Below are 44,436 nucleotides of genomic sequence, written 5' to 3'. Positions count from 1 at the left end.
CCCTAACCCTCCCCTTATAAAGGGGAGGGAACTAGATTTCTTTTTCCCCCCAATCTATCGGGGGGATTAAGGGGGGTAATTCGACTTGTGTGTACACGCATCTCTGTACAAAACTAAAATCGTTGTAGAACCTCCTAAATCCTCATTAAATAATGAAAATTATTGAGAATAGTGTCAATAAATATGAAGTTGACACTTCGTTAACATTTGTAATCGAAATTTCGTAACCGCCCTTTGGTAGACTTAAAGACTGAAATAGCCAGATAAAACGGCGGAAATTCAAGCAGCTGAGAGGGCAAACTCTGTGGAAAATTCACTTGGGTTAGAAATTATTGAAGTAGTAGAGCAAGCCGCGATCGCTTCCTCGAAATGGATGGGCAAAGGCGAAAAAGACATTGCTGACCAAGTAGCAGTGGAAGCTATGCGGGAGCGGATGAATAAAATCTATATGCGGGGTCGCATTGTGATTGGGGAAGGCGAACGCGACAACGCACCTATGTTATACATCGGGGAAGAAGTTGGTATCTGTACCCAACCAAATGCCACTAGTTTGTGTAACCCTGATGAATTAATCGAAATTGATATCGCCGTTGACCCTTGTGAAGGTACGAACTTGGTAGCTTATGGACAACCTGGTTCGATGGCTGTCTTGGCAATTTCTGAGAAGGGTGGATTATTTGCTGCTCCTGACTTTTACATGAAGAAGTTAGCAGCACCTCCCGCAGCTAAGGGCAAGGTAGACATCAACAAGTCAGCAACAGAAAACCTCAAGATTCTCGCTGAGTGTCTAGATCGCTCGATTGAAGAACTTGTGGTCGTGGTGATGAAGCGCGAACGCCACAACGATTTAATTAAAGAAATCCGTGAGGCTGGAGCGAGAGTCGCCCTAATTTCAGATGGTGATGTGGGTGCAGCCATCAGCTGTGGTTTTGCTGGAACTAATATCCACGCGCTGATGGGTATCGGTGCGGCTCCTGAAGGTGTAATCTCGGCAGCTGCAATGCGTGCTTTGGGCGGACACTTCCAAGGTCAACTGATTTACGATCCAGCAGTCGTAAAAACAGGTCTGATTGGAGAAAGCAGAGAAGCCAATATCGATCGCTTAAAGTCTATGAATATCAATGACCCTGATAAGGTCTATGATGCTCATGAACTGGCATCCGGTAAAACTGTTCTGTTTGCTGCTAGCGGCATTACCAGTGGTAATCTCATGGAAGGTGTACGTTTCTTCAACGGTGGAGCCAGAACTCAAAGCTTGGTAATTTCTAACCAATCGAAAACGGCTCGATTTGTTGATACGATTCACATGTTTGGTGAACCCAAGACTCTCCAACTGAACTAATTTTTAGGGAATGGGGAATGGTAAAAGTAAGGGTAAAGCATTTGGAAAGAAATATTTATATAAAACGGAAAAATATTCACCCAAATGTTTCATCCTTACACTAGTTAGTAGTTAGTATTTAGTGATTAGTTATTGTTTGTTGGTTAGAAAAACTATTAACCAATAAACAATAATTCCCCATTTCCTATTCTCACTCAATGCCCGATTGCCAACTACCAATTAGTAACTACGATTTAGCAAATGAATATAGCAGTGGTGGGGTTAAGCCATAAAACAGCCCCAGTAGAAGTCCGGGAAAAACTGAGCATTCCAGAACCACAAATTGAAAATGCGATCGCTCAACTGGCCAGCTATTCCCATATTGACGAAGTTGCAATTCTTAGTACTTGTAACCGCCTGGAAATTTACATTGTTACCAGTGAAGCAGACCAAGGTATCCGGGAAATAACGCAGTTTCTTGCAGAATACAGTAAATTACCCGTGCTTTCTCTGCGACGGCATTTGTTTATGCTGCTACATGATGATGCAGTAATGCACGTTATGCGGGTAGCAGGTGGTTTAGATAGTCTGGTACTCGGAGAAGGTCAAATTCTGGCTCAGGTGAAAACTACTCACAAACTGGGACAGCAATATAACGGTATAAAAACCATTTTGAATCGATTATTTAAACAAGCGCTGACAGCTGGTAAGCGGGTTCGCACTGAAACTAGTATTGGTACTGGTGCTGTCTCTATCAGTTCGGCAGCTGTAGAGTTAGCGCAGCTAAAAGTGGCAAATTTAGCAGCTTGCCGAGTGGTAATTCTGGGTGCTGGTAAAATGTCGCGGCTGCTGGTGCAACACCTACTTTCTAAAGGTGCTGTGGAAATTAGTATTGTAAATCGCTCTCGCGATCGCGCCCAAGAATTAGCAAAGCTGTTCCCTCAACAACCGATCAAAATTCATCCAATATCGGAAATGATGAGCGTAATTGCCGATAGTGATTTAGTGTTTACAAGTACTTCAGCAATAGAGCCAATACTTGACCGTGCCAAATTGGAAATGGTTTTAGAAGTTCAGCGCTCTTTAATGTTATTTGATATTTCTGTGCCGCGTAATGTTCATGCGGATGTAAATGAATTGGAAAATGTGCAGGCGTTTAATGTGGATGATTTGAAGGCTGTTGTAGCGCAAAACTACGAAAGCCGTCGCAAGATTGCACAGGAAGCCGAGCGACTTTTAGAAGAAGAAGTAGAAGCCTTTGATATTTGGTGGCGCTCTCTTGAAACTGTTACTACTATTAGCTGTCTGCGAAATAAAGTCGAAACCATCCGCGAGCAAGAATTAGAAAAAGCTTTGTCGAGATTGGGTTCGGAATTTGCGGAAAAACATCAAGAAGTAATTGAAGCATTAACACGGGGAATTGTCAATAAAATTTTACATGACCCGATGGTGCAATTGCGATCGCAGCAAGATGTTGAAGCTAGACGGCGCTGTATGCAAACTCTGCAAATGCTGTTCAACCTCGATGCAGAGGAACAGTTTAGTTAAATTAAACAACAAGAACCCTGACTTTTGGTGAAAAGTTGGGGTTTTGAGCCAATCGGTTTTAAATTAGATATACTTCTAATTAGATATATGTCTAATTAGAAGTTAGTTATGCAACCAGAGCAATTTAATATCTTACTGCGCTTTTTTAAGGCATTAGCGGATGATAGCCGTTTGAAGATTGTAGGTATTTTGGCGAATCAGGAGTGCAGCGTCGAAGAATTAGCGGTGCTACTGCAACTCAAGGAACCGACGGTATCCCATCATTTAGCGAAACTTAAGGAGCTAAATTTGGTAACAATGCGCTCTGAAGGTAATAGCCATCTATATCAATTGGATAGCGAGGCTTTGCAAAGCATTAGCAAGGAAATTTTCACACCTGAGAAAATAGCATCCTTGATTGAGGATGTGGATACTGAGGCTTGGGAAAGCAAAGTGTTGAAAAACTATTTCGAGGGCGATGTCTCCGACAAGGACTCCGTCCAACGCCTCAAAGAAATTCCTGCTAGTCGGAAAAAGCGTCTAGTTATTCTTAAGTGGTTAGCAAACCAGTTTGATGTAGGAGTCAACTACCCTGAACGCTTGGTAAATGATATTCTCAAACGCTACCATATTGACTGTGCAACCCTGCGACGAGAGTTAATTGCTTGCCAGTTAATGCAGCGAGAAAATGGGGTTTATTGGCGTACAACATAGATATGAAAGATAAATAAGCTATAAGCATTTAAGTTGCATAAAAGTAGGTCTGAAACCGCTTATTACAAAAGAATATTTCTGGAAAGAGGAATGAGAATTAGCTTATCATTTATAACAATTCTATCTGAGTTTTGAAAATTGGTTTTTAATCGAACGATAGAGACGCAGAGAATACAGAGATAAGAATCAACATAAATTTTCACAAAGCACAATCATAGGTCGTATATTTATGCAGTTAGAAACACAAAAATTATCTTACACAACTGAAGAGTATTTAAAAATTGAAAAAAAGGCGGAATATAAAAGCGAATACCGTGATGGAGAAATTGTACCAATGACGGGTGGCACTACAAATCATAATAAAATTGCAGGCAACTTTTATGCTTATTTGAAGTTTGGTTTGAGAGGCAAGAATTATGATGTTTATATTGGTGATGTGCGTTTGTGGATACCCCGTTATCGGCAGCATACGTATCCCGATGTGATGGTAATTGAGGGACAACCTATTTATACAGGAACCAGTACAACAACGGTTATGAACCCGATGTTAATTGCTGAAGTTTTATCTAAATTGACTAAAAATTATGACCAAGGCGATAAGTTTCTTTATTATCGCTCTATTCTAGAATTCAAGGAATATATTTTAATTGACCAATATCAGTATCATGTGATGCAGTATGTAAAAACTGCGAAAAGTCAATGGTCATTTATTGAACTTGAACATGAATCTGCAACTTTATCACTACAAACGGTTGATTTTCAAATTGAATTGCGCGACCTTTTCGAGCAAGTCAATTTTGCAGAAAATAACGAAGATTAAAATAATTTGTAATGACGCTTGTGGATTCGCCAATGTAATTCGTAATAGTAATAATGGGGTTCAGTCGCTACCAAAGTACTTCACTAAATTTGTGTTTCTTCTTCCGTAAAAATAGGAGGCCACAATTCAGTAATCGACAATTCCCAATCGGGAAAAAGTTCTGGTATCGTTAAAATGTCGCCATTTTCTAAAACTATAGGTTCGCCTGTAGAGCGATAAATTGTAACTGTCTCTTCATCAGGATCGATCAGAATGCCGACGATCGCTCCTAGTTCTATAAATTTCAGAATTTTGGCTACTATAAGTTTAATTTTATCACTCTGAGATTTAATTTCTACCACCAAGTCAGGAACAAGTTCTCCAAAGTAACGAGGACTTTGGAGAAGTCGGGAAGCCCGAACAAAGGAAACATCAGGTGCTTTGAGGTTTGTATCTGGCATGATGAAACCGCCAGCGGAATCAAATACTCTTCCCCAGCGACGAGGATTTATCCAGGCAAAGAGAAAGGCGATGAGACGACTACTGATTTCGCTGGATACAATATCTGACGGGCCCATTATTGAAATTTTCCCATTTTCGAGTTCCAGCTGGTAATCTAAACCTGCTTCGGTAAAAGCGGTTTGAACTTGCTCTAAATCTCTGACTGTCATCATTGACATAAAAAGCTTTTTCCACTGAGATATACAACTCGATTTTAACAAGAGCCAAATTTCCAAAGATTCGACACCGTGTGCGACTTTCATCTCAAACCTAAATCTAAACCCTTCCTTACCAGAGAATAAAAGCAAGAATGAAAGCCTCTCTCCCACACAGGGAGAGTTTGGCACAGAAAGCTAATCGCACTCTATTTTCCCAAATAGGCTTCTAGAACTTTGGGATTAGTTTGAATTTCTGCGGGTGTACCGTCAGCCAAATTTTGCCCTTCAGCAAGCACCCAAACACGATCGCACAAGGACATAACCACATCCATATTGTGTTCAATAATCAGAAAGGTCATCCCATCTTGACGGTTCCAAGTGATAATGCGATCGCAAATATCATCAATCAGTTTCGGATTCACCCCAGCTGCCGGTTCATCCAACAAAATTAACTTAGGGTTAGTCATTAGCGCCCGCCCCATTTCCAGCAGCTTGCGTTGTCCACCAGACAAACCACCAGCATAATCGTGTGCTTTTTTTGCTAAACCCACTGATTCTAATAAAAACATTGCTCGTTCTTCGAGTTGCTTTTCTTCCTTAGCGACAACGTGCGGTTGCAACTGTACTTGCCAAAAATTTTCACCCGTTTGTTTTTGCGCCGCCAGTAGCATATTTTCTAATACCGACAACCGCGAGAGAGTCCGTGCAACCTGAAAGGTGCGGATTACCCCCTGCTGTGCGATTTGATATGGTTGCAAATTGTGAATCGGTTCGCCGTCAAAAATTACTCGTCCCTTATCGGGGCGGATGAAGTTCGAGAGTAAGTTAAATAAAGTAGTTTTACCAGCACCATTAGGGCCAATCAAGCCCGTAATGCTGCCTTTAGGAACTTCGATTTTCGCCTCATTAACTGCTTTGACACCACCAAAGCTTTTAGAAAGTCCAGTGGCTACCAAAAGGGGAAGCGGTGATGAATAGTTATTTACCAAGGGTGAGTTCCTCCTTTTTCCCTAAGATACCTTGAGGACGCCAAATCATCAGTACCATCAAAATTAGTCCGATCACCATGATGCGAAATGCGCCCAAACGTGCTTCATCAAGGGAAACGATTCTGGGTAAAACTTCTCGCGTCAGCGCATCGTAAGCAAAGAAAATTATCGCGCCTACGATTGTGCCGACATTTTTCCCAGAACCACCTAAAATCACCATAATCCAAGTGTCAAAGGTGATCTGCGGTTGGAAATTATCAGGGTAAATGGCGCTGAGTTGCCAAGCGAAGAAAGCACCAGCGATACCCGCGATCGCACCTCCTAACATGAGAGATTGTAATTTATACCAAAAGACATTTTTTCCTAATGCTTTGGGAATTTCTTCATCTTCGCGGATGGCTTTGAGAATTCTACCCCAAGGCGATCGCACCAAAATTTCTAACCGCCAGTATACAAATGCTAAAACCAGCAACAACACCAGCATTAAACCCGCTTTTGGGTTGTAATTATACAGTCCGATTACCCCAGAAATATAAATCGCTGCCGCCAAAATTGCTAACACAATTCCCACACCCAAGCGCGATGCAAATTCTTGGTTGCTAGTCGTCCTTTTGCCCAAATCAGTAGTCCGAGATATTTGAGTGGTACGAATCCATTGCCACAACGTAAAGAAAGTTACGGCAGCCAGCAGCGTTAAAAGCCCAATCATTACTAATCTGATAAACAAACTTGGCTCTGTGGATAGGGGTATGGGATAACTTTGTACACCAAACGCCCCAGAAATCCAGGTGTCACCCACAGGCAATTCCTGATTATTCACCACCAAACGAATTAATTCGCCCGTACCAATGGTGACAATTCCTAGATAATCTTCCCGTAAGCGGAGAGTTACAAAACCAATTATCAAACCCAATAAGGCAGCGGCAATTGCCCCAGCCAGTGCTGATACCAGTAGGGGTACGCCTTTTAAGCTTAACAATACCGTTGTATATGCTCCCAGGGTCATGAAAGCAATATGACCAAAGTTAATTAATCCCGTAAAGCCCCACTGTAAATTGAGTCCTAGTGCGAATAGAGCAAAAAGTGCTGTAGAAATTGCTAAGAAAATTAGATAGTCAACCATATTAAATTATTTAGGAATTGGGCAAAACAGTTCTGAGTGCTGAGTCCTGAGTGCTGAGTTAGAAGTTACAAGTGAAGAATTCTTTTCATTGTCCCCCCTGCTCCTCTGCCCTCCTGCCCCTCTGCCCTCCTCTCCGGGCGAATAAATTTTAGCGTAGCTTGAGCGTAGCTAATTTTATGGGAATACTATTTATTGTTAGTGTTTGCTGGTAGGGAATAATTAACGTATGAATTTGCTGCGCCTTAGAATGCATCACTTAATCGAGCAGTTAGGCGATGACGATTTGCAAGACATTTGGAACGTTCTCGAAGCTTTACATTATGACTTTTATATGCTTAAAGCCATACAAAAAGTCAAGCGATCGCAGCAACCGTGGGATATCTTAACCCATGAAGAAGCGGTAAGACTGTTGATGTTTTTCTGATTCAGCAGCGCTTTTGAGCTAGTACAACGGGCGCGTAAATAAACCACGCATTCCAAATTAATAAAACGCTTATGCTGTATTAATTTTGACTTTTGACTTTTGACTTTTGACTTCCGCCTTGCGGCACTAGTGCCAGTGGCCCCTCAAGTTTTGGTGAAGGTAACGCCCAGTGAGTCTGGAAATGCGCTATGCCAGGTCTTTTTTGCTCGACCTGAAGAATTTAGAACCTGCCGCCTACGAGCGGGTGCATGATTTTGTTTTTATTGAGTTAGCCCAAAAGTGGCAACTGACTGATTTAAAAGAACTGCGACAGCTTGATAGTGAAGGCATTTTTCACCGCTTCAGTCTAGACAATTATCTGATTGGTATAGAAATTCGGGGTGAAATTGTGAAATTTCTGCGTGTCATCCCTATGCCAGATGTTTAAAGTGAAGAGTCAAGGGAACACTTAAAACTGTAAACTGTATAAGGCTAGGCAGGGATCGCTATAACCTTACATTAAACTGGTTTTTGAAAAACACTTTATTTGAGATTTCCCTATGGATGCTAGGGCACTTTGGCAACGATACCAAAACTGGTTATATTTACACGAGGGATTGGGGCTGTACTTAGACGTGAGTCGGATACGGTTCGATGATGCCTTCGTGGAATCGTTGCAGCCGAAGTTTGACAAGGCGTTTGCGGATATGGCTCAACTAGAGAAGGGTGCGATCGCAAATCCTGACGAGAACCGCATGGTTGGACACTACTGGCTGCGAAATCCTGATTTAGCGCCAGCTCCAGAACTTACACAAGAAATAGTCCAAACCTTAGAACAAATCGAAGCCTTTGCGGAAAAAGTTCAAACAGGTGCTATTCATCCTCCCAGAGCAAACCGTTTTACGGATATTATCTCCATTGGCATTGGTGGTTCCGCCCTCGGCCCCCAATTCGTCGCGGAAGCTCTCGCTCCTGATTTCCCGCCCCTGAAAATTCACTTTATCGATAACAACGATCCGGCAGGTATCGATCGCGTTCTCAATCATCTCCGAAATAGCCTCGCCAGTACTTTGGTATTGGTGATCTCCAAATCTGGGGGAACGCCGGAACCTCGCAACGGCATGATTGAAGTTAAAAAAGCCTACGCCGGACACAATTTGGAATTTGCCCAGTATGCGGTAGCTATTACTAGCGTTGATAGTAACCTCGATAAACTAGCTAAAGATGAAGGTTGGCTGGCCAGATTTCCGATGTATGACTGGGTAGGAGGACGCACCTCAGAAATGTCTGCTGTGGGGCTAGTACCAGCCGCATTGCAGGGCATTGATGTTCGTGCCATGCTAGATGGTGCAAAAGAAATGGATGACGCTACCCGCGTCCCAGATGTCAAAAATAACCCAGCAGCATTGCTTGCTTTGTCTTGGTACTTTGCAGGCAATGGAAAAGGTGAAAAAGATATGGTTGTCCTACCTTACAAGGACAGTTTATTTTTATTCAGTCGCTATTTGCAACAGCTAGTGATGGAATCCTTGGGCAAGGAAAAAGACTTAGATGGCAACGTTGTTCATCAAGGTATCGCCGTTTATGGCAACAAAGGCTCAACAGATCAACACGCTTACGTCCAGCAGTTACGCGAGGGTGTAGCGAACTTCTTTGCTACCTTTATCGAAGTGTTAGAAGATCGTCAAGGCCCATCCACTGAAATAGATCCCGGAGTTACAACAGGCGATTATCTTTCCGGTTTTCTCCAAGGAACCCGACAAGCGCTTTATGAAAATCACCGCGATTCGATTACAGTCACGATTTCCCAAGTTAATCCCCGAACTGTAGGGGCATTAATTGCTTTGTATGAACGTGCTGTTGGTTTATACGCTAGCTTGGTCAACATCAATGCTTACCATCAACCAGGCGTAGAAGCTGGCAAAAAAGCTGCCGCCTCCATTCTGGATTTGCAAACACGAGTGGTAGCAGTACTACAAAAAGAAAAAACTCCCCTTTCTCTGGACGAACTCGCCGAAAAAGCAGGCGCATCAGACCAAGTTGAGGCAATTTACAAGATTTTACGTCATATCCAAGCCAATCAGCGGGGTGTAGTTTTGCAAGGCGATCTTCAGAAACCCGGTAGTTTGAGCGTTTCTGCTAGCTGATAGCTTTAGTCTAAATCTCACATTTTGTCCAGAATTGTTGTCTCAACAACAATTTTTTATTGTGAAGCATCCTAAATAGAAGATATATCTTCTATTTAGGATGCTTCACTGTATAATTCATAATTAAGTTTCATAACTCAATACCTTTTGGTTAAGTATTGCTTTCTTCTCTTCCTTTGCCTAATTACGAATTATTTTAATTATGAATTGCCATAAGGCGTTGATTAAAGTAACTCTTAGGTAAAAAACAGCGATCTGGTAAAAAAGGATTGTTGAGATTTTGACATAAGAAAGTGCTGGGTTTATCCCGATGACAAAATGGTGGCACAATTCCCCAGTGTTCTGCTAGCCAAATCCAGTATCCTGTTTCAATTCTGCCGTAGCTTGATACCGTGAAAATCTCTCCAACGCTGTTGTTAATAGATACTAAATCTGATGATGATTTGATGTCAATTAGCAGCCAAGCTAATTCATCTACAGAAAAGTAATAGCCATTTTCGGCAGCGATGTCGATGAACTGCTGTGGCTCTTTAGCTATTAGTAATTCTTCTTTGAGAGATGGTGTTTTTTGTGCAATATCAAAAAGATCCCAAATCTGTCTTCTCGTAACTAGAAACCAGGCGAGTTCTTCTGCGGTCAAATTGTAACCGTTTTCTCTTGCTAACTTAAGAAACGGCTCAAGGCTATCGGTTTCTGCTAGTTGACTTTTTAACTGGAAACTTTGCTCTACTAATGACAAGAAATCAATAATCTTTTGCCATGTAACTTTGTCAAAGTTATTGTTAACTTTTATTTTTTCTTTCCAATAAATGTATTTATCTTCTTTAAGAAAGAAATTCCAAATTTGATAGTACATGGGTCATCTCGCCTAAGTTGTAAACTTGGTAGAGGTTTATGATTAATGAACACCAGTGTAGTAAGTATAATGTGTTTCTTCGACAGTACTAAACTCCTATATTATGTAAATGAAGTTACACGGTGGCTAAGTATAAAATTTTTGTAAAGTTTGTAACTATAAATAGCATTTACTGAGGAAAAGATGAAAGATTGCGATGCTTTGGGGTGGTCTGTAACTAAGATTTTTATTACATATCATAAAATAAAATTAAGTCAACAAACAGTATTAATTATTCATGAAGTAAGAATGTAAAGCAATCTGCACTTTAGTTATTTTGAAACCAACCGCATACTCTTACGGAGAATAAAGCTACGTATAGCGTCTTTTAGAGAAGGCGAAAGGCAAATAGAGGTATTTTTTAGAGATTATTAATTTAGTAAAATTACATAGAAAATTAAAGCGATCGCCTTTATCTTCCTGTAAATAAAGTTAAGGCAGCATTAAAAAATGGGGTTAGTGAATTATCAGGCTGGTATATTAACTTTGAGATAAATGGAATCGCGATCGCACTTCAGTTATTTTTAAACGAACCGCCAAGACGCAGAGAACGCAGAGGGAAGAAAAGAGATATATTGTACTATCTTTATTTAATAAGTAAATCGCAAAGAAAGTCAAAGCAATGCCTTTATCTTTTGGTAAAATAAAGTTAAGACGGCATTAATAAATAGGGTTAATTACTATGACCGAATCAACGGCAAAACAACCTGCACGTCGAGGCAGAATTTTTCCAGAACGTACTTTACCACCAGAAGAACTTGCTAGACGCAAAGCTGAACGAGACGCATTTCATAAGCTTTGTCGAGCAATATTTGAGCGTGTACGTCCACAATATATCGAAAAAAATTATGGCTGGTATATTGCAGTAGAGCCAAATAGTGGAGATTATTTCATTGATGAAGATATAGAAATAGCTCATAGAAAAGCCCTTGAGAAGTACCCAAATGCTGTACACTGCGTTTTTTGCCTAAATGAAACTGGAGCAACTGGCAGAATATGATTCAGGGTACGTTTGCTAGTAAAGGACAGCTATTTTTTCAAATTGATTTGATTACATCTGATGGATTAAATCTGCCTGTGGATGCCATGTTTGATACTGGCTTCACAGGCTTTATGGCAATTAATAAACAAGATTTAGATAGTCTTGACTGGGCTTATATGGGGAATGAACCTCTGAGAACTGCACAGGGATAAATTATATTTGACAGATATTCAGGTAAAGTTTTATTGGATGAACAGGAATATGAGATTCCTATTTATGCAGGTGACGAAATTATAGAAGTTTTGTTAGGTTCAGAGTGGCTAAAACTTCTGCCGTTGGTGGTAAATTATCAGGCTGGTATATTAACTTTGGGATAACTGCGATGCCTACTGATGGCTACGCTTATGTATTTCACCTACTTTTAAACGAACCGCATTCGCGTAGCGTCTTGTAGAGAATAATGCAAAGAGCGCGAAGGTAAGAAAAGAGATATATTGTACTATCTTTAATTAATAAGTAAATCGCGGAGAAAGTAAAAGCGATCGCTATTCCAATCACTACCTTGAATTCTCCCTAAATAGCCTGTTAAGGGTGAAGAAAGTTCAATCAGTAAACCGTGAACTACTTCATCATTTAGTCGGGGATTATGAGTAACATTGTAATGAACACGAATTACTGTAACTGTGAAACTCAGATGTGTAGCTTTTAAAGTTTCGTTGTCTTGTTCAGAAAGTTCTTTGACTGCTGTGATAATCTGCGATCGCAATTTAATCTCTTTTTCAGCTTTATCAATATATTCACCAATTTTATAGTCAATTTGCCCAGGTTCTAGATATTGTTTTAATTCTACTAAGTTAATAGCACCTGGATATTTTGCTTTTAATTCAACGAGTTTTTGTACAGTCATTACATTTATAATACTGATTTGAGATATCTGAGCAGATTCTTTTAGATTTTTAGTTGGTTGACCTGGGCCAATAATCAACCGCATAGCTTGAAGATAATTTTCTTTAAGATGCGTTTTAGCAATCCTATCTAATTCTTCTACTGCACGATCAGGAATGCTTTTACCTGCTTTACATTCGCATACAAGAGGATAAGGTTGTGAGCAAAATAAGTCTAAGCCACCTGCACCACCTTTGTAGTTTTCCTCAACCTTGAATCCTAAAAAATCAAGGCTACGGCGTGTGATATTTTCAAAGTCTGTACCAGCCTGGTAGTTGCTTTTATCCTCATCTTTTTCGCGATCGCCCAATTTTGCAATATCATTTATCCAAGCTAAATTTGGATCGGGTTGCTTAATTAGCTTGTCACTACTCCAACCTAAGAAGACTTTGATATCATCGTCTAATTGTTTCGCTGCTGGTTGGCTAATGGTTAAGGATGCGATCGCACTCTGCAATTCTTCCAATTCAGGATGCAGTGGGGGTTCTAGCTTTTCTAACTGGTGTTTGTGTTGGGCGAAGGTGCGATCGTTTATTACTGGGTTGGCTTCAGAAACCGTTAGAGAATGAGGTAAACTAACAAATTTTCCTAGCTTATCCTGAATATTGGGATTGACTGATATTTCTTGAAATTGAGGTAACTGATAGACGCGCAAGTAAGCTAGGAAAAGATACTGTTGTTTTTGTAGTATCTCCTTTAATATTTTTGGTGTCCATATTGTTAATTTAGACAAAATTTCTAATGGTTTAGTCTCGTCTAAAATTTGGCAAAGCTCACATTTAGCCCAAGCTTAAATTGAAACTGAAGAATCAACAGGATAAAGTGCAAATCTTTGCCCAGGACGAATAAACATCCTGGGTAAAGCTGCGATTGTTCGCCCCTGTATTAAGGCTTCAATATCAGGGACGGGTAGACACAGCGCTGTTGAAATTGAAAACTGCTGATTCATTTCTAGTTAGCTATAGATTTAGGTCGATATTATCAGCATTAGCAACACTTTGAGGAATACTAATAGGTAATTGATCATCAGTTAAATTATCAGGTACTTGCCCAGAAGGATCACTTAAAATTTATCTAATTAGAGGATTGTTAATTGCTAGCTGCTTCTGTTTAATAAAGTCAAAAATTTGTTCTTCTGTTAATTCGTAATTTCTACAGTTATAGTAAAGAGATGAGATAGCTAAAAGAGGTTTAATATCTTCCTTCTGTAACAGTACCCATTCTCCACCTCGCTTTTTCAAAAGAATTCTCAAACATTCTTGAGGTACTGAGGGCTTTTTCCTAACCCTTTCTCTGCTGTAATTGTGATACCTACAGTTTCACGTTTTCCTTTACCGACTTGATCAACAGCATGAAAAACTGCATTAGAAGCATGAGCATTAATTGAGGGAACATCAGGAAAACTTTTACCCCATATTTGCGGTGGCCTGACAACAATATGGCCTGCAAATGGATTTTGATTTTTAATCAGATCATCAATGGTAGATGTTGTAACAGTCATATTATTGTGAAATTAATGTGTGAGGAGTCAAATAAGGTTTAAGGTTTTAGGCGTGTGGCATAGCAGCGTAATCCATCTAATTCTGTAGCTACCGAATCTTCAATTTTGTCGGGTGCGCTGTCTTCTACACTCCCGCCTTGTAGTTGCAAAATATCGTCGGCTTGTGTTTCCAGCAGCCAATCATTAAACTCTGTACGACTCACCCGATCGCCAATTCCTCTTCTAATGCGATAAATTGGCACTAGATTATTAAAGTTGTACTCATAGTTCAGCTTGTCGTATACTTCCAACGCCACGGATTTAAACTCGTCGTAAGATGCGATCGCACCCTTCCCATTAACCAGTACATCTGCACCAACTACCACAACATCTATCTGACTAATCCACTTCACCAACGCATTCGCCGCCCAAGTACCGACAATCGTCCCTTCAAACTTAAAATCGCCACTTCTCAAACCCTCACCCAATACCTCTAAACCCTTGCCAGATGTCAGAGAGTATCCCTTTTTGGAAATTGCGATCGCACCCTGCTTCTGTAATTCCTCGAATATGCCCTGATAATCTGCCACCTTCTGGCTTTTGGCTACAATTCGCTTAGTGAGTTGACCCTTCTTAACTTCCTGCTGCATTCCTCCCAAATCCCACAAAGCCAAAAGAAGACGAGTGCTAGTATTTTTTGATGTCATATTGAGTGTACTTTTTGACAAAAAGCATCATAGTAACTGTATCTTTCTAAGTTATTTATGCAGAAAAAATAACCGAGAAATTGCTGAAGATTTCGGCGTTTCAGCTAAATAGACTCATAAAAAATCAACAATATATTTCCTTGGGATGAATGCAGTTTCTCTCAAAGGCGGGATGGAATGTTTGAGAAAATCGACGATCATGACAGAGAAACGCTGTAGCTGTGCAGTTGTAAATTAAGTGGTATATGTTTTTTCAATTCCCAGCGAAATAACAGGAATTCCCACTTTGTTTTTGCAACAGCAAGGCTTTTAGCAAATACAGGTGAGAACGAAATCCAATGAACACAATATATAAAGAACGTAAAATAGTTTCGCGTCTATTTGCAGTGCTGCTTTCGGCATTGCTAATGGTGCCCTTACTGAGTAGCTGCGGAGGCGGTTCTAAGAACGCTTCAGTTCCACCACCTGTTGATGATACCGTCGGTAGAACAGTGAGCGATCGCAAGACTGCAAGCCAAACCGAAGTTAAGAAAGGATTGGGTACGGGGCAAAAAGTGGCCCTTTTGGCGGGAGCTGCGGCACTTTACTACATGTACAACCAACATAAGAATGCTCCCCAAGAAGGAGCGCAAGGTAAATACTATCTTTCCAAGAACGGGCGTGTATATTACCGTGATGCTGAACATCGCGCTCACTGGGTAACGCCACCATCAGAAGGAATTCGAGTACCGGAATCTGAAGCACAAAAGTATCGGGAATTCCAAGGCTATAATCGGAGTGCCACAGGTCGCGATCTAACTGGTATAACTTCATCCGCAGCTCCAACACTCTAGATCAGCGAAGCGTGTGTAAATAAGAAAGCGGGTTTCCCGGAGGATAACGCCGATCGCGCACGTCGGAAACACGAACTTAAATCAGGAGACAGATTATGGTAGATGAATTTTTCCGAAAGGCGAAAGAGTTGCTTTTGGGGTCGAACAGCGATCAAGCTGAAGAAGATGCTAAATTACGCGATCGCAATGTACGTCCAGCCAGCGAAGATCCCTACGGCGATCCCGCAGATATCGCATCTTACGGCAATGTTCGCCCAGCCAGTGAAGATCCTTACGGCGACCCCGCAGATATCTCGTCTTACGGCAATGTTCGCCCAGCTAGCGAAGACCCTTACGGCGACCCCGCAGACACAGGGGAGTTTGGTGACGTTCGCCCAGCCAGCGAAGATCCCTACGGCGACCCCGCAGATCAGGATTCCCGCCGTTAACGCAAAACCTAACCTCCCAGCCTCCTTCCCTACCAGAAAATGGAGACAATTGAAAGCCTCTTTTCTTCTAGAGGAGAGGTTTGGAAAGGAATTTACAGGTTTGATTTATAGGGTGATAAATTTCGGAATAAAAAATAAGGCAGTGGGATTAGAACCTACTGCCTTTTATTTTTGCTGCGATTCCTACAAATTACGAATTACGAATTATTTTGTTATCCAAAATTTCCTGCGATCGCTCAATATTTTGACGTACAGATCGAGCAGCGCCACCGTTGCCAGTTCTTTCTACCAAATGTTCAATCGTGGTTGCATCCAGCAATTCAGTGATGGGAATGCCGTTAACAGTAGCATAACCAGACAAGGGAACCATTAAATCGCCGTGGCTACCCAAATACCATTGCTTTGACATCGGCGGGTAAAACGTCCAATTCTAGGGCAATGAAGGTTTCAAAACGGGCGGAATCTAACATACCAATAATGCGATGTCTAATGACAAGCCCCTTCTCTACGAGACGCTCGGCGAACGGGTCTATGTGTAGTAAACCTGTTGCTTGCCAAGCTAAACAAGTCATCACATCCAACGGATTGGTGACGACAATAAAAATAGCATTGGGAGAATGAGCGATGTCTACGACGGGCTACGCCTATGCATTTTTTGCCGCTTCCACTACAATGTTGGCATTGATTTTCAGCAAATCATCCCGACTCATCCTTGGTTTGCGGGGAAGTCCGGCGGTAATCTCAGGAGTCCGAATAAATCCTGAATTCTGAATTCTGACTCCTGAATTCTTTTTTATTTATTTAAACTCTTCGAGTTGATCCACACGTAACCAAATATTAGGTGTTGGCACTTTCCCAAACTTTATCAAGGCGTAATCACCTTTGATATCGACAATTTCGCCCTTGGTTTCAAACAAATAAGAAGGAAAGCGAGCATCACTGGCTTTAGCCTCCAGACTGTTTTCTAGTTTTTCGCGCACAGCGCGAACCATATCTCCTTTTTTGACTGCCATGATTTCCTCTCTCAAATTTCTAACGTCTTTCACCTGCATTTTAAAAGAGTTCCGAGTAGAAGTAAAAACTCTTAACTTCTGTAGAGACGCGATTAATCGCGTTTCTACTCTTAATTCCTAACTCCCCTTAACGTTTGACACTCGGAGCAAAAATGACTAGATCGCCCAGCTAACCTAATCCGTTGAATTGCTGTACCACAAACTCGACAGGGTTCTCCAGCGCGGTTATAAACCCAGGCTACACCACCATAATTGCCGTTAGTACCTTTGACATTTAAGAAATTACTAAATGTTGTACCACCAGCCTCAATGCTGGTTTCTAAAACTTGAATGATGGCTGTTCGCAAACGTTCAATTTGCTTTAGCTGCATATCTATACACAAAGTTTCAGGTAAAATTCCACTCTTAAACAAGGCTTCATCGGCATAAATGTTACCTAATCCCGCCACCACCGATTGATCTAGTAGCGCAGTCTTAATTGGACGGCGGCGGTTTTGGAGTTTGCTTGCTAGATATTCAACAGTGAATTCGGGTGAAAATGGATCTGCTGCCAGTTTTGCCAAACCAGTCATAATACTTTCTACAGCAACACCAGGCGGAACCCACCATATTTTACCGAAGGTACGCTGATCGACAAAGCGTAATTCCTGCTGTTCTCCAAAGAATAATCTAACCCGCGTGTGCTTGTGTAATGGTTCATCTCGATGCAGCCATAGTAGTTGACCGGTCATTCGCAGATGAACCCCTAGCCAGCTGGTTGATGAAGAGGAAGGGCAAGAAAGTTCGGCGAGGAGATATTTACCGCGACGATGCCAAGTAGCGATCGCATTTTTTTCAATTCCATCAACAAACTCACCAACAGAAAACGGGTAGGCGATGGTGCGATCAAGCAACACATCTCCTCCCGTGATTTCTTGGTTGAGGGTCAATTGATTTAGACCCCTTCGGACTGTTTCAACTTCAGGCAGTTCAGGCATTCAAGCTGAGTTAGGCAGGCAATTGTGATTTATTTAAGGAATCGAGGAAGAAGAGATGGAGGTAGTAACTTACATTATTCCCGTAAGTGGGTCGTATTACTACCCAAAAGAAACCGTAAATACCCGCAAGGCGGCTCTCGCAGATTAGGGTAGGCTAGGACAAAGAATGAATGCACTGAAATTTTCAGACTTCATACTTCAGACTTTAAGACTACCCTTCATCATCGCATCAAACAACCCCCTTCTAGCTTTGCAGCTATTTTTTCGGTGCTTTAGCCTTTGGTGCTTCAACCTCGACTAATTCATCTTGGGCAAAGTTGTTGGTATTAATACCAGAGTAATTTACCTTGTCAAAGCGGACAATTACTGGGTATTTGATGCCGCTTTGGTCGATGGAAGCCACAGTTCCTAGATCCTGAAACCAGTAGGATTCAGGGCGGAGAATACGTACTTTAGAACCACGTTGAACCATGATTATTTTCCCTTTTAGTTATCAATCGCCAATCTAGAGGGCTAATTGATTTCACTCTACAACCTCAAGGTCGCAGCAAGAGTCTTTGTTAAGTTATTTGTCTGAATTGAAGACTGGGGATCGGGGACTGGAGACTGGGGAATGGGAAAAAGAGGAAATGGGGTGAGCATTGAATATTAGTTATTCTTTTTTCCTTATCTCCCCAACCCAAATTTAAAATTGTATTAGATACTACTTGACAAGGCACACGTTATAGCGTACCTTCGTTCGCAAACAGTTATTTTGTAGAAGCTTATGTTTTAGTTAAGACAAACACACTTCCCTCATTACCTCTGCCGATCCGCAGGTCGTTATCTATATAAGTGATATCTAACCAGCCTTGCTGTTTGTCACTGTTTATAGCAACATCAATTCCGGGAAATTTTCTACCTGCTTCAATTTGTTGGATAAAAGTTACCGGAGAATTGTATTCTATTAAACGTTGTAAGCCGATAATAGAACGCTTAAATTTCACTTGGACACGCCGACCTGAAACTGGCTCAAATTTAGCAGCAACGCTGACTAATCCTTCTAAATAAGGTAAGCCATAAATCTCAGCTATGTTGTAAACACTGGTAGTCTCTACCCGGATATACTGATAGATTTGACCCAGTTTGCATAAAGGTAGACGATCTAAGTTTAAAAGAGCCTTGCTAGTGGTGTATAGTAATCGCCAATTGCCATCTAGCAAATTACTAGCTTCCACCGGCCGGGGTGTAGGATTAAAGTCTTCTAAATTGGCGATCGCGATTAAGATAGCCTGTTTCTGTTCTTCGGTCGCCACTATACCGCGATTAGTAAGTGCGATCGCATCCATAAGAGCCGCTTTTTCCATCATCGCCTGTCACCTCAAAAATCACTTACTTTCCATCAGCATAAACAAGATATTCATGACATATATGTAGAGCCATAAAAATTACTAAGAATCGCTTGACTTAAGCCTTATGCTTATCAAATAAAAAATTTCTATCTGAATGCGGATTTATCAACTAAAGGGTTGAAAAGATAACTAAATTAATCCGTGTCAAGTGATAGACTCTAAATGTCAACTTACGTAAACCTTTTCTTGTCCTCACTCGATATGTTGAACTCTCCATTACGTGAAGAACCCCGTAACCAGCGAGCCGATGTCATCCCCCTAAAGCCAGAGTCCTCTTTGTTGGATTGGTTACAAAACAACGGTCGCATCATCGCGCGTGACCTTCACGAACCGGATTTTCAAGCTGACGAAGAAGGAATAGACTCCTTAATCGGTGTAGAAGATGGAATTGGCTACGACCTCGATGATGATGATGATATAGGAATCGCTGAGAATTAGCCTTTTCAGGCTAGGGACTTGGTAGTATCCCTAGTTAATGGTATTCAATTTTATAAGTGTGGAGTGAAGGGAAACTTCTGTGGACGCTAAATTATCTCCTGAGCAAGGATTAAATATTTCTGGAATCGTTCTAGCCTCTTTATTAGCCGTAGGGCTAGGCACAACAGCATTTTTCTTGGATTTGATCGCCAATCGGCTACCTTGGCAAAGTATGTCGTTAACCCTGCCACTGCTGTTGTGTGCGTTGGGTTCAGGTGTGGTGGGCTATTGGGTAATACCTTTACTTCAAGCACTTAAAACTGGACAAATAATTCGCGAAGATGGGCCTCAAGCTCATTTAAAAAAGGCAGGCACTCCCACAATGGGCGGTATATTTTTTATACCTGTATCTGTGCTACTTGCCTGTATATTGTCTAACTTTTCTAAAGAGGTGCTTGCAGTTTCGACTTTGACAATCAGCTACGGATTGATTGGCTGGCTCGACGATTGGCAAATTCTGCGCCGTAAATCAAATAAAGGTATATCTCCACAAACAAAACTGGCTTTGCAGGTGAGTTTTGCGGCTATGTTTTGTCTATGGCTGATGTTTAATCAACCTTCTAATATTACAAATATTGCTTTGCCTTGGGTGAGCTTCACACTACCCTTAGGATTTCTATTTTGGCCTCTAGCAGGTTTTGTACTAGTTGCAGAAAGTAATGCGACTAATTTAACAGATGGTATTGATGGTTTGGCAGCAGGAACAGTTGCGATCGCACTTTTGGCATTAGGTGCTTTAGTCGCGCCTACAGCACCAGGATTGATGGTTTTCTGTGCTGCTTTAAGTGGTGGGTGCTTAGGTTTTTTAGCTCATAATCGTAACCCAGCCCGCGTTTTCATGGGAGATACTGGTTCTCTTGCACTGGGAGGTGCTTTAGCTGCTGTAGCGTTATTGACAAACACTTTAGTAGCACTGTTTATTCTCAGTGGTATCTTCTTCGTAGAAACCCTTTCGGTGATGGCACAGGTAAGTTATTACAAAGCCACAAAAGGCCCCGATGGCAAAGGCAAACGTCTCTTCAAAATGGCACCCTTACACCATCATTTAGAACTTACTGGCTGGTCAGAATTGCAAGTAGTTGGAGTATTTTATATAATCGCTGCAATTTTGGCTACTATTTGTTTAGCGATCGCTCCATTCTGAATGTTTTAAAAACTGCTTGAATATAAAAAAACTCCCACATCTTCAGGGAGTTGTTTTTTTATCCGGTAAATTTATGAGTTTCTGATTTCTATGCTGGAAATGACGCTTGATGCCGAGTGAAGGGTTGCCCATTCTATGTTTGTGGTGTTATGAATTATTAATTACAGGTATTTACATACTCCATAACCCGATTCTTTCCTGTTCGCTTTGCCTCAAGCATCGCTTGATTTGCCCGATTCAGAAAATCCTTAACCGTAATCCCTGGTTCTGATACAGCTATTCCAAAAGAAGCAGTAATACTTTTGAGGATATGATCGCCGTCTTTCAATTGCATTTGTTCAACATCTAACCTTAATTCTTCTGCTCGCTTTCTGAGTGTTTCCAGGGTCATATTAGGCATCACAATCACAAATTCTTCACCACCCCATCTGCAAGCAATGTCAAAGGAGCGAATAGATTTTGACAGCAGTTTTGCTAATTCCTGGAGAACAATATTGGCAGTCACATGTCCATAGCGCGAGTTGTAAGATTTGAAGTCATCGATATCAAGGAAAATAACACTAAGAGGTTGTCCCGAACGTTCAGCCTCCGCTAGCCTTTGTCCTGTTATGGTTTGCATATAGTTTTGATTGAATAGTTGGGTCATCCCATCCCGCAAGTTCTCATAGGTTAGACGTTGTTTTATCGATAGATTATTTAGTGCAAAGGCTAAATATCTAGCAATAATCTCAGCAATTTGCTGATCTTCTGGGCTGATTTCTTCAAGGGCATAGATGTGTAAAATGCCAATTACTTCGCCTTTTGCAAACAATGGAACACATAAATGTACACCGCTAACAGGCGATATTAAGTGGTTACATATCAATCCAGGATGACAAGACGATGAAAGGTTTAATTTGCCTCTCCGCAATGCCCAACAATCAGATAGTGAAAATACTTCTTTACTGCTTATTTTGCGTCCCCAATTACTCTTCATCTGAACATAATTTTTGGAATCAGCAATTATATTGATACAACCACTCATATTAGGAAACAGCTTGGAACAGGTTAAAGCAACCACTTGATATATCTCATCTTCAGACTCGCAGGAATAAAGCATATCCGCCATATCTGTGAGATATATAAGTTCCCGTTTTTTTACCTCTAATTTCAATATTTTTTCTTCTAGCTGCCGATTTAGGTCAGTGAGCGATCGCTGTGTTTCGATGGATTCTGTAATATCGATACTGATCCCACCGATGCGCCAAGCGCCCGTTGCATAATCGCTAAATGGAAACTTAAACGATAGCCAGTAGCACGGCTGATCGTTACCAGGCATCTTTACCTCTTCAATCAGCTTCAAGGGGCGTAGAGTCTTCAAAATGATTTGATCGTTTTCCATTATCTGCCGCCCCTCTTCTGGATCTGGGAAGAATTCACTATTTCTTTTCCCCATCCATTCTTGTGGATCTAGCGAAAATCTAGACTGTAGCTCCTGGTTGTAGTAAAGCACTCTAGATTGCTCATCTATGATATAGGCTCCAAACGGGCCCTGATCTAGGAATAGCCGTTGTATCTGCTGCCTGCATTGAAGTTCGCAGGTATCTTCTTGATATCTGGCGATCGCCTCTACAATTTGATAAGCGGTTGGTATCAGGTAGAGTAAGGCAGACAAGGAAATAAATGCCATTAGATCGAGTACGCCTAAGTGCAGCAGGGACACTGATTTATGTGGCTCAAAGACCGCCAAAAGGTGATGAAATCCGCAAAATAGTACGAATCCACCTGATAAGAAAAATGCTAACCAAAACTTAGAAGGGATAGTTGCCTTAGTTTTGGCAAAGAAAATCCCTATTACTGTAGGGATACTAAAGTATGAAAATGCAGTAATGCCGTGAGCAATTATGCAATTCCAATAACTAAACTCTATCATTAACTTGATATCAACATCTTATTTGCTTAACTATAATTATCTCTTGGTAGCTTCAATATTCATGTGTACAAGGGATGAGATTAATGCGTCGTCCGTCTGAATTACTGCTTATTTCACCCGCTTACAAACCTGACTTACCAAGTGAGTGAGTTCGGGTAAAATCAATTTTTCCATCGCCAGGCGCACAGCATTACTGGAACCAGGAAGCGAGAAAATTAATTTATTTTGATAAACACCAGCAACAGCGCGAGAAGCGATCGCCCGCGAACCAATTTCTTGATAACTTAAAAAACGAAATATCTCACCAAATCCCGGTAAAGTTTTCTCTAGTAACTTCTCAATTGCATCGTAGGTGGTATCTCTTGGTGCAATACCTGTACCACCATTGAAAATTACAGCATCCAAATTTGCGCTTTTACCTAGATTTTCTATCTGCCCTTGAATTTGTGTTGGTTCATCTTTAATAATCGTGTAGGCTCCTACAGCATGGTTAGCGCCAAGAAGTAACTGCTGAATTAGTTGGCCACTTTTGTCTGTTTCAAAAGTGCGTGTATCGCTGACAGTAACTACAGCACAAGTTACTAAAACTTCAGGCGAGTCTGGATGGGGTTGTGGCATTATATGTCACTCGTGAACTTTTAATAATGGATAATTGGGCATGGTAAATGGCGCATTCATTGAACATGACAATTACCGATGCCCTATGCCCTATGCCCTATGCCCTATGCCTCATTTTTGCTCAGTCCCAGATCGTTTTCTTCAGCATACCGCTCCATGAAACGCATAAAGCGATCCCATTCTTGGGCAGATTTCATTACGTAAAGTGCTTCTAATGCTTCCGGTTTCCCGTTAATAAATTTAGCCTTAACTTCACGGGTTATTATCTCGCCTTCTTCGTCAATCAAGTACATCCCGGTAATATCTTCGGTAGTACCTTGATCTAAAATTTTCGGATTCGTAAAAATAAACGTCGCTGTACCACTCTCGCCAGTGCGCGATCGCGTCAAGCGCACATCTGGAATTACTTCTTCGTCAAGACCTCTAGAAAACTGGATTTTCGTCATGATCAATGAATTTAAACTTTTGTGATGGTTAATTTAATATTCTCTCATCAATTAGAACACCACGGTCTAGAGGCTACTGTTATTCATTTTTTTAGTGTATATACTTAAATTGCTTCTTTTTCAAGTAACAAAGTTACGGGGCCATCGTTTTCAATTGTAACTTGCATCATTGCACCAAATTGACCTGTTTCCACGTGTAACCCGCTAGCTCTTAATTTGGTAACAAAATGATTATACAAATCTGCTGCTGATTGGGGAGCGGCTGAACGGTCAAAAGAAGGACGACGACCTTTACGACAGTCACCGTAAAGCGTAAACTGACTGACTACTAACAAATCGCCGCCAATTTCTTGTACAGATTTTTGCCAACGGTCGTCTTCTTCTTGCTCAGGAAAGAGCCGTAATTCCAAGCACTTACGCACCATCCAGTCGATTTCAGCATCACTATCGGTATTAGCAATACCCACAAGCAAATTTAGCCCCCGCCCAATTTTGCTGATAATTTCACCATTCACTGTAACTTGAGATGATTTGACTCGCTGGATAACAACGCGCATTTTAACTAATTCGTAATTCGTAATTCTTGGCCAAACACTCGCACGTAATTTACAGTAGTTAGCAAGTTAAGAAGCTGATAATGCAGGGGAGTGAGAAATGCGATGTCTACGACGGGCTACGCCTACGCTATTCTCTCATTTTCATTGCTCAAAATCGATGGCGGAGCTATTAGGAATGCATTCCCAGGTTCCACCTGGGAACGAGTAGTAAGTTCCTAACTTCTAACTTTTATTTGCCAAAGCCTTTACCGCGAGAGGTTGAAGGTAGACAAATGCATTTTTCGAGTTGACTAATTAAAGCCTCACGATCCAAATTTTGACCAATCAGCACTATTTGGTTTTTCAATTGACCTTTCCATTCATCATCATCCAAAGTGAAGCGTTTACCACAAAGATGGAAAATATGACGCTTCGGACTTTCATCAAACCACATAATCCCCTTGGCTCGGAAGATATTTGAGGGTAGCTGGTTATCTAAGAAATACTGAAATTTCCTAATAGAAAAAGGCTTGTCACTCTGGAAAGATATGGAAGTAAAACCATCATTTTCTAAATGGTCAGAATGATGGTGATGAGCGTGATGGTCATGGTTATGGTCGTGATGATCGTGACCGCATGTTGAGTGGTCATGGTCATGGTCGTGATGATCGTGATGGTCGTGTTCATCCACCACTGTGTCAAAATATTTATCAGACTCAAACAGACCAACACTTAGAATTAAAGGAAGTGGCACTTGCGATCGCGTAGCGCGAATAATTCTTGCTCCTTCCTTGACTTCGTTAATTTTTCTTTCTAACTCGTTTAAAGTGGCTTCATCAACCAAATCAGTCTTGTTTAGCACAATGACATCACCATAGGCAATTTGGCTGTATGCTGCTTCAGAGTTAAATAAATCTAGGCTGTAATTGGCCGCGTCTACCACCGTAATAATCGAATCCAAACGGGTTAAATCCCGTAATTCTGTGCCCAGAAATGTTAAAGCTACTGGTAGCGGATCTGCCAATCCAGTTGTTTCCACTACTAGATAATCTAGATTTTCTTGGCGTTCTAAAACTTTGTAAACTGCATCTACCAAATCATTATTAATAGTGCAGCAAATACAACCATTATTTAGCTCCACCATGTTCTCACCAGTGGAAACAATTAGCTCGTTGTCGATGCCAATTTCGCCAAATTCATTTACGAGAACAGCGGTTTTTAAACCCTGTTGGTTGTTGAGGATATGATTGAGTAAAGTCGTCTTGCCACTACCGAGGAAACCCGTAATAATTGTTACTGGCATTCCTTGTTTGGGCGTATCCATTGCTGAAGATTCGGGTGTAACTGCTGATTGCATAGCGCTGTTATCAAATAGTCAAAAAATAGTAATGTAGCGCAGATAGTCCAGAAAACACTAGCGCCGCTACGCGGAAGTCAAAAGTCAAAAGTCAAAAGTCAAAAACCCTTGATTTCTAGGCTTTCGAGATTTTGTCCAATAGTATGTTGATTTCCGCCGTGACGTACTAGCATAGGGATGCTGGACTGTCATCCCAGCTGCTTTACCCTATTATCACGTATCTCTCTATTTCAGCATTACTCTATTATGACCCTAACCCTTTACAATACCCTCACCCGTCGTCAAGAACCGTTTGAAACTCTCGTTGCAGGCAAGGTTAAGATGTATTACTGCGGCGTGACGGTATATGACTACTGCCATTTGGGTCATGCTAGAGCTTGCATCGTTTGGGACGTAGTACGCCGATACCTCCAGTTTATCGGCTATGAAGTACGATATATCCAAAATTTTACTGATATTGATGACAAGATTCTTAATCGAGCCTGTCTTGAACATTCATCAATGGAGGCTGTAGCCGATCGCTTTATCAAAGCATATTTTGAGGATATGGCGCGGCTCTTGATTAAAGAAGCCGATGAGTATCCCCGCGCTACTCACACGATGAATGGCATTCAACGGTTAATTCATGAGTTGGAAAATAAGGGTTTTGCCTACCCTGCTGATGGTGATGTGTATTATCCAGTACGAAAGTTTTCTGAATATGGCAAACTTTCGGGACGCAAGTTAGAAGATATGCAAGCCGGAGCAAGCGATCGCGTCAATGTAGAAGATCCAGAGTACCAGAAAAAGAAAGACCCCTTTGATTTTGCTTTATGGAAAGCAGCAAGACCAGGAGAACCTGCTTGGGAATCACCTTGGGGCGCAGGCCGTCCGGGGTGGCATATAGAATGCTCGGCAATGGTGCGCGATCGCTTGGGTGATACCATAGATATTCATGCTGGTGGTGCTGACTTAATTTTTCCTCACCACGAAAACGAAATTGCCCAATCAGAGGCTGTAACAGGAAAACCCCTAGCGCGTTACTGGTTACATAACGGCATGGTGAAGGTAGATGGTGAAAAAATGTCTAAATCTTTGGGCAACTTCATCACTATTCGAGAATTGCTGGATCGAGGCGTTGACCCGATGGCAGTACGGTTGTTCGTGCTAACGGCTCAATATCGCACACCCATAGATTTTACCGACGAAGCGATCGCCGCAGCAACCAACGGTTGGCACACCATTAAAGAAGGTTTACTCTTTGGGCATCAATATACTGAAAAACTAGGTTGGGATTTAGGGACTGGGGACTGGGGACTAGGGACTGGGAATATCCCAATACCCGGTACCCAATACCCAGTACCCAATCCCTATATTGAACGCTTCCAAGAAGTTGTAAATAACGACTTTAATTTTCCTGGTGGGTTAACAGTGCTGTTTGAATTAGCCAAAGAACTGCGCCGTCAGGGAAATATTCTTGTGCATGAAGGGAAAACCGAAACATCAGCAGAGGAGTTACAGCTTCAATGGCAAACTCTCGTTACATTAGCTGGAGTTTTAGGTTTAAAAGCCGAGATAGAAACAGAAACTCACATAAGTAGTGGTTTAAGCGATGCAGAAATTGAAGCGAAAATTCAGCAAAGGCAAGAAGCACGTATTGCCAAAAATTTTGCCGAAAGCGATCGCATTCGTGACGAATTCCAAGCAGAAGGTATTACGCTAATTGATAGCCGTGATGGCACGCGCTGGCACCGAAATTAGAGGACAGAGGAGCAAAGGAGAATTGATAACCAATACCCAATGCCCCATGCCCAATGCCCAATCCCCAATTCCCCATTCCTTAAATTATGTGGTCTGAACTTAAAAAAGCGAGCGCTAGTTTCGATATTCCTGCTGATTGGATTGGTATTAGAGCCGTGAAGGAGACTTCTACAACCCGTTCAGTCCGTGACGCTTTACCCCAACTAAACGGCAAATCCTTCACTGTCGGAGCCATGCTGGAAGTTTTGGTCAATGGCTGTCTGGGTTATGCAGCTACTAACTCTCTAGAACTGTCTTCTCTACAAGCTGCTGCCCAAACAGCTTATAAACAGGCACTAGCAGCCAGTGAATGGTGGATACATCCCTTCCGTGAAACTGAGCGCCCTAAAGTTGTTGGTGAATATAAATCTCCATTTCTTGAGCCATTGGATGCTTTGAGTCCAGGGGAAATCAACGATTTACTGGTTCGTATTTGCCAAACGCTGAAAGTTGACAACAAAATTGTGCAAACCATAGCCAGTGCCAGCACCACTGAGAGAGAATCTTGGTTTGTTAGCAGCAATGGCTCAGAAGTCTATCAAAAAATACTATCTATAAGCACTAATTACAAAGCCACTGCCCAAGGTGGAGCGGTTGTACAGCAGCGCAGCAGCAACGGTTTGCAAGCAAACTGTTACCAAGGCGGACTCGAACTCTTAAAACAAGAAAACTTATGGCATCGGGTGCGGCAAATAGGCGAACAAGCAATAGAACTCTTGACAGCAGAAGAGTGCCCAACCACCCGTACCAATTTAGTTTTAGCGCCAGATCAAATGATGCTGCAAATCCATGAAAGTGTCGGGCATCCCCTAGAAATTGACCGAATTTTGGGAGATGAGCGTAACTATGCTGGGGGCAGCTTTGTTAATAAAAGTGATTTTGGCAACCTAGTATATGGTTCGCCGTTAATGAATATTACCTTTGATCCTACCGTGCCTGGTGAATTTGCTAGTTATGGCTTTGATGATACAGGTGCTGTAGCAACACGGGAGTATTTAGTTAAAGAAGGTGTACTCGAACGGGGTTTAGGCAGTCTGGAGAGTCAAGTAAGAGCAGGTGTACCAGGAGTTGCCTGTGCCCGTGCTTCCTCATGGAATCGACCCGCGATTGATCGCATGGGTAACTTGAATTTAGAGCCTTTAAACGGCACTTTTGAAGACATTATTGGCGAGATAGAACACGGCGTTTACATGGAATCTAACCGTTCTTGGTCAATTGACGATCGCCGCTACAAATTCCAATTTGGTTGTGAGTACGCTAAATTAATTGAAAACGGTAAACTTACCAAAACCCTCCGTAATCCCAACTACCGCGCCACAACACCAGAGTTTTGGCATAGTTTAATTCAAGTCGGAGATGCCACAAACTGGCAAATGTATGGTACTCCTTATTGTGGCAAAGGAGAACCAAATCAGGCCATTTGGGTAGGACACGGTTCACCTGTTTGTGTATTTGCTAATGTCGAAGTTTTTGGTGGAGGAACTTAAATAATTCGTAATTCGTAATTTGTTATTGCGTTTTGCATAGGGATTTATACCCAAAACAAAATGCGTCTACTTGTAGTGGAGGATTTGAACCTGTCGAATAATTATGAATTAGTAATTACTAACTATGTTGAAAAAATACCAATTTAGTAGCTAGTGGTTAAGAGTTTTAAATTAAAATAATTAACTTTTAATTAAATTAATAACTTTTAACTTCTAACTTTCTTCCCCTCTTTATTCCCTATTAATATTTAATATCTATGAAAATTGAGGAATTATCTGCGTTAGAAGTCAGCTTTAATCGACTGATTGAAAGTCTGCTGATCAAAAAAGTAGAAGATGAACAATTCACTGTAAGACTTAACAGTGAAATAAGTCAATTTACTCGTTTCAATCATGCGAAAGTGCGACAAACTGGTTGTGTTGCTGATGGTTGGATAGAACTGACTTTGATGCAAGATCGGCGCAGCAGTGTTCGGCAGTTTCCCTTTACTGGAAATTGGGAGTTAGACTGGCACTTAGCATATAGTGCTTTGCAAGAACTACGTGACGAACTTATTCTACTACCCATCGATCCATATCTAGTTTTACCATCAGGAAATAATACCAGTAGAGAAATACATTCTGGGAATTTATTGGCGGCTGAGACAGTAGTACCAACTGTGCTAGAACTAGTTGCTGAATTGGATTTTACAGGAATATACGCAGGAGGAGTGGTAATTAAAGCTTATGGTGATTCTAGCGGTCAAAAACACTGGTTTGCTACTGATTCTTTTACCTTAGATTATTCTCTATTTTCCCCATCTGGACAAGCAGTTAAGGGCACGTTTGCCGGGAATGATTGGAATCAATCTAAATATATAGCCAAAATTAGCGAAACTAAAAAACAACTAGAATTGCTTGCTCGCCCAACTAAAGAACTGCCACGGGGACAGTACAAAACTTATTTTGCACCTGCTGCTGTTGCAGATTTATTATTGATGCTTTCTTGGGGAGCGGTAAGCGAAGCTGATATCCAACAAGGAAACAGTGCTTTAGCTGCTTTATCGCGTCAAGAAAAACAACTTTCTCCAAGATTTAGTTTAAAAGAAAATTTTCAGCGGGGATTAGTGCCGCGATTTAATGAATTGGGAGAAATGGCAGCACCGGAGTTAGCTGTAATAGAAAAGGGATATTTGGTAAATACTCTGGTAAATTCTCGAACTGCTAAGGAATATCAAAAAATTGCCAACGGCGCTAATGGTTCAGAGACTTTACGAGCGCCAGAAGTGAGTCCGGGAAATTTAGTATTTGAGCAGATTCTTCCGAGTTTAGATACAGGATTATATGTATCTAATTTGCATTACTTGAATTGGAGCGATCGCCACACTGGTAGAATCACAGGTATGACTCGTTATGCTTGTTTTTGGGTAGAAAATGGAGAAATTATTGCCCCAATTGAAAACTTACGTTTTGATGAAAGTCTCTATCGTTTCTGGGGAGAAAACTTAGTAGATTTGACCGATTTTCAAGAATTCATTCCCGAAGTAGGTACTTATGAAAGTCGCCAACTAGGAGATAGTTTAGTTCCCGGTATGCTCGTGAAAGATTTTACATATACTTTGTAATCATCTGCTCACAGGAAATTAAAAACTAGCCGTTGGAACTTTGAAAATTAAATAAGGAGGTGAAATTGGAGCCGACATCAGAGCAGTTGGGAGCGTATTACCGGATGTCAGTAAGAGCAAGCAATCTGCTTCAATCGATAAACGTAGTCCGCCTAGACGAAAGGACAAAGCGCATATACATGCTAGTTGGAGACACAATACAAATAGAAATCTACTCTAACGGTGAGGTAACGTTTCCATGACAGATTCTAACTACCAAGCGATGACTGATGAAGAGTTGCGGGACTGGGTTCGCTACCATCCCAAAGATATAGAAGCCTTCCACATTCTCATGGATAGATTAGAGCAACGTCCAAAAGTCTTTTGCAGCACAGATGAAGAAATTGAAGCCGAATTGCAAAAGCGAATTAACCAATCGCGATCGCACTGAAGGATACTGGGGACTGGAGATTAAGTAATTTTTCCAGTATCCAGTACCCATTTTTCTGAGTTTTAAAAATTTTATTAATGAGATTCTCCCAATACTAAAATCATCTATTTCTGTAAACTGCATTAATTACAATATCTTTAATACTCAGGTAAATAATTAATAAGCTCAATAAAAATTGCCCAAATTGAAGAATTGGATCTAATCGCCAGCCTTGGAAAGTTAAAATAAATCCACACAATAACATTATAATTGGCGTAAATATCGCTTGGATAATATAAAGTGCTAAAGCCCAACTTGTAAGTCTTGCTCCATATTTTACTAGCCAGAATACCATAAAAATTAAGTAAACTACTCCTAAAAGCAAATAAATAAGTCCCAGTATACTAGCTGAATTTGCTCCAAAGTTAACTTGAGCGAAAGTAAGCATATTTTAAAAATCTGTTTAATTATAAGCCAAAATTTTAAACTTATTACCAGTTAGGTATAGAAAACCAAAAGTCTTTATTTATTATAAAAATTGTTGGGTTAAGCAATAGCGAAACCCAACCGATAATTTCTCCTCATCTCTCGTTAGAACCTTTATCTTTTTTTACCAGGAGGTGAATTGCGCTGAGTGAGGTTATCAATTTGCAATTGTTGCCGTCCGTTGGTGACAACTCGCAACATCTCTTTGAGATCCTGCTCGATATTTCCCAAAATGCCATCGGCATAAGCATCAGCACCATCTTCAATTTCTTGAGCATGAGCGATCGCAGTTTGTCGCATTTGCTCTAACTCTTGCTGACAAGCATACCGCTTGCGGTCAATCTCGGCGAGGGTTTCTTGCATTATTCCCTCACACTCTTGTTGCACTTGTCGCCGCAGTTGTTCAGCTTCTTGTTCCGCCTGGTGAATAATATCGCTTTCAGCTAAAATTTGCGCTCTTTTTGCTTGTGCAGCCTCAACAACCTGCTGTCCATACTCTTCCGCCTCTAGCAGAATTTCGTCCTTTTGGTTGAGAACTGCTGCTGCTTCTTGAAAAAGGGATGGTAAAGCAAGGCGGATGTAATCAAGCTGATCTAGCAGCTTTTCTTCATCTATGAGTGTGCGTCCCGTCAGCGGAATCCTGAGACTAGAGAGAACCATTTCCTCTAGACGGTTGAGTTCCTGCTGAATATCTATGCTTCCCTCTCCACCGAGATGTTCTTGAGAGGAGGGATTGCTTCCGTTGAGATTGGGTTCAACATTGGAGATTTCTGATTGTAGCATTGGTATATATCTAGGGCAATGTGTGGGGGAACGAGATGATCGATAGAGCCACCAAACCTTGCAATCTCTTTTACCACACTACTACTTAAAAAACTATACTCATTTGAGGTTGCGAGAAAAACTGTTTCTATTTGGGTAGAAAGAGTTTTATTGGTGTGAGCCATTTGCAGTTCCACTTCAAAATCTGACACAGCTCGTAAACCCCGGATCAAAACTTGTGCTTGTTGCATTTGAGCATAATTGACAGTAAGACCATCAAAGCTGTCTACTTCTACATTAGATAGATGTTCTGTAGAAAGACGGATCTGATCTAGCCGTTGCTCCACACTAAAAAGTGGCATCTTGTTAGGGTTCCGTAGTACAGCGACAATCACCCGCTCAAACAGCCTACTACCGCGCCCAATGAGATCGAGGTGTCCCAAGGTAATGGGGTCGAAGCTACCAGGATAAATAGCAATCACAATTTTAAATATATCAAAGTTGTTTAGGTGATTATATTGAAAGCATTTTGTGTAACTTACTCAAATCTACCATCTTGCGCTCTCGGTAAGGATGGTAAACTCAATTGTTTTAGTGGTACAAGTTATGCTCAACTAAGCGTTAGGAACTAGACTCCTAAATATGAATACTGGATTTTTACCTATGTCCCCACAATGTTGTGGAAGATTCAAGTGTAGTTACAGTATTCGAGACACAAGAAACTCCGTACTTAGCAAAGTGCGCGGGTAGTTAACGAACTTTTCTAGGTAATTTTTCATGGCACTGGATTTTCCCACTTTGCCCTTGGCGTTTCAATTTACTTCTCCAGGACCGATTCTGGTGAAAATAGGGCCACTAAGTATTCGTTGGTACGGCTTGTTAATTGCCACAGCAGTGTTAATTGGCGTGATCCTTTCCCAAAATTTGGCAAAGCGCCGTAACGTTAATCCTGAGTTGCTAGGCGATTTGTTCTTTTGGTTGTTGATTGGGGCAATTCCTGGCGCACGACTATATTACGTTTTTTTTGAATGGTCAAAATATGCCCCAACTCCAGGAAAAATTTTTGCGATCTGGGAAGGAGGTATTGCCATTCATGGAGCGATTCTTGGTGGCGTTGTGGCTGCGTTAATCTTTGCCAGAATCAAGCAGGTTTCTTTTTGGCAACTGGCAGATTTAGTAGCACCTTCGCTGATTTTAGGGCAGGCGATCGGACGTTGGGGCAATTTCTTTAATTCTGAAGCTTTTGGCGCTCCGACTAATTTACCCTGGAAGCTCTATATTCCACCAGACCATCGCCCTTTAGAATATGTTAGTTTCGATTACTTTCATCCCACCTTTCTCTACGAATCTTTGTGGGATTTAATGGTGTTTGCGCTACTAATAACGTTGTTTTTCCGGTCTTTATCCGGTAAACCACGTCTGAAGGTAGGCACACTGTTTCTAATTTACTGGCCAGCCTACAGCTTAGGACGCTTGTGGATTGAAGGCTTTCGCACTGATAGCTTGATGCTGGGGCCATTACGGATGGCACAAGTAGTCAGTAGTTTAGGAATTCTATTGGGATTAGTTGGATTAGCTTGGCTTTACTTACTCAAACGCCCTTTACCCGATGTAGTTCCTACTCTTAAGGGAAATGGGGAGAGTGGGAGATGAGGGACTAGGGATGAAGGGGATGTGGAAAAGAGAGCATAATTAAATATTCAATGCCCAATGCCCCATGCCCAATGCCCAAAAATAAAAAATGCCCCAGAGTATTCTCTAGGGCTTAACCAGGGTGCATCTACCATTACTCTCTACTAGGGAAAGAGGGTGAATCCGGAAAGATACTGAGAAAATATTAAAAAATTTTTTTGAGGGATTGCCGTGGGTTCTTTTAAAAGTGAATATACAGAAAGCCTAAGTTATAAAAAAACACTATATCCTGTAGAACCATCTGTGTATATTGTCGGAGCAGGCCCTGGAGATCCTGACTTATTAACGGTGAAGGCGCAAAAATTACTGGCTGTTGCTGATGTAATTTTATTTGCTGATTCTTTAGTACCCGAACAAATTTTAGAACTTTGCCGAAAAGATGCGGAGATAATTAGAACTGCGAATCAGACTTTAGAAGAAATTTTGGCGATTACGATCGATAGAGTGCGATCGCAGCACAAATCTGTAGTCCGTCTCCATTCTGGCGATCCTAGTCTCTACAGCGCCATCCACGAGCAAATGCATCTCCTAAGAGAGGCAAATATTCCTTTTGAAGTCATACCAGGTATCAGCGCCTTTCAAGCTGCTGCTGCCAAACTCAAAGTAGAACTGACTGTACCTGGTTTAGTTCAAACCATCATTTTGACACGCATCAGCGGACGTACAGAAGTCCCCGTCGCCGAAGAATTAGCCACTCTTGCAGCACATCAGGCTAGCCTTTGCCTGTATTTGAGTGCGCGTCACGTCGAAAATGCCCAAGTAAAACTACTCGAACACTATCCAGCCGAAACCCTGATTGCTATTTGCTTTCGCATCGGATGGCCTGATGAAAAAATCAGGGTTGTCCCTCTGAATCAAATGGCAGAATGTACTCATCAAGAAAAACTAATTCGCACTACACTTTATATAATCAGTCCAGCACTTTCGACAACAACAGGGCGATCGCGTTTATATCATCCCGAACATAGTCATCTATTTCGCCCAGAGTAGTCCAAGAAATATAACAACAGAGATGTCAATACCGAAAAAAGGTACAAGAAAAATAATAGTTGATGGAGAAGCATTCATCTGGCTAATCCGAAGACAAGCTACCAACGTACAAGCAGACGATCCTGATGGACATCTCCATGTTGCTGTAGAACACGCTACTGAGGCTGGCTCAGTATTAGTGATTCTTACTGATAGGCTTCATCCACAAGGGTACAGCCTCATTAATAGCGAACTCGTGGCAATACAACTTCAAGATGCATCAGGAGAGGTTCGGGCTTGGAGAATTGAGCCAAGGTATGAAATAACCGCAGTAACACCAAAAGACGTAGCTTTATGGATAAAACAAGCTATGGAAATAGGATGGTTGCCTAAAAAGTCAGGTATAACCTTTAAAGTTAGCGTTATTGGCAGTAGTATGAAAAAAGCTGCAACTACGGAAAAAATACCCTTAAATTTTTATTAGCAAAAGCTTTTAGAAAATTAAACTGTACTCTGCTTTTAGATCACCTTAAAAGTGTAATAAAATCCAAAATCCCAATTCAGTCCTATGCCATTAATTAAAGTGCAAACTTCTGCATCGGCTCCTGAAAAAGCTGAAATTGAGTTAATGCTTTTAAACCTATCAGCCAAGTTAGCGAAACATTTGGGAAAACCAGAATCCTATGTAATGACTGCTTTTGAGCCGGGAATACCCATGACTTTTGCAGGGAATACAGACCCAGTTTGCTACATTGAAATTAAGAGCGTTGGCACGATGAAGCCAGAGCAAACCGCAGCAATGAGTCAAGACTTTTGCCAGCAGATTAACCAAACTCTAGGCGTGCCGAAAAATCGTATTTACATTGAGTTTGCAGACGCTAAGGGTGCAATGTGGGGCTGGAACGGCACAACTTTTAGTTAATTTATCGTCTTCTTTGGTCAAGACTAACTCAATCTGGCAGGTGTAGGATAGAGATCCAACATCAACTCGCGATTTTTTTATGTCTGCTACGCCTCTTGTATCTCAGGTTGACTTCAACCCAGAAAAATCAGAATCAATCCCTCCCCTTCTTGGCGCTTCTTTGGCGGAGTTAAGCACTTGGGTGCAGCAACAGGGACAACCTGCTTACAGAGGAAAGCAACTGCATGAATGGATCTATGAAAAAGGGGTGCGATCACTAGCTGATATTTCTGTCTTCTCCAAGCAATGGCGCAAAGAAGTAGCAGAAATCCCCATTGGGCGCTCAATTTTACATTACCGCTCTGAGGCTCCCGATGGTACGGTGAAATATCTTTTACGATTAACAGACGGGCAGATTATTGAAACTGTAGGCATCCCCACCTTCGCAGAAAGAGGAGAAGGCCCAAAAGCCCGTTTGACAGTTTGTGTTTCTACTCAGGTGGGTTGCCCAATGGCGTGTGATTTCTGCGCTACTGGTAAGGGAGGCTATAAACGCAACCTAGCACGGCATGAAATTATCGATCAGGTGTTGACTGTGCAAGAAGATTTTCAGCAACGGGTTAGCAATGTGGTGTTTATGGGATTGGGTGAACCGTTGTTGAATACTGAGAATGTCCTAGCAGCCCTAAAATCTCTCAATCAAGATGTCGGTATAGGACAGCGATCGCTTACAGTTTCTACAGTGGGGATTCGCGATCGCATCCGTCAGTTCGCGCAAAACAATTTGCAAATCACTCTGGCTGTGAGTCTCCACGCACCCAACCAAGCACTACGAGAAAAACTCATCCCCAGCGCCCGCGCCTATCCTCTCGAAGATTTACTGGCTGAGTGTCGAGAATATGTGGAAATTACTGGACGCCGGGTTACTTTTGAATATGTTCTCCTTGCTGGTATTAACGATTTACCAGAACACGCATTGGAACTCTCAAAATGCCTGCGAGGATTCCAAAGTCATGTAAATTTGATTCCCTACAACCCCATCCAAGAAGTAGACTACAAACGCCCCAACCGCGATCGCATTCAAACTTTTGTGAACGTTCTCAAGCAGCAAAATACTGCTGTTAGTGTCCGTTATTCCCGTGGTTTAGAGGCTGATGCTGCTTGTGGACAACTCAGAGCAAGTAAAAACTAAAATTTTTACATAGAGTTTTTTGATCAACACGTAGCTACAAGTTTAGGTTAAACGAATCGCACTATTATACTCATAGTGCTTCCAAGTACGTATTTCTACTTTGTTTTTTTGTTTCTTACTAAGAATTTAGGGCTGCTATACCAATGAATGAATCTACACTTCTTTACGATAAGAGTTTTTTTAATAGCAAATATTTTCAAACTGATTATAAAACTATAGCTACGACGATTTTCAACTTGTATCAACCAAAAACAGTTGCAGATTTTGGCTGTGGCCCTGGGCATTTAAGTAGAGAGTTAGCAAAATTAGGTGTTAAAGTAACTGCTATTGATGGTTTTTCTCAGCCGGATTTTTCTAATTTAAATGTTGAATTTCATCTTGTAAATTTGAACGACTCAATTGCCATAACTAATATATTCACTAACAGAACATTTGATATGGCAATTTGTTTAGAAGTAGCGGAACATTTAAATCCGTCAGTCTCGTCAGAGTTAGTTACTTGGTTGACAAAAGTAGCGCCAGTAGTAGTATTTTCTGCCGCAGTTTTGGGACAGGGTGGAGTTGGACATATTAATCTACAACCCCGTGATTTTTGGCATGGTCAATTTACCCAACACAGTTTTTTATGTGCTGATAGAATACGAGAACAATTACGTTTAGTGCCTAGTATTGCTCCTTGGTATCTTTATAACATTTTGGATTATGTTCACACACACCATCCTTTAGTACCGCAAGCAGAGGATGTAATTCAACGCTTAATTGCATCTGAATCGGCAGCAACTAGTGCCTATTTTGGTTTATGGCGTTGATGATTGCGGTATGAATGTAACTAAACAAAGGAATAAAAAGGAGTCAGAAAGCAGAATTCAGAATTGGTGAATACTCCAGCCATCCTCTGTGTGCTGAACCTGTTCGCGTAATTTATCTAAATCTTATTTTGATAAGTCCAGTCAAACTCAGAAGGTTGGTAATTGTTGCAAGAAGACAACGCTAAAATAGATACTTCAGGATAAAGCGATCGCTCAACCCAACCGATAACAAATAACTATATGTTGAATCGATCATTAACGCTTAAACTTTGGCCGCTAGCGATTGTTCTTGCAAAAGCTTTGCCGATGGATTCTCCTGCTTATGGACAAATAATTCAACCGATTCCTCAGCAACCTGAGTCTTTTCAAGAAAGAATGAGACAACAACAAGAGGAGCGAACTCAGCAAACACAAGAGCAATTGCACGATACATGGCTACGGCTAAATCTTCAACAACCACAACTACAACAACAACAGAAACTACAACAGCAAGAATTTACACGACAACGGGAAGAACTGATACGCCAGCAACAATTTAGACTACAACAGCAACAAACAATACTACAACAGCAAGAATTTACACGACAGCAACAGCTGAGAATACAAGATCAACAACTCAGACAACAGCAACAAATTAGACAACAGCAACAATTTAGATTACAAGAACAGAGACGACAGCAAGAACTTAGACAACAGAAAGAAAAGCTGTGAAGTGTTCAAAATTTCTGTTGAAGCAAAGTTTAGAATCCAGAATCCAGAATTCTGTAAGACTTACGCACACTCTACAATCTCTTGGCGTTCTTCTCTACGAGACGCTGCGCGTTGGCGGAGCCTCTCGCAGAGAAGGCGTCTTGGCGGTTCGATAAATTAAACTTTTCGGCGATTTTTGCGTAAGTTCTATTTTGAATAAGAAAGTGGAGAATTACCTTGCAAAAAGCAAGCTACTGACTCACCTACTAAATGTAAACCACTAAATCTTCTTTTTCCGAAACATGTAAAGGACGACTTAGCGTATTTATTAAACATATTTTTTTAGAAGTTCTTTACAGGACGATCCGCGTAGCTTGCTTCCCCGTAGAGGTACGTGGACTCACTACTGCTGCGCGCCAGTCAGACTCCAATTCCACTGAATTCTAACTCATAACTCCTAAATTCTGTTTTGATAAATAACTTTTTTATTAAAAATTAGAGAAAATCTTCTCCAATTTTTAATTTTTTATTATTAGCTACCGATGTGCATGAATGCCAGGAGCATACGCTTCAATCACTTTGCCAGTGCGAGTGCAACTAATCATCAAATAGTCACAACTTGGACATTGTGTCCGAGTTAATTGACTATCATAAATATAATAACGCTCCGCATGGCTACCACAATTTGGGCAGTAAATCTTTTGTACTGTCTGCATTTTAAAACCCCTATTTGTAATTATTTTTTATTTGGTAAAGCTACTAATTAAACCAGGAAAAAATCTGGTTCGACCCAACTTAACAAACTACTGTAATATTTGCTGATTATTTTAAACAAAATTTCAGGTTTGATAACTTTCCGATATCTTTATCTATTATTCTAGAATTTCAGTGATTTTACCCTCATACTTTAGATACATAAATTCGTTTTCAATTAAATGCTATTTAGAGATTTACTGATCCCTATGATTAATGCCTTGAGAGAGCCTTGTTTATAGTCATTTCAGACGAATATAAAAAAAGCCGTTCTTGTATTCAAAAATGAAATCACCGAAATTACTGTATATTTAGTAACAAAATCTCTGTCTTAAGATTTAGTTAATATTTGCTGACAAGATTTATGAAACCCAATTTTGCGAGAGGAGCTGAGGGTGAGGGCAAAACTCATACAGTCAGAAGATTTCAGATGAAGTTGAAACCAAAGGATATGCACTGCCCCTACAGCTTGCGATATAAGGTTATACCGCATCAGAGTGGGAACCACTATAAAGGCACTGCTTTTCCATTACCCAGTGCTTTAGTCTCCAATCCTTAGTTCAAGGTGAGAATGGGAGTTGTCACTTCAAGCAGGATGAAAATAATCGTAAATTTCTTGAGCCAAACGCGGCCCAATTCCTGCTACTTCAGCGAGTTGCGTGGTTGTCGCTTGCCGAATATAGTCAACTGAGCGAAAATGCCCTAGTAGTTGCTTTTGGCGATGATGTCCTAAACCAGGAATTTCATCTAAACGCGATCGCTTCAATTTATCACTGCGTTGCTGACGATGGAAACTCACTGCAAACCGATGCGCTTCATCCCTCAGGCGCCGCAATAGCTGTACCCCTGGTTGTTCTGCATCAGTTGTCAACGGTTTAGATTCTCCCGGTAAAAAAATCTCTTCTCGCTGCTTTGCTAAACTCACAACTCGCAAGTCTTCTAATAAATTCATCTCTTGCAAAACGGCGATAACTGATGATAACTGACCTTTACCACCATCAATCATGATTAAATCAGGCCAGTCAGGATTACCCAAACGCGCTAATTGCTGATCTTCCGCATATTTACGAAACCGCCGTTGGATGACTTCAGCAAGACTAGCAAAATCATCTGAATGTCCTGCTGTCACCGTGGGATTTTTAATTTTGTAGTGGCGATAATGCTGTTTTGCGGGTAATCCGTCGATAAACACGACTTGCGAAGCTACAGCATTTGACCCTTGAATATGGGAAATGTCATAACCTTCGATGCGGTGCGGTACATCTGGTAAATCGAGGATGGCGGCTAAATCTTGCATTGCTTGGTGATTGCGATCGCCAAATTTCTGCATTCTTTGCAATTCATACTGAGCATTTCGCTCTACCATCTCAATTAATTCTGCCTTAGTTTGCCGCAAAGGAGTCAATATTGTCACTTTTTTGCCTTTTCGTTGAGTTAAGACATCCGCCAATATCTCCGCATCTGGTAACTCATGCTGTACCAAAATTTCTATGGGTATTTCTACGGAGTCAGCAGTTTGATAATGTTCCTCTAAAGCTCGTTGTAAAATAGCTCCTGGTTCTGCGTGAGTATCCGCTACAAAGGCTAAACGTCCTACCAATTGCCCAGCGCGAATCTGAAATAGTTGAATGCAGGCGTGCTGTTCGTCAGCTGCCAGTGCGATCGCATCCCGCGAAACAGTATCATCTGGTAACGAAACTTTTTGGTCGGCTGTCAACGACTTTAACCCAGAAATTTGATCGCGAATCCGCGCCGCTGACTCAAAATTCAAGTTCTCAGCAGCTGCGTTCATCTGTTGAGTCAAAATATCAATCAGTTCCTGAGTTCGACCTTGAAAAACCATCGCTATTTTTTGGACAATTTTGCGATATTCTTCTGGTGAAACCATTTGTTGACACACACCCGGACAACGCCCTAAATCAAAATTCAAGCAAGGGCGGTCTTTAAAAAGTGGTTGAGGTCGTTGTCGCTGTGGGAAGATGCGCTTGCAGATGCGGACAATTTCTCGTAATAAACCAGCATCAGTATAAGGCCCGTAAAATTTATCCTTTTCTTTACCGAATTGACGTTTACGGGTAATAAAAATTCGTGGATAATCTTCTGACCAAGTAATGCAGAGATAAGGATATTTTTTATCATCTTTAAGCAACACGTTAAAGTATGGTTGGTGCTGCTTGATCAAATTGGCTTCTAGCGCTAAAGCTTCGGCTTCAGTATCAGTGACGATGAATTCAATTTCTGTCACCAACTTGACCATCGTGGCGATACGTTCACTTTTATTGTAGCCATCCCGGAAATAGGAACGGACACGCGATCGCAACTTACGCGATTTACCTATATAGATAATGCGATCGCTCCCGTCCCGCATGAAATAAACCCCCGGTTCCGGTGGAATTTCGGCTAGACGGTTTTCTAGTCGTTCTGGCTCTTTAACCAGTGGTAATATTTGAGTTGATATTGTCACAACTAAAATTAGGTAATCTTTCTCTATTTTAAGAAAAATTGTTTTTTCGTGCCGATTTAACAAATTATTTATCAAGTAAATATAAAGTAACCGTTATGAGTGGTACACACCACAACAGATGAAAGAGGACGGGGGAGTATAATAACTTCTAACTCAGCACTGGCTCAACGCCCCACTACCTCTGACAGTACTCTCAAATCATTAGGCTTTTAGTTTGCACAAAGACAAGTCTGCTGTAGACACTTCTTTGGCGGTGGGTCGGCTTCCAGGCTAGAGGCTTGCCAAAAAACTTACTGCAACTATCACAACTCTCGAGCACAGAAGAGTTTGTCTAGCTGCGACCTTAGCGATTGACTACCACTGTCAGAATAAAAACTTTGCTTTTTGAATCTATAATTAATATTTTGAAATTGATAATACTTTATTATCTGAAACTTTATATTTTTGATTAGATAATACTGAGTTTGTATTTAATTTTATGATTTATCAACAAAGTTTTTATAAATATATTGCTTGTATAAATATTAGATAAAATCTTAATTGTTTGGTACTATTTATATTTATTTATTGAACTTATAACATTAAGCGAATTAACGGATTGAGTCAGTTAAATTTACGATTATGATTGAAAATATAGTTATTATGATGATTTAAGACCAGAGCTAAACTATGAATTTACAAGATTTTGAAGTCCAGTATCGTGAGGCTATGGCTGAAACTCTCAATGAACTGCAAACAGCAGTTTTATTATTAGCGCAAGTACAACAGAAAATTTCAACAATTGGCAGTTCTGTACAAACTCTTAGTGAACGCGTTGAAGAGTTTATTGCTGACCAAAAAGCAAAATAAATACACGCTTAGTAAAGAAAATTTATCTATGGCGACAAACAAACTATTCTTCAATTGCAAGGATGAGATCCTTGAGTTTTAAAGGTTTGACAAAGTATTTTCGTGCGCCTAAACTTAGAGCTAGTTCTTGATCTGCTTTAAAAGCAAAGGCTGAAACCACAATGATCGGTATTTTTGACAAATCGGGTTTTTGCTGGACTTGTTTTAAGAGTGAATAACCGTCAATATCGGGCAATTTCAAGTCCAATAACATTAAATCTGGCTTGAATTTATCTATGGTTGAGAAAAAAGCAGAGCCTTCTGACAAACTTTGGACTTCATACCCACAGTAACTTAGATAGTCACTAAGTAACATCCGATTGAGGTAATGGTCTTCAACTAGCAAAATTCGTCTAACTTTGTGTGACTGCAATGGCTGATTTATATTGAATAATTGTACTGTCATTGCTAACTATTATCTGATGATCTTGATGAAAAATCAACAATTATTACCATAAACTAAAACAGTAGTGCATTTAAACAGTGAAACAAATAAAAATTGTACTTATGTAATCTAATTTAGTATCTGAACCAATGAAATTTAGCTACTTTATAATACTTAAATGATAGTATTATTAAATATAATTACATCAAAGTTTAAGCTTTTTTTACGATTATTTTATAATTTTGAGTAGTAAGTTAACATCTTTTTTACAAATTTAATTGCCTAAATTTTATGAGTAAAATTACTTAAGTAATACTGGAATTAATATTATGGTAATTACCCTTTTAAAGATATAAGGGTAAGTAATACCATTATACAAAATCCATATTACAAATAAATCAAGTTGCTAGAGGCATACAGATGGAAAATCTTGCAACCGATTTATTTGTTGCAAGTATTTTTAGAAACAGTATAACCTAGAAGATTAAATTATTTTATAGCTGCAAGCAAATATTCATCAAAAAAGGGATCTGTTAGCTCCCTTACTTATTTGTAGTTTTGAATCCATAATTTTGAATAGATGCTTTTTTAAATTTGCATTGCGTTATAAAGATGCCAGCAATACCCAGCAAACCGAAGATTACTGATGGTTCTGGAACTGAACTTGAAGGACATATATATCCAGGTATGTCCCAAGTGTAATATGCATTGTTATGATGTGCGCTCATCCATTAGAGGCTGTAATTCCTAACACAGTGGGGTTAAAGCTGTAAGTGTAGTAGGTTTGACCATAAGTAATTACAATAGACCGATCGGAAAATTAGGTTTTTATCCTTGCTGTACAAGGATTTAATACTCATTTGCGGATAGAAAAAATATTAAAAGTTTGTAAAAAAAAAGGAGCAATTTTGCTCCTTTACTTATTTTTGGGAATGCAAACCAGAGTTTCAACCAGAGACTTTTTTTAACTTGCGTTGTGTAGCAAAGATACCAGCAACACCTAAAATACCAAATACTACTGAGGGTTCTGGTACTGAGGATGGAGAGACATACTTAGGTGTTGTCCAAGTATAAATAGCACTGTAAGATACACCATCATCAGAAGCAGTAATACCAGATGCAGTGGGGTTAAAGCTATAGGCATAGTAAGTTTGACCACCAGTAACTACCTTAGCAATTTCACTAGCCGCAATTTCACCTTGATATGCACTTAATGCAGCTTGCAGAGTCAGTACATCTTTAAATGATGTGAGTTGAGAAATTTGACCCGGTAGTTGATTTTTGAGAGTATTCAGTTGAGAGATTTGACCTGGTAGCTGATTTTTGAGAGTATTCAGTTGAGA

At 40.7% G+C, this 44,436-nt stretch carries 49 protein-coding genes and 3 pseudogenes; 27 read left to right on the top strand and 25 right to left on the bottom strand.

Annotation, left to right across the window (positions count from 1 at the left end):
* Nucleotides 1-304 precede the first annotated feature (304 nt).
* The 4 genes from glpX (at nucleotide 305) to ACFE93_RS06565 (ending at nucleotide 4,382) form a co-directional block, all read left to right on the top strand.
* Nucleotides 305-1,342, top strand: a complete 1,038-nt coding sequence (glpX, locus tag ACFE93_RS06580; RefSeq protein ID WP_375472556.1) for a class II fructose-bisphosphatase — start codon at nucleotides 305-307, stop codon at nucleotides 1,340-1,342.
* Nucleotides 1,343-1,582: 240 nt separating this feature from the next.
* The gene (locus ACFE93_RS06575) at nucleotides 1,583-2,869 is read left to right on the top strand and encodes a glutamyl-tRNA reductase (protein WP_375472555.1); all 1,287 of its coding nucleotides are present in this window, start codon (nucleotides 1,583-1,585) and stop codon (nucleotides 2,867-2,869) included.
* 108 nt (nucleotides 2,870-2,977) lie between these two features.
* Entirely contained in the window at nucleotides 2,978-3,562 is a 585-nt protein-coding gene (locus tag ACFE93_RS06570; protein ID WP_375472554.1) for a metalloregulator ArsR/SmtB family transcription factor, read from the top strand.
* Nucleotides 3,563-3,791: 229 nt separating this feature from the next.
* Nucleotides 3,792-4,382 (top strand): Uma2 family endonuclease, encoded by a 591-nt coding sequence (locus ACFE93_RS06565; protein WP_375472553.1) that lies wholly within the window; start codon nucleotides 3,792-3,794, stop codon nucleotides 4,380-4,382.
* 83 nt (nucleotides 4,383-4,465) lie between these two features.
* Here ACFE93_RS06565 and ACFE93_RS06560 read toward each other — a convergent pair whose 3' ends face one another.
* From ACFE93_RS06560 to ACFE93_RS06550, 3 genes are all read right to left on the bottom strand, one after another.
* A complete protein-coding gene (locus tag ACFE93_RS06560; protein WP_375472558.1) occupies nucleotides 4,466-5,041 on the bottom strand; it encodes a Uma2 family endonuclease in 576 nt (191 codons plus the stop codon).
* Between the two features lie 185 nt (nucleotides 5,042-5,226).
* Complete coding sequence (locus tag ACFE93_RS06555; protein WP_375472552.1) at nucleotides 5,227-6,009, bottom strand: ABC transporter ATP-binding protein; 783 nt, start codon at nucleotides 6,007-6,009, stop codon at nucleotides 5,227-5,229.
* Nucleotides 5,999-7,132 carry a branched-chain amino acid ABC transporter permease gene (locus tag ACFE93_RS06550; RefSeq protein WP_375472551.1) on the bottom strand — a complete coding sequence of 378 codons (1,134 nt, stop codon included), beginning with the start codon at nucleotides 7,130-7,132 and terminating at the stop codon, nucleotides 5,999-6,001. The genes ACFE93_RS06555 and ACFE93_RS06550 overlap by 11 nt, the downstream gene beginning before the upstream one ends.
* Nucleotides 7,133-7,358: 226 nt before the next feature.
* Here ACFE93_RS06550 and ACFE93_RS06545 point away from each other — a divergent pair, with 226 nt between their 5' ends.
* The 3 genes from ACFE93_RS06545 to ACFE93_RS06535 all read left to right on the top strand — a co-directional run bounded on the left by ACFE93_RS06545 (nucleotide 7,359) and on the right by ACFE93_RS06535 (nucleotide 9,682).
* The gene (locus tag ACFE93_RS06545) at nucleotides 7,359-7,556 is read left to right on the top strand and encodes a hypothetical protein (protein ID WP_104907481.1); all 198 of its coding nucleotides are present in this window, start codon (nucleotides 7,359-7,361) and stop codon (nucleotides 7,554-7,556) included.
* Between the two features lie 169 nt (nucleotides 7,557-7,725).
* Nucleotides 7,726-7,983 carry a cytotoxic translational repressor of toxin-antitoxin stability system gene (locus tag ACFE93_RS06540; protein ID WP_375472550.1) on the top strand — a complete coding sequence of 86 codons (258 nt, stop codon included), beginning with the start codon at nucleotides 7,726-7,728 and terminating at the stop codon, nucleotides 7,981-7,983.
* 112 nt (nucleotides 7,984-8,095) lie between these two features.
* Nucleotides 8,096-9,682 (top strand): glucose-6-phosphate isomerase, encoded by a 1,587-nt coding sequence (locus ACFE93_RS06535; protein WP_375472549.1) that lies wholly within the window; start codon nucleotides 8,096-8,098, stop codon nucleotides 9,680-9,682.
* A 196-nt stretch (nucleotides 9,683-9,878) separates the two neighbouring features.
* On the opposite strand, the gene ACFE93_RS06530 is transcribed toward ACFE93_RS06535, so the two are convergent.
* Nucleotides 9,879-10,538, bottom strand: a complete 660-nt coding sequence (locus tag ACFE93_RS06530; RefSeq protein ID WP_375472548.1) for a Nif11-like leader peptide family natural product precursor — start codon at nucleotides 10,536-10,538, stop codon at nucleotides 9,879-9,881.
* Between the two features lie 721 nt (nucleotides 10,539-11,259).
* Between ACFE93_RS06530 and ACFE93_RS06525 the strand changes: the two genes are divergently transcribed.
* From ACFE93_RS06525 to ACFE93_RS06515, 3 genes and pseudogenes are all read left to right on the top strand, one after another.
* The gene (locus ACFE93_RS06525) at nucleotides 11,260-11,577 is read left to right on the top strand and encodes a hypothetical protein (protein WP_375472547.1); all 318 of its coding nucleotides are present in this window, start codon (nucleotides 11,260-11,262) and stop codon (nucleotides 11,575-11,577) included.
* Nucleotides 11,574-11,936, top strand: a pseudogene (locus ACFE93_RS06520) (aspartyl protease). The gene ACFE93_RS06525 and the pseudogene ACFE93_RS06520 overlap by 4 nt, the downstream one beginning before the upstream one ends.
* On the top strand, nucleotides 11,876-12,013 hold the full coding sequence (locus tag ACFE93_RS06515; RefSeq protein WP_375472559.1) for a hypothetical protein: 138 nt from the start codon (nucleotides 11,876-11,878) through the stop codon (nucleotides 12,011-12,013). Before ACFE93_RS06520 ends, ACFE93_RS06515 begins: the two are co-directional and overlap by 61 nt.
* A 51-nt stretch (nucleotides 12,014-12,064) precedes the next feature.
* On the opposite strand, the pseudogene ACFE93_RS06510 reads toward ACFE93_RS06515, so the two are convergent.
* The 3 genes and pseudogenes from ACFE93_RS06510 to ACFE93_RS06500 form a co-directional block, all read right to left on the bottom strand.
* Nucleotides 12,065-13,453 (bottom strand): annotated as a pseudogene (locus ACFE93_RS06510) (DUF1802 family protein).
* A gap of 300 nt (nucleotides 13,454-13,753) precedes the next feature.
* Complete coding sequence (locus tag ACFE93_RS06505; protein WP_375472546.1) at nucleotides 13,754-14,005, bottom strand: hypothetical protein; 252 nt, start codon at nucleotides 14,003-14,005, stop codon at nucleotides 13,754-13,756.
* A gap of 38 nt (nucleotides 14,006-14,043) precedes the next feature.
* Nucleotides 14,044-14,691, bottom strand: coding sequence for a hypothetical protein (locus tag ACFE93_RS06500; RefSeq protein ID WP_375472545.1), 648 nt, complete (start codon nucleotides 14,689-14,691; stop codon nucleotides 14,044-14,046).
* 338 nt (nucleotides 14,692-15,029) lie between these two features.
* On the opposite strand from ACFE93_RS06500, the gene ACFE93_RS06495 reads away from it, so the two are divergent.
* On the top strand, nucleotides 15,030-15,524 hold the full coding sequence (locus ACFE93_RS06495) for a hypothetical protein (protein WP_375472544.1): 495 nt from the start codon (nucleotides 15,030-15,032) through the stop codon (nucleotides 15,522-15,524).
* A 95-nt stretch (nucleotides 15,525-15,619) separates the two neighbouring features.
* Nucleotides 15,620-15,952 carry a translation initiation factor gene (locus ACFE93_RS06490; protein WP_375472543.1) on the top strand — a complete coding sequence of 111 codons (333 nt, stop codon included), beginning with the start codon at nucleotides 15,620-15,622 and terminating at the stop codon, nucleotides 15,950-15,952.
* A gap of 262 nt (nucleotides 15,953-16,214) precedes the next feature.
* Here the strand turns inward: ACFE93_RS06490 and ACFE93_RS06485 are convergent.
* The 5 genes and pseudogenes from ACFE93_RS06485 to ACFE93_RS06465 form a co-directional block, all read right to left on the bottom strand.
* A pseudogene (locus ACFE93_RS06485) lies at nucleotides 16,215-16,692 on the bottom strand (hypothetical protein); the annotation flags it as partial.
* A gap of 57 nt (nucleotides 16,693-16,749) precedes the next feature.
* Entirely contained in the window at nucleotides 16,750-16,965 is a 216-nt protein-coding gene (locus ACFE93_RS06480; protein WP_194042991.1) for an NAD(P)H-quinone oxidoreductase subunit O, read from the bottom strand.
* A gap of 110 nt (nucleotides 16,966-17,075) precedes the next feature.
* The gene (locus ACFE93_RS06475; RefSeq protein ID WP_375472542.1) at nucleotides 17,076-17,942 is read right to left on the bottom strand and encodes a DNA-formamidopyrimidine glycosylase; all 867 of its coding nucleotides are present in this window, start codon (nucleotides 17,940-17,942) and stop codon (nucleotides 17,076-17,078) included.
* Between the two features lie 256 nt (nucleotides 17,943-18,198).
* Nucleotides 18,199-18,414: a photosystem I reaction center subunit IV gene (locus ACFE93_RS06470; protein WP_229451189.1), complete on the bottom strand. Its 216-nt coding sequence runs from the start codon at nucleotides 18,412-18,414 to the stop codon at nucleotides 18,199-18,201.
* A 292-nt stretch (nucleotides 18,415-18,706) separates the two neighbouring features.
* Nucleotides 18,707-19,291 carry a PAP/fibrillin family protein gene (locus ACFE93_RS06465; RefSeq protein ID WP_375472541.1) on the bottom strand — a complete coding sequence of 195 codons (585 nt, stop codon included), beginning with the start codon at nucleotides 19,289-19,291 and terminating at the stop codon, nucleotides 18,707-18,709.
* Nucleotides 19,292-19,534: 243 nt separating this feature from the next.
* On the opposite strand from ACFE93_RS06465, the gene ACFE93_RS06460 reads away from it, so the two are divergent.
* Both ACFE93_RS06460 and mraY read left to right on the top strand, forming a co-directional pair.
* Nucleotides 19,535-19,771, top strand: coding sequence for a DUF3134 domain-containing protein (locus ACFE93_RS06460; RefSeq protein ID WP_375472540.1), 237 nt, complete (start codon nucleotides 19,535-19,537; stop codon nucleotides 19,769-19,771).
* A 79-nt stretch (nucleotides 19,772-19,850) separates the two neighbouring features.
* Nucleotides 19,851-20,954: a phospho-N-acetylmuramoyl-pentapeptide-transferase gene (mraY, locus tag ACFE93_RS06455; protein ID WP_375472539.1), complete on the top strand. Its 1,104-nt coding sequence runs from the start codon at nucleotides 19,851-19,853 to the stop codon at nucleotides 20,952-20,954.
* A 157-nt stretch (nucleotides 20,955-21,111) separates the two neighbouring features.
* On the opposite strand, the gene ACFE93_RS06450 is transcribed toward mraY, so the two are convergent.
* The 5 genes from ACFE93_RS06450 to ACFE93_RS06430 all read right to left on the bottom strand — a co-directional run bounded on the left by ACFE93_RS06450 (nucleotide 21,112) and on the right by ACFE93_RS06430 (nucleotide 25,823).
* A complete protein-coding gene (locus tag ACFE93_RS06450) occupies nucleotides 21,112-22,623 on the bottom strand; it encodes a diguanylate cyclase domain-containing protein (protein WP_375472538.1) in 1,512 nt (503 codons plus the stop codon).
* Nucleotides 22,624-22,974: 351 nt separating this feature from the next.
* Nucleotides 22,975-23,484 (bottom strand): molybdenum cofactor biosynthesis protein B, encoded by a 510-nt coding sequence (locus tag ACFE93_RS06445; RefSeq protein ID WP_375472537.1) that lies wholly within the window; start codon nucleotides 23,482-23,484, stop codon nucleotides 22,975-22,977.
* A gap of 104 nt (nucleotides 23,485-23,588) precedes the next feature.
* A complete protein-coding gene (gene psb28 / locus ACFE93_RS06440) occupies nucleotides 23,589-23,930 on the bottom strand; it encodes a photosystem II reaction center protein Psb28 (RefSeq protein WP_104907468.1) in 342 nt (113 codons plus the stop codon).
* 104 nt (nucleotides 23,931-24,034) lie between these two features.
* Nucleotides 24,035-24,487: a D-aminoacyl-tRNA deacylase gene (dtd, locus tag ACFE93_RS06435; RefSeq protein ID WP_375472536.1), complete on the bottom strand. Its 453-nt coding sequence runs from the start codon at nucleotides 24,485-24,487 to the stop codon at nucleotides 24,035-24,037.
* A gap of 229 nt (nucleotides 24,488-24,716) precedes the next feature.
* Nucleotides 24,717-25,823: a CobW family GTP-binding protein gene (locus tag ACFE93_RS06430; protein WP_375472535.1), complete on the bottom strand. Its 1,107-nt coding sequence runs from the start codon at nucleotides 25,821-25,823 to the stop codon at nucleotides 24,717-24,719.
* 246 nt (nucleotides 25,824-26,069) lie between these two features.
* On the opposite strand from ACFE93_RS06430, the gene cysS reads away from it, so the two are divergent.
* The 5 genes from cysS (at nucleotide 26,070) to ACFE93_RS06405 (ending at nucleotide 31,123) form a co-directional block, all read left to right on the top strand.
* A complete protein-coding gene (gene cysS / locus ACFE93_RS06425; RefSeq protein WP_375472534.1) occupies nucleotides 26,070-27,563 on the top strand; it encodes a cysteine--tRNA ligase in 1,494 nt (497 codons plus the stop codon).
* An 86-nt stretch (nucleotides 27,564-27,649) separates the two neighbouring features.
* Complete coding sequence (locus ACFE93_RS06420; RefSeq protein ID WP_375472533.1) at nucleotides 27,650-29,089, top strand: TldD/PmbA family protein; 1,440 nt, start codon at nucleotides 27,650-27,652, stop codon at nucleotides 29,087-29,089.
* A gap of 257 nt (nucleotides 29,090-29,346) precedes the next feature.
* Entirely contained in the window at nucleotides 29,347-30,693 is a 1,347-nt protein-coding gene (locus ACFE93_RS06415) for a TldD/PmbA family protein (protein ID WP_375472532.1), read from the top strand.
* A gap of 59 nt (nucleotides 30,694-30,752) precedes the next feature.
* Nucleotides 30,753-30,935: a DUF6888 family protein gene (locus ACFE93_RS06410; RefSeq protein WP_375472531.1), complete on the top strand. Its 183-nt coding sequence runs from the start codon at nucleotides 30,753-30,755 to the stop codon at nucleotides 30,933-30,935.
* A complete protein-coding gene (locus ACFE93_RS06405) occupies nucleotides 30,932-31,123 on the top strand; it encodes a DUF6887 family protein (RefSeq protein ID WP_375472530.1) in 192 nt (63 codons plus the stop codon). The genes ACFE93_RS06410 and ACFE93_RS06405 overlap by 4 nt, the downstream gene beginning before the upstream one ends.
* A 100-nt stretch (nucleotides 31,124-31,223) precedes the next feature.
* Here ACFE93_RS06405 and ACFE93_RS06400 read toward each other — a convergent pair whose 3' ends face one another.
* The 3 genes from ACFE93_RS06400 to coaD form a co-directional block, all read right to left on the bottom strand.
* The gene (locus tag ACFE93_RS06400) at nucleotides 31,224-31,550 is read right to left on the bottom strand and encodes a Ycf66 family protein (RefSeq protein ID WP_375472529.1); all 327 of its coding nucleotides are present in this window, start codon (nucleotides 31,548-31,550) and stop codon (nucleotides 31,224-31,226) included.
* 152 nt (nucleotides 31,551-31,702) lie between these two features.
* Complete coding sequence (locus ACFE93_RS06395) at nucleotides 31,703-32,371, bottom strand: DivIVA domain-containing protein (protein WP_375472528.1); 669 nt, start codon at nucleotides 32,369-32,371, stop codon at nucleotides 31,703-31,705.
* On the bottom strand, nucleotides 32,281-32,832 hold the full coding sequence (coaD, locus tag ACFE93_RS06390) for a pantetheine-phosphate adenylyltransferase (protein ID WP_375472527.1): 552 nt from the start codon (nucleotides 32,830-32,832) through the stop codon (nucleotides 32,281-32,283). Before coaD ends, ACFE93_RS06395 begins: the two co-directional genes overlap by 91 nt.
* Nucleotides 32,833-33,127: 295 nt before the next feature.
* Here coaD and lgt point away from each other — a divergent pair, with 295 nt between their 5' ends.
* The 7 genes from lgt to ACFE93_RS06355 all read left to right on the top strand — a co-directional run bounded on the left by lgt (nucleotide 33,128) and on the right by ACFE93_RS06355 (nucleotide 38,624).
* The gene (gene lgt, locus ACFE93_RS06385; RefSeq protein WP_375472526.1) at nucleotides 33,128-34,003 is read left to right on the top strand and encodes a prolipoprotein diacylglyceryl transferase; all 876 of its coding nucleotides are present in this window, start codon (nucleotides 33,128-33,130) and stop codon (nucleotides 34,001-34,003) included.
* A 210-nt stretch (nucleotides 34,004-34,213) separates the two neighbouring features.
* Nucleotides 34,214-35,032, top strand: coding sequence for a precorrin-4 C(11)-methyltransferase (gene cobM / locus ACFE93_RS06380; protein WP_375472525.1), 819 nt, complete (start codon nucleotides 34,214-34,216; stop codon nucleotides 35,030-35,032).
* Between the two features lie 22 nt (nucleotides 35,033-35,054).
* Nucleotides 35,055-35,495, top strand: coding sequence for a hypothetical protein (locus tag ACFE93_RS06375; protein ID WP_375472524.1), 441 nt, complete (start codon nucleotides 35,055-35,057; stop codon nucleotides 35,493-35,495).
* A gap of 84 nt (nucleotides 35,496-35,579) precedes the next feature.
* Nucleotides 35,580-35,933, top strand: a complete 354-nt coding sequence (locus tag ACFE93_RS06370; RefSeq protein ID WP_375472523.1) for a phenylpyruvate tautomerase MIF-related protein — start codon at nucleotides 35,580-35,582, stop codon at nucleotides 35,931-35,933.
* 79 nt (nucleotides 35,934-36,012) lie between these two features.
* Entirely contained in the window at nucleotides 36,013-37,104 is a 1,092-nt protein-coding gene (rlmN, locus tag ACFE93_RS06365; protein ID WP_375472522.1) for a 23S rRNA (adenine(2503)-C(2))-methyltransferase RlmN, read from the top strand.
* Between the two features lie 143 nt (nucleotides 37,105-37,247).
* Nucleotides 37,248-37,913, top strand: coding sequence for a class I SAM-dependent methyltransferase (locus ACFE93_RS06360; protein WP_375472521.1), 666 nt, complete (start codon nucleotides 37,248-37,250; stop codon nucleotides 37,911-37,913).
* Between the two features lie 240 nt (nucleotides 37,914-38,153).
* Nucleotides 38,154-38,624 (top strand): hypothetical protein, encoded by a 471-nt coding sequence (locus ACFE93_RS06355; protein ID WP_375472520.1) that lies wholly within the window; start codon nucleotides 38,154-38,156, stop codon nucleotides 38,622-38,624.
* A 515-nt stretch (nucleotides 38,625-39,139) separates the two neighbouring features.
* Here the strand turns inward: ACFE93_RS06355 and ACFE93_RS06350 are convergent.
* Together ACFE93_RS06350 and uvrC are read right to left on the bottom strand one after the other, a co-directional pair.
* Nucleotides 39,140-39,319 carry a replication restart DNA helicase PriA gene (locus tag ACFE93_RS06350; RefSeq protein ID WP_104907454.1) on the bottom strand — a complete coding sequence of 60 codons (180 nt, stop codon included), beginning with the start codon at nucleotides 39,317-39,319 and terminating at the stop codon, nucleotides 39,140-39,142.
* Nucleotides 39,320-39,942: 623 nt separating this feature from the next.
* Nucleotides 39,943-41,820, bottom strand: a complete 1,878-nt coding sequence (uvrC, locus tag ACFE93_RS06345) for an excinuclease ABC subunit UvrC (protein WP_375472519.1) — start codon at nucleotides 41,818-41,820, stop codon at nucleotides 39,943-39,945.
* A gap of 669 nt (nucleotides 41,821-42,489) precedes the next feature.
* On the opposite strand from uvrC, the gene ACFE93_RS06340 reads away from it, so the two are divergent.
* Nucleotides 42,490-42,669 (top strand): hypothetical protein, encoded by a 180-nt coding sequence (locus ACFE93_RS06340; RefSeq protein ID WP_375472518.1) that lies wholly within the window; start codon nucleotides 42,490-42,492, stop codon nucleotides 42,667-42,669.
* 43 nt (nucleotides 42,670-42,712) lie between these two features.
* Here ACFE93_RS06340 and ACFE93_RS06335 read toward each other — a convergent pair whose 3' ends face one another.
* The 3 genes from ACFE93_RS06335 to ACFE93_RS06325 all read right to left on the bottom strand — a co-directional run.
* Nucleotides 42,713-43,114 carry a response regulator gene (locus ACFE93_RS06335; protein WP_375472517.1) on the bottom strand — a complete coding sequence of 134 codons (402 nt, stop codon included), beginning with the start codon at nucleotides 43,112-43,114 and terminating at the stop codon, nucleotides 42,713-42,715.
* A gap of 521 nt (nucleotides 43,115-43,635) precedes the next feature.
* On the bottom strand, nucleotides 43,636-43,734 hold the full coding sequence (locus tag ACFE93_RS06330; RefSeq protein ID WP_375472557.1) for a hypothetical protein: 99 nt from the start codon (nucleotides 43,732-43,734) through the stop codon (nucleotides 43,636-43,638).
* 306 nt (nucleotides 43,735-44,040) lie between these two features.
* Nucleotides 44,041-44,436: NF038130 family PEP-CTERM protein (locus ACFE93_RS06325; protein ID WP_375472516.1), on the bottom strand; the 396-nt coding region annotated here is incomplete at its 5' end.

The organism is uncultured Nostoc sp. (genome assembly GCF_964247315.1).
Taxonomy (GTDB): domain Bacteria; phylum Cyanobacteriota; class Cyanobacteriia; order Cyanobacteriales; family Nostocaceae; genus Nostoc.
Note: the sequence above shows the minus strand (reverse complement) of the source record. Positions and strands in the feature narration are given on the sequence as shown.

Coding starts and splice junctions, on each gene's coding strand:
- dtd (WP_375472536.1), bottom strand. CDS start 24,487: ATGCGCGTTGTTATCCAGCGAGTCAAATCATCTCAAGTTACAGTGAAT.
- ACFE93_RS06495 (WP_375472544.1), top strand. CDS start 15,030: ATGAACACAATATATAAAGAACGTAAAATAGTTTCGCGTCTATTTGCA.
- ACFE93_RS06525 (WP_375472547.1), top strand. CDS start 11,260: ATGACCGAATCAACGGCAAAACAACCTGCACGTCGAGGCAGAATTTTT.
- ACFE93_RS06535 (WP_375472549.1), top strand. CDS start 8,096: ATGGATGCTAGGGCACTTTGGCAACGATACCAAAACTGGTTATATTTA.
- ACFE93_RS06355 (WP_375472520.1), top strand. CDS start 38,154: ATGTTGAATCGATCATTAACGCTTAAACTTTGGCCGCTAGCGATTGTT.
- ACFE93_RS06370 (WP_375472523.1), top strand. CDS start 35,580: ATGCCATTAATTAAAGTGCAAACTTCTGCATCGGCTCCTGAAAAAGCT.
- ACFE93_RS06565 (WP_375472553.1), top strand. CDS start 3,792: ATGCAGTTAGAAACACAAAAATTATCTTACACAACTGAAGAGTATTTA.
- ACFE93_RS06360 (WP_375472521.1), top strand. CDS start 37,248: ATGAATGAATCTACACTTCTTTACGATAAGAGTTTTTTTAATAGCAAA.
- ACFE93_RS06530 (WP_375472548.1), bottom strand. CDS start 10,538: ATGTACTATCAAATTTGGAATTTCTTTCTTAAAGAAGATAAATACATT.
- ACFE93_RS06475 (WP_375472542.1), bottom strand. CDS start 17,942: ATGCCTGAACTGCCTGAAGTTGAAACAGTCCGAAGGGGTCTAAATCAA.
- ACFE93_RS06490 (WP_375472543.1), top strand. CDS start 15,620: ATGGTAGATGAATTTTTCCGAAAGGCGAAAGAGTTGCTTTTGGGGTCG.
- ACFE93_RS06430 (WP_375472535.1), bottom strand. CDS start 25,823: ATGCAATCAGCAGTTACACCCGAATCTTCAGCAATGGATACGCCCAAA.
- ACFE93_RS06500 (WP_375472545.1), bottom strand. CDS start 14,691: ATGACATCAAAAAATACTAGCACTCGTCTTCTTTTGGCTTTGTGGGAT.
- lgt (WP_375472526.1), top strand. CDS start 33,128: ATGGCACTGGATTTTCCCACTTTGCCCTTGGCGTTTCAATTTACTTCT.
- ACFE93_RS06415 (WP_375472532.1), top strand. CDS start 29,347: ATGAAAATTGAGGAATTATCTGCGTTAGAAGTCAGCTTTAATCGACTG.
- ACFE93_RS06420 (WP_375472533.1), top strand. CDS start 27,650: ATGTGGTCTGAACTTAAAAAAGCGAGCGCTAGTTTCGATATTCCTGCT.
- cysS (WP_375472534.1), top strand. CDS start 26,070: ATGACCCTAACCCTTTACAATACCCTCACCCGTCGTCAAGAACCGTTT.
- ACFE93_RS06335 (WP_375472517.1), bottom strand. CDS start 43,114: ATGACAGTACAATTATTCAATATAAATCAGCCATTGCAGTCACACAAA.
- ACFE93_RS06395 (WP_375472528.1), bottom strand. CDS start 32,371: ATGCTACAATCAGAAATCTCCAATGTTGAACCCAATCTCAACGGAAGC.
- ACFE93_RS06575 (WP_375472555.1), top strand. CDS start 1,583: ATGAATATAGCAGTGGTGGGGTTAAGCCATAAAACAGCCCCAGTAGAA.
- ACFE93_RS06480 (WP_194042991.1), bottom strand. CDS start 16,965: ATGGCAGTCAAAAAAGGAGATATGGTTCGCGCTGTGCGCGAAAAACTA.
- ACFE93_RS06340 (WP_375472518.1), top strand. CDS start 42,490: ATGAATTTACAAGATTTTGAAGTCCAGTATCGTGAGGCTATGGCTGAA.
- ACFE93_RS06560 (WP_375472558.1), bottom strand. CDS start 5,041: ATGTCAATGATGACAGTCAGAGATTTAGAGCAAGTTCAAACCGCTTTT.
- psb28 (WP_104907468.1), bottom strand. CDS start 23,930: ATGACGAAAATCCAGTTTTCTAGAGGTCTTGACGAAGAAGTAATTCCA.
- ACFE93_RS06400 (WP_375472529.1), bottom strand. CDS start 31,550: ATGCTTACTTTCGCTCAAGTTAACTTTGGAGCAAATTCAGCTAGTATA.
- ACFE93_RS06550 (WP_375472551.1), bottom strand. CDS start 7,132: ATGGTTGACTATCTAATTTTCTTAGCAATTTCTACAGCACTTTTTGCT.
- ACFE93_RS06375 (WP_375472524.1), top strand. CDS start 35,055: ATGTCAATACCGAAAAAAGGTACAAGAAAAATAATAGTTGATGGAGAA.
- ACFE93_RS06505 (WP_375472546.1), bottom strand. CDS start 14,005: ATGACTGTTACAACATCTACCATTGATGATCTGATTAAAAATCAAAAT.
- ACFE93_RS06545 (WP_104907481.1), top strand. CDS start 7,359: ATGAATTTGCTGCGCCTTAGAATGCATCACTTAATCGAGCAGTTAGGC.
- ACFE93_RS06450 (WP_375472538.1), bottom strand. CDS start 22,623: ATGGCATTTATTTCCTTGTCTGCCTTACTCTACCTGATACCAACCGCT.
- rlmN (WP_375472522.1), top strand. CDS start 36,013: ATGTCTGCTACGCCTCTTGTATCTCAGGTTGACTTCAACCCAGAAAAA.
- ACFE93_RS06445 (WP_375472537.1), bottom strand. CDS start 23,484: ATGCCACAACCCCATCCAGACTCGCCTGAAGTTTTAGTAACTTGTGCT.
- ACFE93_RS06460 (WP_375472540.1), top strand. CDS start 19,535: ATGTTGAACTCTCCATTACGTGAAGAACCCCGTAACCAGCGAGCCGAT.
- ACFE93_RS06465 (WP_375472541.1), bottom strand. CDS start 19,291: ATGATGGAAAAAGCGGCTCTTATGGATGCGATCGCACTTACTAATCGC.
- ACFE93_RS06470 (WP_229451189.1), bottom strand. CDS start 18,414: ATGGTTCAACGTGGTTCTAAAGTACGTATTCTCCGCCCTGAATCCTAC.
- ACFE93_RS06350 (WP_104907454.1), bottom strand. CDS start 39,319: ATGCAGACAGTACAAAAGATTTACTGCCCAAATTGTGGTAGCCATGCG.
- ACFE93_RS06570 (WP_375472554.1), top strand. CDS start 2,978: ATGCAACCAGAGCAATTTAATATCTTACTGCGCTTTTTTAAGGCATTA.
- ACFE93_RS06405 (WP_375472530.1), top strand. CDS start 30,932: ATGACAGATTCTAACTACCAAGCGATGACTGATGAAGAGTTGCGGGAC.